Source organism: Solilutibacter pythonis (assembly GCF_003697345.1).
GTDB classification, from domain to species: Bacteria; Pseudomonadota; Gammaproteobacteria; order Xanthomonadales; family Xanthomonadaceae; genus Solilutibacter; species Solilutibacter pythonis.
On sequence record NZ_RFLY01000012.1, the window covers coordinates 1 to 56,845 of the forward strand.

The 56,845-nt window shown below is 66.2% G+C and carries 48 protein-coding genes and 1 pseudogene (1 of these 49 cut by a window edge); 24 read left to right on the forward strand and 25 right to left on the reverse strand.

Annotation, left to right across the window (positions count from 1 at the left end):
* The first annotated feature begins 140 nt into the window (after positions 1-140).
* The gene (locus EBB59_RS08985; protein ID WP_122101828.1) at positions 141-704 is read left to right on the forward strand and encodes a hypothetical protein; all 564 of its coding nucleotides are present in this window, start codon (positions 141-143) and stop codon (positions 702-704) included.
* 113 nt (positions 705-817) lie between these two features.
* Here EBB59_RS08985 and EBB59_RS08990 read toward each other — a convergent pair whose 3' ends face one another.
* Genes EBB59_RS08990 through EBB59_RS09015 form a run of 6 tightly spaced genes read right to left on the reverse strand, consistent with a single transcriptional unit; the run spans position 818 to position 4,990 of the window.
* Entirely contained in the window at positions 818-1,915 is a 1,098-nt protein-coding gene (locus EBB59_RS08990) for an MlaA family lipoprotein (protein ID WP_122101829.1), read from the reverse strand.
* A 42-nt stretch (positions 1,916-1,957) separates the two neighbouring features.
* On the reverse strand, positions 1,958-2,251 hold the full coding sequence (locus EBB59_RS08995) for an STAS domain-containing protein (protein WP_122101830.1): 294 nt from the start codon (positions 2,249-2,251) through the stop codon (positions 1,958-1,960).
* Positions 2,238-2,903, reverse strand: coding sequence for an MlaC/ttg2D family ABC transporter substrate-binding protein (locus tag EBB59_RS09000; RefSeq protein WP_122101831.1), 666 nt, complete (start codon positions 2,901-2,903; stop codon positions 2,238-2,240). Before EBB59_RS09000 ends, EBB59_RS08995 begins: the two co-directional genes overlap by 14 nt.
* Positions 2,900-3,427 (reverse strand): outer membrane lipid asymmetry maintenance protein MlaD, encoded by a 528-nt coding sequence (mlaD, locus tag EBB59_RS09005; protein WP_122101832.1) that lies wholly within the window; start codon positions 3,425-3,427, stop codon positions 2,900-2,902. The genes EBB59_RS09000 and mlaD overlap by 4 nt, the downstream gene beginning before the upstream one ends.
* A gap of 28 nt (positions 3,428-3,455) precedes the next feature.
* Positions 3,456-4,208 carry an MlaE family lipid ABC transporter permease subunit gene (locus EBB59_RS09010; RefSeq protein WP_122101833.1) on the reverse strand — a complete coding sequence of 251 codons (753 nt, stop codon included), beginning with the start codon at positions 4,206-4,208 and terminating at the stop codon, positions 3,456-3,458.
* Complete coding sequence (locus tag EBB59_RS09015) at positions 4,205-4,990, reverse strand: ABC transporter ATP-binding protein (RefSeq protein ID WP_122101834.1); 786 nt, start codon at positions 4,988-4,990, stop codon at positions 4,205-4,207. Before EBB59_RS09015 ends, EBB59_RS09010 begins: the two co-directional genes overlap by 4 nt.
* A 283-nt stretch (positions 4,991-5,273) precedes the next feature.
* On the opposite strand from EBB59_RS09015, the gene EBB59_RS09020 reads away from it, so the two are divergent.
* From EBB59_RS09020 to EBB59_RS09045, 6 genes are all read left to right on the forward strand, one after another.
* The gene (locus EBB59_RS09020; RefSeq protein ID WP_122101835.1) at positions 5,274-5,591 is read left to right on the forward strand and encodes a hypothetical protein; all 318 of its coding nucleotides are present in this window, start codon (positions 5,274-5,276) and stop codon (positions 5,589-5,591) included.
* A gap of 33 nt (positions 5,592-5,624) precedes the next feature.
* Positions 5,625-6,239, forward strand: coding sequence for a GTP cyclohydrolase I FolE (gene folE / locus EBB59_RS09025; RefSeq protein ID WP_245979206.1), 615 nt, complete (start codon positions 5,625-5,627; stop codon positions 6,237-6,239).
* The gene (locus EBB59_RS09030) at positions 6,236-6,871 is read left to right on the forward strand and encodes a DUF2239 family protein (protein WP_245979208.1); all 636 of its coding nucleotides are present in this window, start codon (positions 6,236-6,238) and stop codon (positions 6,869-6,871) included. The genes folE and EBB59_RS09030 overlap by 4 nt, the downstream gene beginning before the upstream one ends.
* A gap of 55 nt (positions 6,872-6,926) precedes the next feature.
* Positions 6,927-8,165: a TCR/Tet family MFS transporter gene (locus EBB59_RS09035; protein ID WP_122101836.1), complete on the forward strand. Its 1,239-nt coding sequence runs from the start codon at positions 6,927-6,929 to the stop codon at positions 8,163-8,165.
* Between the two features lie 101 nt (positions 8,166-8,266).
* On the forward strand, positions 8,267-8,782 hold the full coding sequence (gene fabA / locus EBB59_RS09040; protein WP_122101837.1) for a 3-hydroxyacyl-[acyl-carrier-protein] dehydratase FabA: 516 nt from the start codon (positions 8,267-8,269) through the stop codon (positions 8,780-8,782).
* Positions 8,782-10,005, forward strand: a complete 1,224-nt coding sequence (locus tag EBB59_RS09045) for a beta-ketoacyl synthase N-terminal-like domain-containing protein (RefSeq protein WP_122101838.1) — start codon at positions 8,782-8,784, stop codon at positions 10,003-10,005. The genes fabA and EBB59_RS09045 overlap by 1 nt, the downstream gene beginning before the upstream one ends.
* Positions 10,006-10,079: 74 nt before the next feature.
* On the opposite strand, the gene EBB59_RS09050 is transcribed toward EBB59_RS09045, so the two are convergent.
* The 16 genes from EBB59_RS09050 to EBB59_RS13825 all read right to left on the reverse strand — a co-directional run bounded on the left by EBB59_RS09050 (position 10,080) and on the right by EBB59_RS13825 (position 31,286).
* The gene (locus EBB59_RS09050; RefSeq protein ID WP_122101839.1) at positions 10,080-10,979 is read right to left on the reverse strand and encodes a hypothetical protein; all 900 of its coding nucleotides are present in this window, start codon (positions 10,977-10,979) and stop codon (positions 10,080-10,082) included.
* A gap of 95 nt (positions 10,980-11,074) precedes the next feature.
* Positions 11,075-12,151: a PLP-dependent cysteine synthase family protein gene (locus EBB59_RS09055; protein ID WP_122101840.1), complete on the reverse strand. Its 1,077-nt coding sequence runs from the start codon at positions 12,149-12,151 to the stop codon at positions 11,075-11,077.
* 54 nt (positions 12,152-12,205) lie between these two features.
* Complete coding sequence (locus EBB59_RS09060) at positions 12,206-14,131, reverse strand: pyridoxal phosphate-dependent decarboxylase family protein (RefSeq protein ID WP_122101841.1); 1,926 nt, start codon at positions 14,129-14,131, stop codon at positions 12,206-12,208.
* Between the two features lie 71 nt (positions 14,132-14,202).
* On the reverse strand, positions 14,203-14,604 hold the full coding sequence (locus EBB59_RS09065) for a SirB2 family protein (RefSeq protein WP_122101842.1): 402 nt from the start codon (positions 14,602-14,604) through the stop codon (positions 14,203-14,205).
* A gap of 7 nt (positions 14,605-14,611) precedes the next feature.
* Entirely contained in the window at positions 14,612-15,847 is a 1,236-nt protein-coding gene (locus EBB59_RS09070) for an NnrS family protein (RefSeq protein WP_122101889.1), read from the reverse strand.
* Positions 15,848-16,045: 198 nt separating this feature from the next.
* Positions 16,046-18,088, reverse strand: a complete 2,043-nt coding sequence (locus EBB59_RS09075) for a TonB-dependent receptor family protein (RefSeq protein ID WP_122101843.1) — start codon at positions 18,086-18,088, stop codon at positions 16,046-16,048.
* 120 nt (positions 18,089-18,208) lie between these two features.
* Positions 18,209-20,548 (reverse strand): TonB-dependent receptor, encoded by a 2,340-nt coding sequence (locus tag EBB59_RS09080; protein WP_122101844.1) that lies wholly within the window; start codon positions 20,546-20,548, stop codon positions 18,209-18,211.
* A 50-nt stretch (positions 20,549-20,598) separates the two neighbouring features.
* Entirely contained in the window at positions 20,599-22,650 is a 2,052-nt protein-coding gene (locus EBB59_RS09085; RefSeq protein WP_122101845.1) for a TonB-dependent copper receptor, read from the reverse strand.
* 65 nt (positions 22,651-22,715) lie between these two features.
* Positions 22,716-23,120 carry a DUF2946 family protein gene (locus EBB59_RS09090; RefSeq protein ID WP_158601760.1) on the reverse strand — a complete coding sequence of 135 codons (405 nt, stop codon included), beginning with the start codon at positions 23,118-23,120 and terminating at the stop codon, positions 22,716-22,718.
* A 79-nt stretch (positions 23,121-23,199) separates the two neighbouring features.
* Positions 23,200-25,503 carry a nitric-oxide reductase large subunit gene (locus EBB59_RS09095; RefSeq protein ID WP_122101847.1) on the reverse strand — a complete coding sequence of 768 codons (2,304 nt, stop codon included), beginning with the start codon at positions 25,501-25,503 and terminating at the stop codon, positions 23,200-23,202.
* 110 nt (positions 25,504-25,613) lie between these two features.
* Complete coding sequence (locus tag EBB59_RS09100; RefSeq protein ID WP_122101890.1) at positions 25,614-26,327, reverse strand: helix-turn-helix domain-containing protein; 714 nt, start codon at positions 26,325-26,327, stop codon at positions 25,614-25,616.
* A 113-nt stretch (positions 26,328-26,440) separates the two neighbouring features.
* Positions 26,441-27,019 carry an SCO family protein gene (locus EBB59_RS09105; RefSeq protein WP_245979210.1) on the reverse strand — a complete coding sequence of 193 codons (579 nt, stop codon included), beginning with the start codon at positions 27,017-27,019 and terminating at the stop codon, positions 26,441-26,443.
* Between the two features lie 25 nt (positions 27,020-27,044).
* The gene (locus tag EBB59_RS09110) at positions 27,045-27,806 is read right to left on the reverse strand and encodes a formylglycine-generating enzyme family protein (protein ID WP_122101849.1); all 762 of its coding nucleotides are present in this window, start codon (positions 27,804-27,806) and stop codon (positions 27,045-27,047) included.
* Position 27,807: 1 nt separating this feature from the next.
* The gene (nirK, locus tag EBB59_RS09115) at positions 27,808-29,310 is read right to left on the reverse strand and encodes a copper-containing nitrite reductase (protein ID WP_122101850.1); all 1,503 of its coding nucleotides are present in this window, start codon (positions 29,308-29,310) and stop codon (positions 27,808-27,810) included.
* A 176-nt stretch (positions 29,311-29,486) separates the two neighbouring features.
* Positions 29,487-30,881 carry an oxygen-independent coproporphyrinogen III oxidase gene (gene hemN, locus EBB59_RS09120; RefSeq protein ID WP_122101851.1) on the reverse strand — a complete coding sequence of 465 codons (1,395 nt, stop codon included), beginning with the start codon at positions 30,879-30,881 and terminating at the stop codon, positions 29,487-29,489.
* Between the two features lie 105 nt (positions 30,882-30,986).
* Positions 30,987-31,286: an I78 family peptidase inhibitor gene (locus tag EBB59_RS13825; protein WP_158601761.1), complete on the reverse strand. Its 300-nt coding sequence runs from the start codon at positions 31,284-31,286 to the stop codon at positions 30,987-30,989.
* 168 nt (positions 31,287-31,454) lie between these two features.
* Between EBB59_RS13825 and EBB59_RS13830 the strand changes: the two genes are divergently transcribed.
* Together EBB59_RS13830 and EBB59_RS09130 are read left to right on the forward strand one after the other, a co-directional pair.
* Positions 31,455-32,000 (forward strand): riboflavin biosynthesis protein RibA, encoded by a 546-nt coding sequence (locus tag EBB59_RS13830; RefSeq protein ID WP_158601762.1) that lies wholly within the window; start codon positions 31,455-31,457, stop codon positions 31,998-32,000.
* Between the two features lie 384 nt (positions 32,001-32,384).
* Positions 32,385-33,200, forward strand: coding sequence for a murein L,D-transpeptidase catalytic domain family protein (locus tag EBB59_RS09130; RefSeq protein WP_122101853.1), 816 nt, complete (start codon positions 32,385-32,387; stop codon positions 33,198-33,200).
* Between the two features lie 34 nt (positions 33,201-33,234).
* Here EBB59_RS09130 and yjjJ read toward each other — a convergent pair whose 3' ends face one another.
* Positions 33,235-34,620, reverse strand: coding sequence for a type II toxin-antitoxin system HipA family toxin YjjJ (gene yjjJ / locus EBB59_RS09135; RefSeq protein WP_122101854.1), 1,386 nt, complete (start codon positions 34,618-34,620; stop codon positions 33,235-33,237).
* 231 nt (positions 34,621-34,851) lie between these two features.
* Positions 34,852-38,531: pseudogene (locus tag EBB59_RS09140) on the reverse strand (indolepyruvate ferredoxin oxidoreductase family protein).
* A 316-nt stretch (positions 38,532-38,847) separates the two neighbouring features.
* Between EBB59_RS09140 and EBB59_RS09145 the strand changes: the two are divergent.
* The 4 genes from EBB59_RS09145 (at position 38,848) to EBB59_RS09160 (ending at position 43,871) form a co-directional block, all read left to right on the forward strand.
* Complete coding sequence (locus EBB59_RS09145; RefSeq protein ID WP_122101855.1) at positions 38,848-39,387, forward strand: fimbrial protein; 540 nt, start codon at positions 38,848-38,850, stop codon at positions 39,385-39,387.
* Positions 39,388-39,471: 84 nt separating this feature from the next.
* Complete coding sequence (locus EBB59_RS09150; protein WP_122101856.1) at positions 39,472-40,200, forward strand: fimbrial biogenesis chaperone; 729 nt, start codon at positions 39,472-39,474, stop codon at positions 40,198-40,200.
* A 63-nt stretch (positions 40,201-40,263) separates the two neighbouring features.
* On the forward strand, positions 40,264-42,849 hold the full coding sequence (locus EBB59_RS09155) for a fimbria/pilus outer membrane usher protein (RefSeq protein WP_245979212.1): 2,586 nt from the start codon (positions 40,264-40,266) through the stop codon (positions 42,847-42,849).
* Positions 42,840-43,871: a fimbrial protein gene (locus tag EBB59_RS09160; protein WP_122101858.1), complete on the forward strand. Its 1,032-nt coding sequence runs from the start codon at positions 42,840-42,842 to the stop codon at positions 43,869-43,871. The genes EBB59_RS09155 and EBB59_RS09160 overlap by 10 nt, the downstream gene beginning before the upstream one ends.
* Before the next feature lie 23 nt (positions 43,872-43,894).
* Here the strand turns inward: EBB59_RS09160 and EBB59_RS09165 are convergent, their stop codons facing one another.
* Positions 43,895-45,379, reverse strand: coding sequence for an AAA family ATPase (locus tag EBB59_RS09165; RefSeq protein ID WP_122101859.1), 1,485 nt, complete (start codon positions 45,377-45,379; stop codon positions 43,895-43,897).
* A 93-nt stretch (positions 45,380-45,472) separates the two neighbouring features.
* On the opposite strand from EBB59_RS09165, the gene EBB59_RS09170 reads away from it, so the two are divergent.
* The 11 genes from EBB59_RS09170 to EBB59_RS13490 form a co-directional block, all read left to right on the forward strand.
* Entirely contained in the window at positions 45,473-46,105 is a 633-nt protein-coding gene (locus EBB59_RS09170; protein WP_122101860.1) for a ParA family protein, read from the forward strand.
* 55 nt (positions 46,106-46,160) lie between these two features.
* Complete coding sequence (locus tag EBB59_RS09175; RefSeq protein ID WP_122101861.1) at positions 46,161-46,673, forward strand: SixA phosphatase family protein; 513 nt, start codon at positions 46,161-46,163, stop codon at positions 46,671-46,673.
* A gap of 4 nt (positions 46,674-46,677) precedes the next feature.
* Entirely contained in the window at positions 46,678-47,244 is a 567-nt protein-coding gene (locus EBB59_RS09180; protein ID WP_158601763.1) for a YceI family protein, read from the forward strand.
* The gene (locus EBB59_RS09185) at positions 47,241-49,130 is read left to right on the forward strand and encodes a phospholipase D family protein (protein ID WP_122101863.1); all 1,890 of its coding nucleotides are present in this window, start codon (positions 47,241-47,243) and stop codon (positions 49,128-49,130) included. The genes EBB59_RS09180 and EBB59_RS09185 overlap by 4 nt, the downstream gene beginning before the upstream one ends.
* Before the next feature lie 388 nt (positions 49,131-49,518).
* Positions 49,519-51,660 carry a type I secretion system permease/ATPase gene (locus tag EBB59_RS09190; protein WP_211327722.1) on the forward strand — a complete coding sequence of 714 codons (2,142 nt, stop codon included), beginning with the start codon at positions 49,519-49,521 and terminating at the stop codon, positions 51,658-51,660.
* Positions 51,657-53,078 (forward strand): HlyD family type I secretion periplasmic adaptor subunit, encoded by a 1,422-nt coding sequence (locus EBB59_RS09195; protein WP_122101865.1) that lies wholly within the window; start codon positions 51,657-51,659, stop codon positions 53,076-53,078. Before EBB59_RS09190 ends, EBB59_RS09195 begins: the two co-directional genes overlap by 4 nt.
* 400 nt (positions 53,079-53,478) lie before the next feature.
* The gene (locus EBB59_RS13470) at positions 53,479-53,907 is read left to right on the forward strand and encodes a hypothetical protein (protein WP_147455547.1); all 429 of its coding nucleotides are present in this window, start codon (positions 53,479-53,481) and stop codon (positions 53,905-53,907) included.
* Positions 53,908-54,215: 308 nt separating this feature from the next.
* A complete protein-coding gene (locus EBB59_RS13475; protein WP_147455548.1) occupies positions 54,216-54,857 on the forward strand; it encodes a hypothetical protein in 642 nt (213 codons plus the stop codon).
* A 261-nt stretch (positions 54,858-55,118) separates the two neighbouring features.
* Positions 55,119-55,502 (forward strand): hypothetical protein, encoded by a 384-nt coding sequence (locus EBB59_RS13480; RefSeq protein ID WP_147455549.1) that lies wholly within the window; start codon positions 55,119-55,121, stop codon positions 55,500-55,502.
* Positions 55,502-56,605: a hypothetical protein gene (locus tag EBB59_RS13485; RefSeq protein ID WP_147455550.1), complete on the forward strand. Its 1,104-nt coding sequence runs from the start codon at positions 55,502-55,504 to the stop codon at positions 56,603-56,605. The genes EBB59_RS13480 and EBB59_RS13485 overlap by 1 nt, the downstream gene beginning before the upstream one ends.
* A 67-nt stretch (positions 56,606-56,672) precedes the next feature.
* Positions 56,673-56,845 carry the 5' end (the start) of a hypothetical protein gene (locus EBB59_RS13490; protein ID WP_147455551.1) on the forward strand. 484 nt of this gene lie beyond the right edge of the window, so only the first 173 of its 657 coding nucleotides appear in the window; the start codon lies at positions 56,673-56,675; its stop codon lies off the right edge, out of view.

A 56,845-nucleotide genomic window follows, 5' to 3' on the forward strand; every position in this document is an offset into this window, starting at 1 on the left:
AAGGCCGGGCATACAACCTGGAGCAGCAGGCCGCGCGCGAGCGGGAGATAGCCGAGGCGTTGAACCGGCAGCAACAGCAAGCCGAAACCCCGCGCGGGCCGGTCATGAGAATGTGATTCACAGCAAAGAGGGGAGGGAATATGGGGACGAGGGAAATCCAGCAACTGGCGTTGCGGTTGAGTGCATTTACCGATGCACTGGAACAACGCGCCCGGCACATGGCCGATACGATGGAACGCAATGGCCAATCGATGGCGCATTCGGCCCAGGGTATCGATGCGCAAATCCGGCAGTTGTCGCAGCGTGTGGTATCGACGGTGCGTACCGAAAGCCGGGGTGCGATGGAAAATGGCGTGCGCGAAGGTATTGGGCCCGGAGTGGCGCAATTGGAGCAGATAGTTCGTTCGGCGCAGAACGCAAGCCAGGTATTGCACGCGCAGACGAAGGCGTTGCAGGCTACGCATCGCGCCGTGGTGTGGCTTTCCGGCGCTGCGCTGCTCATCGGGTCGATGCTGGCGGCCGGTGGCAGCAGCTACTTGGTCTGGAAGAATCATCAGGAGCTCCAGCGTGCCGAATTTGGCCGCGACATCCTGGACGCCACGCGTTCCGGCACGCTGAATCGCTGCGGGAAAGCCTTGTGCGCACGTGTGGGCAAGACCCCCGAACGCTACGGCAAAAATGGCGAATACGTGCTGGTGAAGTGACGAGCGGGGGCTTGATCGGCCAAGTCACGCGCCGCGTGGCTTGGCCGGGGCGCGACGCGGCACGCGGATGTTTCGATGAATACCGGGCGATGCGTGGTGTTCGTGCTCCGCTTTCAAGGCTCGATGCGGATCGGGATCATGTCCGCCGGTATCGTCGGGTTGTCCTCCGGCTCGTGCAGATAGTCCGGCAGGCCATCGTCCTCGCGCTGGTTCTGCTGGAGGCTGGAGGTGATCTGGTATTGGCGGCGTTGCAGCCAGGCGTCACGGTAAAGCGCGTATTCGTCGGCCACGCCCTCGCGCATGCTGTCGATCGAGAACAATCGTGCGCGGATGTCGACCAACTGCACCCCCTGCACGAAAAATCGCACCTTGTCCTGCTCGATGTGCCGTACTGCCGACAGCGGCGCGTCGCCGACCATGCCGAAGGCATCGCGCACGGTGCGAGGGCCGAACAGTGGCAGCTCCAGATAGCGTGAGCGGCGCCAGCCCCAGATGGCCAGCGTCTGCCCGAAGTCTTCGTTGACGTAGGGAACGTTCATCCGGCTGGCGGGGTCGAACAGGCCGCCAAGCCCCATGGTGGTGTTGACCAGGAAGCGCAGGGCGGCGAAGCCCGCATCGCCGGGCCGGCCCTGCAACAGGGCGTTGACCGCGCTGGCCGGTTGACCCAGGTTGTTGAAGAAGTTGCGGATGCCGAGCCGTACCGGGCGAGGTACCACGGTGACGTAGGCGCGTGCCAGCGGGGTGGCGATGGTTCTGTCGACAAAGCGGTTGAACGCGTGGATGCGCCGGTTGAGCGGCTCCCACGGATCGTAGCTGGAGGGCAGCTCGACGCCCGGCGGCAGGTTGGGGTCGGCCACTGGATCGTATTCGGGGTGGCCGTAAAGCGCGTTGAAATCGTCTTCGGCGCTGCTGCGCGCGGGGGGTTCGGTAGGAGCGGCGGGCTTCGTATCGGGTGCCGGCGTGGCTTGCCCGGCGGCGGTGCGGGCGGCTTCCGTTCCTTTCGTCCCGTCCGGGATGAAAGCGCCGGTGGCTTCGGTCGGCGTTTGGGTGGGATCGACGGCCACGGCTTCAGCCGTCATGGAGGTTTGCGCGGCGTGCGTCGGCGGCGCTTCGACGGGCGGTGGCGTGTGCGTGGACTGCCCGGCGCAGGCCGAGAGCAGCAGGGCCAGACTCAGACCGAAGGCGGAAACGGGGCGGAAGGTCACACGCATCGAGAGAAAGGGAAAGAAGGACGGATGGTCCCCCACGAGCGCTTAGCCGATAGCGCAGGTGAGGCGGGAATCGAGGCGGTAGGCATCGCGCAGCTCGGTGAAGCCCGGCGGAAGGCCATCGATGGCGAGGCCGCCGGCACGGGTGGAGAGCGCTGAAAGCAGGGCCAGACCGGCGCTGTCGATCGCGGCTAGCGCGGTGATGTCGAGCCGTGCCGCGCCGGGAAGAAGCGTCAGCGCCTCCCGCCAGGCGGACGCGACGACGGGACGCGTCAGCGCCCCGCCGAACACCAGCGCGTCGCCATGCCGGATCAACGTATGGGTCTCAGTGTTTGGCATCGGCCTGGATCCGGCCGGATTTCAGTTCGGCCGCGACCGAGCGAATGCCGCGCTGGGTCAGCGGGTTGTCGAACTGGTTGCGGAAGGTCTGCACGAAGGACACGCCTTCCACCATCACGTCGAACACCAGCCACTGGTTGCCGACCTTGCGCAACAGGTAATCGACCGGGATCGGCTCGCCGCCGGCACGCAGCATTTCGCTGGCCACGCGCACGCCGCGGTTGCCCGGTAGGGCGGTTTCGGATTTGATTCGCACCCGCAGCCGGGTGTTGAAGTCGAGTAGTGAGGAGCCGTAGCGTTGCATCAGGTTATCGGCCAGCGCGTCGGCGAACAGCTTGACGTCGGCATCCGAGGCGCCACGAGCGTGGCGGCCCAGTACCAGGCGCGCCGCGTAGTCGCGGTCGAACATCTGGTTGAATTCGCTGTTGATGAAGCTGCGCAGGGCGCCACGGTTCTTGGTGAACTCCGCGCGGCGGGTTTCCAGCGTGGTCAACACGCGGGTGGAGTTGTCCAGGACCAGCTTGCTCGGGCTGCCGACCATGTTCTGCGCCTGCGCGGCGTGAACTACCGGCTTGGCCTGTGCCCGGGCGTGTGGTGGCGTGGTGATGAGGAGCAGCGAAGCGGCGATGGCGAGGGAAAGAGAACGGCTCATTGGGCAGGTTCCATCTGGGAATCGGAGTGAGACTCTTCGGCGCTGGGTGATGTGGATGTATCGGTGCCGCCACTGAACATGTATTTGCCGGCCAGTTGCAGCAGATCGACCGCGGGCTGGGTAAAGGCGATTTCCTCGCCGGCCTTCAATGTTTCCTGGTCGCCGCCTGGTTGCAGGCCGATGTAAGCCTCGCCCAACAGGCCGCTGGTGAAGATGCCGGCGGTGGTGTCGGCGGGCAGGTCCTTGAACTTGTTGTCGATGGCCAGAGTGACGATGGAGTCGTATTTAACCGGGTCAAGCTGAATATCGGCCACCTTGCCGATATTGACGCCGCCGATCCGCACCGGGCCGTTGACGCGCAACTGGCCGATGCTGGTGAAGCGCGCCTTCAGGGGATAGTGGCCGCCGCCGCCAAGCGGGAACTTGCCGTTGGTGGAAGTCACCGCCAGTACCAGCAGGGTGGCCAGCGCCAGCAGCAGGAAGGCGCCGACGCCGAATTCGAGACGGGGGCCGCGCAGGCTCATCGCATCACCTCATGGGGAATCGGAAGGCTCATCGGAACATCAGCGCCGAGAGCACGAAATTGAACATCAGCACCAGCAGCGAGGCGTTCACCACCGCGCGGGTGGTCGCCACCGAGGTGCCCTCGATGGTGGGTTCGGAGTGAAAGCCGACATAGGCCGCCACCAGCGCCGAGGTGGCGCCGAAGACCCCGGCCTTGACGAAGGCGCCAAGGAAGTCCTCGCGGAAATCCACCGCGTCCTTCATCACTTGCCACCAGGTGCCGGAATCGAGGCCCAGCACCTGCACCGCTTCGAACCAGCCGGCCAGGAGCGCGAAGGCGACGAAGAAGCCGGTCAGGAGCGGCACCGAGATCACCGAGGCCCAGAACCTCGGCGCCACCACCTTCGCCACCGGGTCGATCGCCATCAGGCCGAGCGCGGTGATCTGGTCGGTGGCGCGCATCAGCCCCAGTTCGGCCGCCACCGAGGAGCCGGCGCGACCGATGAACAGCAGCGCGGTCAACACCGGGGCCAGTTCGCGGTACAGGCCGAGGCCCAGCATCAGGCTGACCTGGTTGCTGGCGCCGTAGGTATCGAGCGCCCGCCAGCCCAGCAATACCACCGAAAGACCGACGAACGCGCCGCCAACGGCAATGATCGGCAGCGAACGCGCGCCGATCTTGTAGATTTCGCGGATGAGCTCGGCGAACAGGTCGGCGGTGGGTTTGGAAGCCCGCAACACGGCCAGCGCGAACAAGCCGGCCTGACCGACCCGGCGCACGAATGCGAGCAGCGCCTTCACGCGGCGCGCCTTTCCGGGCTGTCGAAAGCGATCGGGCCGTCCGGCGCGCCTTCGAGGAATTGCCGCACCAGCGGATCGTCGCTGCGCTGCAAGGCGTTGGGCGTACCGTCGAAGACGATGCGGCCATTGGCGATCACCACCGCGTGGTCGGCGATCGGCAGTGTTTCGTGGACGTGGTGGGTGACGATGATGCTGGTCAGACCAAGCGTGCGGTTCAGCCGGTCGATCAGGCTCATGATCATGCCGGAGGCGATCGGGTCGAGGCCGGTCAAGGGCTCGTCGTAGATCATCAGCGGCGGGTCCAGCGCCAGGGCGCGCGCCAGCGCCACGCGCCGGGCCATGCCACCGGAGAGTTCGCGCGGATACAGATGGGCGGCGGCGCGCAGGCCCACCGCGTGCAGCTTCATCGTCACTAGCGCGTCGATCACCTCGGGCGGCAGGTCGGTGTGCGTCTTGAGTGGCAAGGCCACGTTTTCGGCGGCGGTCAGGTCGGTCAGGAGGCCATTGCCCTGCAACAGCACGCCCAGGCGTTTGCGCATGGCCAGCAGCGCGCGTGGCTGGCGCGGCACCGGCTGGCCGAAGACCTCGACCCGGCCCGTGGCCGGGGGCAGCTCGCCGGTCAGGGCGGAGAGCAGGGTGGACTTGCCGCTGCCGGAAGGGCCGAGCACCGCGGTCACGCCCCCGACGGGCACTTTCAGCCGGACGTTGTCCAATATGGTGCGGCCGCCGCGTGCGAGGCGTACGTCATCCAACAGCACGGCGGGGGCGGGGGATGGGGTCACGGGCAGGCGGGAGGGGGCATTCGCGGAACGCCACAGGATGCGTATTGTCGCCTGAATGGCGGCCCGCTTGGGCGCTTGCGTTGACCGGGGGGGCGTGTCCTCACGCGGCCTTGCCGAATCCACGCGGGGACTGAACGTGCCTGTGGGGCTTCGGGGATTTTCATGGTGATCGGGCGGGCCACGGACTAGGCTGGCGCGATCGTGACCGGGTACCGTCCCGCCAAGAGCAAAAGTAAAGAGGAAAGCAGGCTGGCGCGGTGGTGCGTCCCATTCTCCGATCCCGATGAACAAGGCCGAGTACCAGCAGCATTTTCAGCATTATTTCCGTCACGCGCCGTACTTCTCCAGCGGCCGCTATTGGCGCGATTACGCGCCGGCCTATGCCTACGCGCTGGATTGCTGGATTTCGTGTCCGGGTTGCCGTTTCGAGCAGGTGGAGGCGCGTCTGGCCGAGGACTGGCCGCGGGTCGCGGGCGAATCGCGGTTGGGTTGGAGCGAAGCGCGCGAGGCGGTGATTGACGCCTGGCAGTTCATCGAAAGCCGCCAGCCCGGTGCTTTCCACACGGTTGCCGACGAGGTGCCGCCGCCGCCCCGCTGCTAACATGACCGGCCCACTCTCGCGGGACCCGCACACTTGAGCGCCTCCAAATCTCCCACCGTCTCCGACCTGCGTCACGGCGTTAGCCGCGAGGATGCGGAGGAAGCCGTTCGCACCCTGTTGCGCTGGGCCGGCGAGGACCCGGCCCGCGAGGGTTTGCTGGATACCCCGAAACGGGTGGTCAAGGCCTATGGCGATTGGTTCAGCGGTTATGCCATCGACCCGGACGAGTACCTTCTCCGCACCTTCGAGGAGGTCTGCGGCTACGACGAGATGATCGTCCTGCGCGACATCGAGTACGAAAGCCATTGCGAGCACCACATGGCGCCGATCATCGGCCGGGTGCACGTCGGCTATCTGCCGAGCGGCCGGGTGGTCGGCATCAGCAAGCTGGCGCGGGTGGTGGATGCCTATGCTCGCCGCTTCCAGGTGCAGGAAAAGATGACCGCGCAGATCGCCAACTGCATCCAGCGCGCGCTGGAGCCGGCCGGGGTGGCGGTGGTGGTGGAAGGCGCGCACGAGTGCATGACCACCCGCGGCGTGCACAAGCGCGGCGTCAGCATGGTGACGTCCACCATGCTGGGCGTCTTCCGTGAGGATGCGCGTACCCGCAAGGAATTCCTGAGTTTCATCGAGAACGGCCGGCGTTGACCGCGGGGTCGTCATCCGGGGCGACGCCAGCGGGCCGGCTGCGCCCTGGGACGCGCTGTACCGCCTTCCTCGACGATGACCGCATCGCCGCCGGCGAATTGCGCCACGTCGCGCTGCGTGCCCGCGATGCCTTGGTGGCGCGCCCCGAGGGCCGTCTGCGGGTGTTCGACGACCGTGATGCGCGGCCGATCGCGCTCGATCTCGGCGGCAGCGCGGCCGAGATCGTGCAGCGGCTCAGCCGTGGCGAGTTGCCGGCGTCCCGGGCCGCCGAACCGGAGCCGCCGAAGCGTGGGCGCGGCCGGCCACGGCTGGGCGTGGTGGCCCGCGAAGTGACCTTGCTGCCGGCCGATTGGCAATGGCTGAGCGTCCAGCCGGGCGGAGCCTCGCTGGCGATCCGTCGGCTGGTGGATGCCGCGCGCGGCGCCGATCCGGCCACCGATCCGTCGCGGGCGGGGCAGGCGCGTACCTGGCGCTTCCTTCTCGCCGTCGGTGCTGAGCGGCCAGGCTTCGAGGAGGCCGCGCGCGCGTTGTTCGCCGGCGATGCGCCCGGTTTCGAGGCCGCGCTGAACGGCTGGCCCGAGGACCTGCGCGAGCATGCCGGCATGCTGGCCGCCGGCGTCTGGCGTCATTGACCCGGCGGGAGAGGCAAAATAACCGGCTGCCATCCCGCTCCGAGCCACCGGAACCATGACCGATTCTCCCGTCCAGCCGGTGCGCCGCGCGGCGTTGGTGTTCATCTTCATCACCGTGTTGATCGACATCCTGGCCTTTGGCCTGATCATTCCGGTGTTGCCGCATCTGTTGGAGGAATTCGTCGGCGGCGATACCGCCGTCGCCGCGCGTTGGGTCGGTACGTTCGGGGCGATGTTCGCGGCGATCCAGTTCTTCGCCGCGCCGGTCCAGGGCGCGCTGTCGGATCGCTTCGGCCGTCGTCCGGTCATCCTGCTGTCCTGCCTGGGGCTCGGTCTCGATTTCATCCTGATGGCATTGGCGCCCAGCCTGTCGTGGCTGCTCATCGCCCGGATGGTTTCGGCGGTGACTTCGGCCAGCTTCAGCACCGCCAATGCCTACATCGCCGACGTCACGCCGCCGGAGAAGCGTGCCGGCGCCTTCGGCATGATGGGCATGGCTTTCGGCCTTGGCTTCGTGGTGGGGCCGATGATGGGCGGCTGGCTGGGGTGTTTCGACCTGCGCTGGCCGTTCTGGGGCGCGGCGATCCTGGCCCTGCTCAACTTCTGTTACGGCCTGCTGGTGTTGCCGGAATCGTTGCCGAAGGCGCGTCGCAGCGCGCGTTTCCAGTGGAGCCAGGCCAATCCGGTCGGCTCGGTGAAGTTGATCCTGCGCTATCCGCAATTGTTCGGTCTGGTGGCGATCCTGCTGTTGTCGAATCTCGCCCATTACGTCTATCCCAACGTGTTCGTGCTGTACGCGGATTACCGCTACGGCTGGGGGCCGATGGTGGTCGGGCAGGTGTTGGCGGTGGTCGGGGTGTGTTCGGCGCTGGTGCAGGGCGGATTGGTGCGGAGGGTGGTGCCGAAGATCGGCGAGCACAATGCGTTGATCCTGGGGTTGACCTGCGGCACGTTGGGTTTCTTCGCTTATGGGCTGGCGCCACTGGGCTGGATGTTCATGGCGGCGATCCCGGTGATGGCGTTCTGGGGCTTTGCCGGGCCGGCGGCGCAGGCGCTGGTGACGCGCGAGGTGGGGGTGGATGTGCAGGGCCGCATCCAGGGCGCGATGGCCAGCTTGATCAGCTTGGCCGGGATCGTCGGGCCGAAGCTCTACACCGAAGCCTTCGCGCGCTTCATCGGCCCGGGTGCGCCGGCCGAACTGCCGGGCATGCCCTGGTTCATCGCCGGCGGCTTGCTGGCCATCGCGCTGGGCATCGCGCTCTGGCACCAACGCAGGTATCGACTTTCGTCGTGAGTCTGCATGACGGTTCAGTTTCGGCATCTCCGTACCGAAGCGCACTGCGGCATTGGCTGTCTACACTCGTGAACTGACTTCTCCGACGCAGGATCGCGCCGATGACCCGCGCTTCATCCTTCGACCGCGACGCGCTTCTGGCCTGCGCGCGTGGTGAGCTGTTCGGCCCCGGCAATGCGCGCCTGCCGGCGCCGCCGATGCTCATGTTCGACCGTATCACCGGGATCGCCGAGACCGGCGGCGCGCACGGCAAGGGCGTGATCCGCGCCGAGCTGGACATCAGCCCGGCGCTCTGGTTCTTCGCCTGTCACTTCGAAGGCGATCCGGTGATGCCGGGCTGCCTGGGACTCGATGCGATGTGGCAACTGGCCGGCTTCTACCTGCCGTGGCTCGGTGAGTCCGGGCGAGGCCGCGCGCTGGGCGTGGGCGAGGTCAAGTTCACCGGGCAGATCCTGCCGAAGGCGGAACGCGTGCAATACGAAATCGATATCCGCCGCGTGCTGCGCGGCCGGCTGCGGCTGGTGATCGCCGATGGCCGCACCCTGGTCGATGGCCGCGAAATCTACACGGCCAAGGAATTGCGCGTGGGTCTGTTCAATTCCACGGAGTCGTTCTGATGGCGGATTCTTCGCCGCGCCGTGTGGTGGTGACGGGCTTCGGCATCGTTTCGCCGCTCGGCAACGATGGAAAGACGGTTTCGGCGGCGTTGCGCGTGGGCAGGAGCGGTATCCGCTTCGTGCCGGAATACGCCGACATCGGCCTGCGCTCGCAGGTGGCCGGGGTCTGCGACATCGATCTCGACGCCCGCATCGACCGCAAGCGGAAGCGCTTCATGGGCGATGCCGCGGCGTTCGCCTGCGTGGCGATGGAAGAGGCCATCCACGATGCCGGCCTCGCGCCCGAGGCGGTTTCCAGCCCGCGCGTCGGCCTGATCGCCGGTTCCGGCGGCGCATCGGCCGAGTGGCAGATCGCCACCGGCGACTTGATGCGCGAGAAAGGCGTGCGCAAGGTCGGCCCCTACATGGTGCCGCGCACGATGTGCAGCACGGTGTCGGCCGCGTTGGCGACGGCGTATCGGATCAAGGGCGTCAGCTATTCGCTCTCGGCGGCCTGCGCCACGTCGGCGCATTGCATCGGCGCGGCGGCGGATCTGATCCGCCACGGCGCACAGGACGTCGTCTTCGCCGGCGGCGGTGAGGAACTGCATTGGGGCATGAGCTGCATGTTCGATGCGATGGGCGCGTTGTCCACGCATGCCAACGCGGATGCCGCGCGCGCCTCGCGCCCTTACGACGTGGCCCGCGACGGCTTCGTGATCGGCGCCGGCGGCGGCATGCTGGTGCTGGAGGAATACCGCCACGCGGTGGCGCGCGGCGCGTGCATCCATGCCGAACTGCTCGGTTACGGCGTCACCAGCGACGGCGCCGACATGGTGGCGCCGAACGGCGAGGGCGCGGTGCGCTGCATGCGCATGGCGATGGCCGGTCTCGATCGGTCCATCGATTACCTCAACACCCACGGCACCTCGACCCCACTGGGCGATGTCACCGAGTTGAAGGCGGTGCGCGAGGCATTCGGCGATGCCGTGCCGCCGCTGTCCTCGACCAAGGCGCTGTCCGGCCATTCGCTGGGAGCGGCCAGTGTGCATGAGGCGATCTATTGCCTGCTGATGATGCGTGATGGTTTCATGGCCGCCTCGCACCACATCGATGCGCTCGACCCGGCTTGCGAAGGCTTCCCCATCCTGCGCCAGACGCGTGAGGCCACGCTCGATACGGTGATGTCGAACAGCTTCGGCTTTGGCGGCACCAATGCCACATTGGTGTTCGGACGGGTCTGATCGGGCCGATCGTCATGCCGCCAACGAAGAAGCGCCCCGGTTGGGGCGCTTCTTCGTTGCATCGCCGATACGGTTCAACCGCGACCGTCGCGCTTGGCCTGCTGGCGGCGGTCTTGCGAGCTGATGTGCGCCTGGATCGGCCGGCTGCGCGCTTCCTGAAACGCGCGCTGTTGCGCGGTGTCGTGGGCGCGGGGGTTGGGGAAGCCGCCCCGCACGTTCTGGCCGGCTTCGCTCAGCGCTTTTACGCTGGCGGTGCGCTTGCCACCGGTCTTGCCACCCACGGGCGTGTTGGCGGGACGCTTGGCGGCGGTTTTCTTCGCAACGGTTTTTGCGCTCGTGCGGGGGGCGGGGCTGGCCTTCTTCGCCGTCGCTTTCTTCGCAACGGGCGTTTTGGCGGCGGGCGATTTTTTCGCCACCGTCTTGCGGGCGGTTTTTTTGGCCGTGGGTTTGGCGGCGGTCTCGCCCGCGGCTTTCCTGGCCGTCTTCTTGGCGGTCTTGCGTGCTTTCATCGCGCTGCCGGCTTCTTCTTCCGCGCGGTTCTTCGCCCGCATGCGCGAGGCGGTGAAATCCTTGTTGGGCGCCTTGGCCTTGGCGATCGCCGCCTTGCGGGTGGCGCGCCGCGCCGGTGCGCGGGTGGGCACGATGCCGGCTTTCTCATTCTTGCGGGCGATCTTCAGTTGGCCTTCGAAGCGTTTGAGGATGTCGGCGATCAGCGCGATCTTGTCCTTGCTGCGCTGCTGGTTGGCCGTGCCGGACAGGCCGCGCTTGCTGCCGGTCTTCTCGCGTTGGGCCACGCGCTGGCGTTGCAACTGGTCGCGGGCCTTGTCGCGCAACGCGCGGGTGCGTTCGATGCGACGGTCGAGCTGGCTGGCCGAGAATTTCCGCAGCATGGCGATGCGGCTTTCCTCGTGGAGTTTCATCTCGGAGACGGTGAGCAGCTTACTGGCCTGGGCCTTGGTGAAGTTGACGGGCATGGCGTCCTCCTGAGGGTCGATGGCCTCACCTTAACCACAAGGGGGTGACGCGGATATCGACATTGCCTCGACGCGCATGCGCGCCGGCCAGCGCTTCAGGGGGTGGCGAGAATGCCGGTTTCCAGGCTGTTTTCCAGTGCATCGCGCCAGGCGGCGGGGTCGATCCGCTTCCGGCGCCGCCAGTCTTCGTCGTAGAGCGTGGCGCGGTAGCGCGCGCCGCGATCGCACAGCAAGGTCACGATGCTGCCGGTCTCGCCGGCCTGTTTCATGAGCGTGGCGAGTCGCAGGCAGGCGACCAGGTTGGTGCCGGAAGAGCCGCCGTAGCGGAAGCCGAGCAGCGTTTCGAGCAAGAGCATCGCGGCGATGGACGCGGTGTCCGGCACTTCGATCACTTCATCGACCACGCCGAACTGGAAGCTCGGCTCCACGTTCTGCCGGCCGATGCCTTCGATCAGGCTGAGGCAATCGACGTGCGCGGCGCGGTCGTGCGTCGGCCATGCTTTCGCGTAGACCATGCCGGCGGGTTCGGCCACGCACAGCCGCGTGGGCAGGCCGCGGTAACGCAGGTAGCGGCCGATGGTGGCGGAGGTGCCGCCGGTGCCGACGCCGCAGACGATCCATGCCGGCGCCGGATGCGGTTCGCGTTGCAACTGGCCGAGGATCGATTCGGCGATGTTGTTGTTGCCGCGCCAGTCGGTGGCGCGTTCGGCCAGGCCGAACTGGTCGAGAAAGCAGGCGCCGGTGGCGGCGATTTCCTTCGCGCGCTCCTGCGTGCATTTGCCCGGCGGGGTGAGGTCGCATTGTCCGCCCAGCGCGCGCACCGCTTCGATCTTGCCGGGCGCGGTGCAATCGGGCATCACCGCGGTGAATTGCAGGCCCAGCAGGCGCGCGAACCAGGCTTCGGAAATCGCCGTGCTGCCCGAGGAGGCGTCGACCACCGCCTGTCCCGGCATCAGGCGGCCGTTGCACAGCGCATAGAGGAACAGCGAGCGGGCGAGGCGGTGCTTGAGGCTGCCGGTGGGGTGCGCGGCTTCGTCCTTGAGATAGAAATCGATGCCGGGAAACCCCGGAAAATTCATGTGCAGCAGGTGGGTGTCGGCCGAGCGCGCGGATTCGCGCTTGAGCGCGGCGATGGCATCGGCCACCCATTGGCGTTCCTGTTGTGGGGACATGGCGGACTCTGCGGTGGCGATGCGCCATTATCCACCGTTCATGGCGGCCGAATTTCAGGTGGCGAGCGTGGCGATCCGCTTCTCCAGGTGGCGGAAATACAGCTCGATGTAGCTGATGCCGTTGTGGCGGTCGATCAGCCACGGGTTCATCAGCGTGTGGCGCAGGATGACCAGGTGATCCTCGGCGTCCTCGGGCGCGGCGGCATCCAGGCCGAGCGCGTCGAGGATGCGGCGCATCCCGGCCTCGCCCAGCGCCCGCGGCCTGAGCGTGGTGGCCGAGCCGAAGAAGCTGCGGTCCTGCAACGGCGTGCCGGGATCGATGCGCAGTTCGTCGTGCAGACGGCGCGCGAAGGCGTTGGCGATTTCGATGCGGCGGTTGCCGGCGGGGTTGAAGGCCACGCAGACCAGGTTGCTGTCGGGCGGGAACGGCACGATCACGCGCGCCCGCTCGCGCACGCGTTCGGCGAAGGCCAGCGCGGCGGCGTGGAAGGCTTCCGCCGATTTCACCGTTTGCGCGGGCAGCAAGCCGAAGTGGGCATGGTCGAGCGGCAGCACTTTGTGGGTGACGTAGACCGCGGCCACGTTGGCGCCGGGTTTCGAGCCTTCGGGAATGAACTGGCCGAGGTTGCGGTAGCGGGCGCGGTAGCCGCGCCGGGCGTGGTCGTGGAAGACGTAATCGGCGGATTCGGCCAGCAACGCCATCGCCCGGTGGTCGCGGCAGAGGAAGGCGCCGGCGCCGTAGGGGAGATAGCCGAGTTTGTGCGGGTCGATGGTGATCGAGTTGGTCTCGGCCAGGGCCGCCGCCGCCGCGTGCACGCCGGCGCTCGGGAAGTGGGTGAAGTCGCGCGCCACTTCCTCGCGCGGGCGCGCCGAGCCGTCTGGGCGGCGAAACAGGGTGGCCAGGTAGCCGCCCCAGGCGGCGTCGACGTGCACCGAGAAGCCGAGGCCATCGGACAGCGCCGCGTCGCGCGCGGCGACGAGCCCGTCGATCGGATCGACCGTGCCGTATTCGGTGGTGCCGAACACGCCGACGGCCATCAGCACCGGCTGCCGCGCGCGGCAGCAGCCGGCCAGGGTTTCGCGCAGCGCATCGATGTCCAGCCGCATCTCGCGCTCGGGCATCAGCTTGAGTTGCGCGCGACCCAGGCCGAGTAGTTTCATCCCCTTCGACCAGGAGTAATGCGCGGTGATCGGCGCCAGCACCCAGGGCACCTTCAGTTCGGGATGGATGGCGAAGAAATCCACCAGGCCACGGCGTTCGATGCGCTCGGCTTCCACCTTCGCTTTCCAGGCGCGGTGTTCGCGCGGCGGCAGCGTGGCCAGCCAGGATTTCCAGCGGCTGACCAGTCCAGTGGCGGCGGGGGGGCCGAGGTTGAACGCGGCCCAGTCGTCTTCCGGCACGCCGATCTCCGGCACGCCGGCCGCGCGCAAGGCCACCGGGAACGCCTTCAGCGCCAGGGCGAGACGCAGCGCCTGGTAATTGGCCAGCGTGCCGCCGGAGGTGAGGTGGCCGAAGGCGCATGCGTCGATCTCCGGGTCGTGCGGGTAGCCGACCATCCGCGCCAGTTGCAGGCCGACTTCCACTTCCAGATCGACGGTGACGGGCGCGGCGTCCTCGCTGACGTTGTTGGGGTTGTAGGGCAGGGTGAGGATCTGCGCGGCCAGCCCCGGCAGCAGCAGGTCGCTGGCCATGTGGCCGATGTAGCGCGGGCTGTGGAACGGCACCGATTTCTTCAGCGCGGCCGAAAGCGCGTGCAGCTCGCGGCGCAGGCGTGCTTCGAAGGCGCGGTAGCCGGGGGCGAACGCGGCGTCGGTGGGGATCGCCGGCGGGTCTTCGGGGTGGAAGTTGCGCCGCCAGTAGACGTGATCGCGGAGGAACTCGACGACGAGTTTTTCGAGCAGCCCGTCGTTCTCGCCGTAGGGGCCGAGGAAGCAGGCGTCGAGCAGGCCGGGTGCGTCGTCTGGGGCTTGGGTGTTCATCGCGCGAGTCGTGGCGGGTGGGCGGCGATTATCGCGGCGATGGCGGGGCGCGGGTTGAGAATGATCAGATGTCAGCCAAACCAGCGCAGCGCCCAGCCGAGCGGATGGTGCAGGCGGGCGATGCCGTACATCCAGAACACCGTGGCGAGCGCGGCGAGGTAAAAGCCCAGCCGCCGGGCGCGCGGGAAGGATGCGCGCATCGACAGGATGCCGAAGACCACGTAGACCACCAGAAGCCCCAGCTTGACCGCTAGCCAGCCGTTGGCGAACAGCGCGCCGGGCAGGATGGTCAGCAGCATGGCCCCGGAAGTCAGCAGGGCGGTATCGATCGCGTAGCTCGCATAGCGGGCCGCGGCATGGCGTGGCCAGCGCGCGCTGAACAGGGAGAAGCCGCCGCGCAGCGCGAACAGCGCGACCGACGACATCACTAGGTGGACATGGGCGGATTTGATCTGTGGATAGAATTCGATCATCGCGCCATTATCCGGGTTTGCCGTCGCGGCGTGGGCGCAGATAGATGCCGGCATTGCGCACGACCCACGGCAGGAAGGCGATGAGCCAGCCCAGCGCGGCGATGGCCTGCCACAGGGCGGCATCGGGCAGCATTTCGCCGATCACCCGCACGGCCGCCACCAGTTGCAGCAGGGCGAAGGCGAACCAGCCGGCTTTCGGCATCGTGAGCGGCTGGCCGGAATGGCCCTGCGTTACCCGCGTCACCATCGCCACCAGCAGCGAGCCGAAGAAGCCGACGTAGAGCGCGTGCGCCGGGCCGCGGCCTAACAGGAATTCCCCGGTGGTCGCCAGCAGCGCGCTTTGCATCGCGTATAGCGCGAAGGCCAGCGGCAGCCAGGCGAAGCCGATGAACAGCACCCAGAGGAGGCCGGGGGCGTCGTTGCGCGGCCACCAGCGAAACAGCACGTAGCCGGTCAGGAGCGCCATCGGCAGGTCGACGATCCACAGCCACGGATACGCATGCGAGAGCTCCAGCGCCAGGTGGGCAAGACACAGCGCCCAAAATGCCGAGAGCAGCCACAGCGGCCGCCACGGCAGGTAATTCTTGACCACGTTGCCGGCGAAGAACGGGAACATGCGGTGGGCCACGCTGAAGTAGACCGGCAGCAGCAGGCCGAAGGTGCCGAGCTTGATGGCGAAGAACATCGCCCGGGCGTGGCCGGTGTAAAGGAAGGCCAACGCCAGGACGAGCCCGGCCAGGCCCAACGCCATCGCGGCGAAGCACGACACCGCATGCCAGGTCGGGCCGCGGCCGGCGCGGCGCTCGGCCAGCAGCACCCGCGCGAGCTGCGCCAACCCGTAGGCCCAGCCGGCCAGCGCCATCAGCCAGCCCGCCCAGACGCCGACGTCGCGGCCGGTCAACATGCCGCCGATGACCGCCAACTGCCCGCCGAAAAGGCCGATGCCGACCGGCAGGTAATGCCAGCCCTTCAATTCCGGCAGGCCCATCCAGCGCGGGAACACGGTCAGCAGGAAGCCGAACATGAACGGCGGCAGCAACTGGTACTGCATGACGATGGCGTGTACCCAGCCGCCATGCACGGGGGCGGGCGGCAGATGGCCCGGCGGCCAGCGGGCGTCGATCAGCCAGCAGGTCCACCAGGCCATCGCCAGCAGCACGTTGAGCGCGCCGACGAAGAACAGCAGCCGATGGGGCGCGGCGGCCAGCCAGCGCGGCGAGAGGTCGTGCGGGAAGTGCGACATGGCGACAGTCTGGCCGCCGCCATGCCGGAGCCGCATTGATGCAGGTCAGGTGGTGGCGAGAACATGGATGGGCGACGTGCGCCGGGGCCGCCCGGACTGGATCGCCGACCAGGCCCGGCGCGCGGGATACGGCCCGGCGCGTCGAAGCGCCCCGCTACGACAGGGCGCTTCGGCCATCATCATGAACTTGCCGCCGGCCTATGGGGTTCGCCAAGTCAGGCCGGCGTAGATGCCGCGACCGTCACCGGGGAAATAGTAGGCGCCATCCCGGCCCCGCGCGTTGGCCTGCACGGCGGTCGTGGCCACGTATTTGCGGTTGGTCAGGTTGCGTCCTTCCACGAACCATTTCCAGCCGCCGCCGAATTCACCGTCGAGCGTGAGCCCGAGCAGCGCGAAGCCGTCGGCGGAGACGGTGTTGGCATGGTCCACCCAGGTGCGGGAAGGCTGCCAGTCGAGGCTTGGCGAGACCTTGAGGCGGCTGGTGGCTTGCCATTGCAGCTCGGTGCGCAGTAGGTGCGGGGGAATGCCGGCCAGGCGGCGGCGCCCGTAGACCGGGTCGCCGTCGAAACGGAAATCGTTGTAGAGGTACTGTCCGCGCAGCGCCCATCCCGGCGCCAGCGTGCCGGTCGCGGAGAATTCGACGCCCTGGTGCAGCGTGCGGTCGGCGTTGACCGTACCCAGGGCCACGCCACTGGCGTCGGTGAGGGACAGCAGTTCGCGCCGCACGTTGGCGCGGTAGAGCACGGCGTCCCAGTTCCAGCGGTCGTTACGGCCGCGCCAGCCCAGTTCCATCGTGGTGGCGCCCTGGGCCTTGGCCAGCGGGTTCGCCGGCCGGTACATGACCTCGCCGAACGGAGGGGCTTCATAGCTGCCGCTGATGTTGGCGAACCATTGCGAGGCGGGCGAGGCGGTGTAGAGCACGCCGAGCTTGGGCGAGGTGCCGTTGAACTTCACGTCGTAGCTCGATGCCGGCATGGTCAGGTTGTCCAGCTTGCGGCTGGCGCGCATGACTTGCAGGCCGGCCTGGAGTGCCCAGCGCGCGTTCAAGCCATGGGTGTATTCGCCATAGAGCGTGTGCTGCCGGGCGTTAAGCCGATTGCGGCCGGTGGGGGCGCCAAGGCCGCCATCGACGTTCCTGTTGCGCCGTTCCTCGCCCGACATCCGGCTGCTGGAAAAGCCCGTCACGAGCCGGCGGGTGAGCGCCTGGGTGCCGAATTCGGCGGCTAGCCGGGAATCCAACCCGGTGTTGCGCAGATCCTGCTGGAGGATGCCGAAGACCATGGCGTGGAAGCGGTCGCGGCCGCTGCTGTAGAGCGATGTCGTCCAGCGCAGATCGGCATCGGGCTGCCAGTCCAGCCGGAGCGCGCCGCGCGTCTGCGTGTAGTCGTTGCGGGCATTAAGCGACACGTAGCGTGGCGCGGCCTGGCGCGGATCGGCGTCCATCGCCGCGCGCGTGAGGCTGCCTGGCATCCGTAGCGCGGAATCGACGTAGGAAAGGAAGCCCCGCAGTTCGAGGCCGTCGGACAGGCGCGCGCCGAGGTTGCCCGAAAAACGGCCGGTGCGGTACGAGGATTGCTCGCGCCAGCCGTCCTGCTCGCTGTGGCTCAGGCTGGCGAAGCCGTCCATCCGTTTGCCCTGGTGGGCCAGTTGGGCGTGCGCCTGGCGCTGGCCGAAGGCGCCGGCCTGTACGCGCAGTGCGGCCGCTGGCGCGGTCAGGCCGGTGGGCGAGACGAAGTTCACCGCCCCGCCCAGGCCGTTGGCGCCGTATTCCAAGGCATTGGCGCCGCGCCAGATTTCGATGTGGCGCGTCGCGACGGGGTCGATCGCCTGGAAGTCGCCGGCGCCGTCGGTGTGGTTGAGGGGGATGCCGTCCTGGTAGAGCTGGATGCCACGCAGGAGAAAGCCGCGTTGAACGCCGGAGCCGCGGATGGACAGGCGCGCGTCCTGCCCGTGGCGGGTCTGCGCCAGCACGCCGGGCGCGTAGGCCAGGGCGTCGACGGCGGTGGCCGCGCGGCCGTCGAGATAGCTCCGTGCATCGATGACGGCGGTGGCGCCGGCGCGCTTGGCCAGCGCCGCTCTCGATTCTTCGAGCGCCTTGGCGGCCTGGGCGTCCGTCGATGCGGAGCCTCGGACCTCGACCCTCGACAGGGACACGGGAGGCCGCGCCGACGCGGGCTGGGCAAGCCCCAGCGCGCCGACCACGGCCACCGCGCAGAGTGAAAGCGAAAAACGATGTTCCATGGAATGTGTCTTCTGTGTTCTTTAAAGTTTCTTCGTCTTTGCGAGATGGGGGGGCGTCGCTCGACGGTTCACTTCGCGGTCTCCGCCCGCGCGGGGTGGACGGAGACCGCGAACAGGTGCTTACAGAGACCACTTCACCGCCGCGTAGAACGAACGGCCCGGCCCCGGAACCGGGATGCCCCAGGCGATCGCGTTGATGCCCATGGTGCGGCCCTGTCCCAGGTACAGGCCGCCGGTCGGCAGCGCGTACAGGCGGTTGAAGACGTTTTCCACGCCGAGGTCGAAGCGCCATTGCTTCCAGGTGTAGGCGCCGCGCAGATGCAGCAGTCCGTAGCCCGGCGTCGGCACTTCGTTGCGCACCGTCGAGACGCGGGTCTTGGCCTGCACGCCTTGCAGTTCGATGCCGCTTTCCCAGCCGCCGAGGCGGTGGCCCAGTGTGAGGCGCGCGTTCGGCGGCATCACGTTGTAGAGCGGCTGGCGGGTGTCGCGGTTTTCGCCGCGTTGCCAGTTGGCGATGGCCTTGAGGTCGAAGCGGCCGAAATCGCCTTCGGCCAGCCGCGCGTCGGCGGCCAGATCGACGCCGTACAGGCGCGCCGACTGGTTGGCGAAGCGCAGCACGTTGAACTGGTTGGGGCGGCCGTTGCGGGGCAGGGGCAGCATGAGGGCATCGACGTAATCATCGACACGGGTGGCCCACGGCGTCACCCGCAGGCGATGCGACGGCTGGCTGCCCTCGCCGTGCCAGTCGAGGCTGATCGCGGCGGTGGTGGCCTTTTCCGGGGCCAGTTCGGGGTTGCCGACGTAGCCGTTGCCGTCGCCGGCGGTGTTGTTCATGATCGCCGCCATCGCCCAGGTCGACCAGGCATAGCGCTCGTAGAGATTGGGCGTGCGGGTCTTGTGGGCGAGACCGGCCTCGATGTCCAGCGTCTTCGCGGGCGTCCAGCGCAGTAGCGCGGTGGCGTCGAAGTGGCGGTCGCGGCGGTGGCGCGGGCCGGCGTTGAAGGCGGCGTCGTCGCGGGCGGTCATCATGTAGGAGCCGGGCGGGGCGGGGTCGGTGTCGTAGCCCTGCACCGTGCCGGCGCGGGTGCGGATGACGTCGTGGCGCAGGCCGATGAGCGCGCTCCACGCGGGCGAGAAGCGACCTTCCCATTCGGCGTAGAACGAGGCGCGGTTGCGCCGGCCGTCGCGGATGTTCCAGAAGCTGTCCGGCCACATGCCGCCGCCGGACGGCGGCCACCAGTCGTCCAGCGCGTACTGCTGCCATTCGGCGCCCAGGCGCAGCACGTCGGCCTCGCGCAGGTTGAGGCTCATCGCCAGGGTGGCGGCGCGGGTGCGGCTGGCGGTTTCCATCGGCATGTCGGCGGCGCACGCCGGGCCAATCGGGGAACAGGGGCGGGTGTAATCCTGCGTGCCGGGCACCATCGATTGCCTCCCGTACCAATATTGGCGATCCGGCCCGAAGCCCATCGAATGGCGCAGGCGCTCCTGCCAGACGCGCGCTTCCACCGCGCCCCAGCCGAAATCGCCCTGGTAGGCGAGCTGCCAGCGGTTCTGCGTGTTGGCCAGCATGTCCATGCGCTGGTTGGGATAGCCCTGGCGCGGGATTTCCTGGCGGGCGAAGCTGGCCTGCACGAGGTGCGCGTCGTGGCGGAAGGCGGCCGTCAGCTTCTGGTTGCGCACCAGATAGGCGCTGGAGCCCACTTCGTCGCGGCGGATGTCGTGGCCCTCGCGGCCCGAGTCGGTGAACGCGCGGAAGTCGCCGCCGGCGCGGTAGTTTTCGGCATGCGCCACCGAGCCTTCATAGCCCAGGCTCCAGTCGGCGTTGGCCAGGGTCAGCGCGGCGTTGGCGCTGCGGGCATCGCCATTGCTGCGGTACTGCGCGCCGAGATGGCCGCCGAACTGCCAGCCGCCGCCGTCATCGGCGAAGCGCGGCGGCAGCGATTGCACCTGGATGCTGCCGCCGATGCTGTCGCCGCCGGCGCTGACCGGGGCGATGCCGGCATGCACCTTGATCGCGCCGACGCCGGATGGCGCGATGTAGGACAGCGGCGGGTTCATGTGGTTGGGGCAGGAGGCGAGGATGTCCATGCCGTCCACCTGCACCCGGTTGCGGTCGCCGGTGAGGCCGTGGATGGACGGCAGCGCCGATACGCCGCCGGCGTTCTGCACGCTGACGCCGGGTACGTCGGCCAGGAGCTGCGCGGTGTCGCGGGCGGCGGCGCGGCGCGCGTCGAGCGTGGCGTCCCTCACCTCGCCGGTGTTGATCGGCATGGGTTTGGGGATGGAACCGATCACGATCACGCGGTCGAGATTTCGCGATGTGTCCTCGTCGTCCGGCGTGGACTGCCGGGCCAGCGCCGGCATGGCGATCGAACACAGCAGCGCGGCGCACACCGCGCGCGCGATACGCGTGGTGCGCGGGTTCGCAATGGGTAATCGGGCAAGGTTTTCGTCTTTCATGGGAAAGCTCCGGTTGGGCCGCGCGCGGGGCGCGGCGATGGAGAGGGATTTCAGTGTTTGAAGGAAAGGCGCAGCCAGAGGCTGCGGCCCGGCTCGTTGATGCGGACCGGGTCGGCCGGGAAGCCGAAATCCGCGCTGCCGGCGAGGTTGAGGTGCTCGCTGTAGCGGCGGTCGAACAGGTTGTCGATGCCGCCGGTGAGTTCCACGCCATGGTCGAACTTCCACCCAGCGCTCAGCGCGACGGTGCCGAACCCGGCCGATGGCCCCAGGTCGCGGCCCACCACGTTGCCCTGGCCGAGCGCCACCCGGCGCTGGGCGGCGACGCCGCGCCACTGCACGTTGGTGCTGAAGCGCTCACCCGACCAGCCGGCATGCAGGCGCAACTGCCGGGGCGCCATCTGCGGCAGCCAGGTGCGATCGCTGCGATTCGCGCCCCAGGCCTGGGCCAGCGTGCCGCCCAGCGCCCATCCGGCCGCCGGCCGCCATTCCGCGCCGGCCTCGATACCGTGGATGCGGGCGTCGATATTGCGCACGCGCGAACCCCTGTCGTAATCGAACAGCAGATAGTCGGAAACGCGCCCGAGATAAGCGCTGGCCCAGACGTCCAGCGGCTGGCTGCGCCATTGCAGGCCGGCGTCGAGCTGGGTGGTCTTCTCCGGCCGGGTGCCGGCAAAGGCGTTGGGGCTGCCCACCGGGCCGTTCTTGGCGGAGAACAGCTCCCAGTAATCGGGCATGCGTTCGTTGTGGCCAAGGCCGACGAACGCTTGCAGCGCGCCGCGGCGGCCGTATTCGTAGCGCAGGAAGCCGCTGTTCAAGCCCGCGTCGCGTCGCTGGCCGGCGGTGGGGTTCCACGCCTTCAGGCGCAGGTCGCGGACGCGCGCGCGGTCGTGGCGCACGCCGGCGACCCATTGCGCGTCATCGTCGGGCAGCCAGGTGATTTCGGTGAACAGGCCGGTATTGCCGAGGTCGGCGTCGTGTTCCCAGGGCCGTTGCAGGTAGGTGCCGCGCCCCATGCCCATGCGCTGGGTGTGGCGGCTGCGCTGGAAGTCTAGGCCGACCGTGCCCTTCCACTGCGTTGCCGCCCAGTCCAGCGCGAGGCGTCCGCCACGGGTGTCGCGGCGCACCTGCGCGGCCATCGGCATCGACATCATGCTGTTCGGGTTGGGGGTGCGCAGGGTGTAGTTGTCCATGACGTGGTTGACGTCGTTGCGGTACAGGTCGATGCGCAGCCGTTCCAGCACGCCCGGCAGCGATTCCTGTACGAAGCGCAGGCCCTGGCGCTGGCGCAGGAACTGCGAGCCGTCCATGCCGCGTCCGCCATAGCGGGCCTGGCCATCGCCGCGCCCGGCGGAGATTTCCAGCAGCGTGTGTTCGCCCGGGGTCCAGCCGAGGCTGACATCGGTGTTCCATTTCTTCCAGGCCGAAGGCACGATCTGCCCGCCGCCGTCGCGGTAATCGTCGGATTCGGTGCGGTTGCCGGCCAGCCGCACGTAGCCCTCGCGTTGCCCGATCAGCCCGTCGATCGCCAGGTCGCGCCGGCCGGCGCTGCCGGCCATGGCATTGGCGTCGAAGCGGGTGGTGAGCGTGTCGTAGCGCTCGCGGTCGCGCTCGAAGCGCACCGTGCCGGCCGAGGCGCCCGGCCCCCACTGCACGCTCTGCGGGCCCTTGAGCACGGTCAGCCGGTCGTAGGCGTCGGGCGAAACGTAGGAGAGCGGATTGTCCATCCGGTACGGGCAGGCGCCGTGCAGCGCGCCGCCGTCATCGACGATGTTGAGCCGCGAGCCGGACATTCCGCGCAGTACCGGATCGCTGTTGCTGCCGCCGTTGCGGATGGCGGAAAAGCCGGGCACGACCTTGAGGTAGTCGGCCGCGTCGCTGGCGGGCATGGGGCTGCGCGATTGCTTGGGGTCGGATGTGGTCTCGGGGGAAAAGACCGGCGACTGCCCGATCACGATCACGGTCGTGAAGACGGGGGTTTCGTCGTCGTCCTGGCCGGCGGCGGGGGGGGATTCCCGCGAATACGCCGGGGCGGCAAGCACGCAGGCAACGGCCAAGGCCAGGCGCGCGCGGCGCGCCGTGGGGCGGAATGAGGAAAAGGACATGGAATGGCTCCGAACACGCGAACAGGCACGGCGCGAGGCCGCGCCGCGGGAAAACGCAGGCGGTGTCAGAGGGGGATCGGCGGGCCGCGCGAGCCGAGTCCCGAGGGATGGCGCCGGAGCGCCGGCCGGGCATGCCGCCAGAGCGGAAGCGGCGAGGCCGGCGCCAATGCGCGCAGGCCCAGGATCAGCAGGACCAGCACCGTCAGCCCGGCCAGCAGCGGGCAGTATTCGCAATCGTGCGCGAGGCGTTCGCCGGCGGGCGCGCCGTGGGGCTGGCCGGTATCGCCGGCCGCTGTCCAGAACGGCTGCGCGAGCTGCTTCAGCCCTTCCACGGTGCACAGTGCGACCACCGGTGGCGACCCGGATTGCGCCGACTGGTAAAGCCGGCCCAGCGTGGGCAGCCCGGCCAGCAGCAGCATCGCCAGCAGGGCGAGCGCGGTCAACGGAGAGGGGGAGCGAAGTCTGTGCATCGAAAAAGGCCGGGGCGTCAATCCGCCCCGGCCCATATTATCGCCGCAGTGATGCTGGCGATGTTTGACGCAAATCACCTCATACCGTGTCTTGTGAAATAGCCTTGGCGATGGCTTCGGCGTCGGCCGGTTTGTCGTAAGCCGGATCGGCCTTCGGCATGATCCAGTGCCGCGCCACGAACCAGGCCAGCAACACCGCGCCCAGACTGAAGATCAGATCGCCCGGCATGCGCATCCATACCAGCACATCGATGATCGGCTTGCCCATGAACTCGGCCGAGCGGGCGTACCAGTAGCCGTTGTCGAGCGCGGCCTGTAATTGCAGCGTGCCCAGCGGCAGCAAGGTCAGCAGCGCCATCAGCATCAGGCCGATGTTGAAGGCCCAGAACGAACCTTTCAGCAGTTGCGGGTGCCAGAGCGCGTCGGGCTTGAGGCCGCGCAGACAGAACAGCATGAGGCCGATGCCGAGCATGCCGTACACGCCGAACAGCGCGGTGTGTCCGTGCAGCGGGGTGAGGTTGAGACCCTGCATGTAGTAGAGCGCGAGCGGGGTGTTGATGAGGAAGCCGAACAGGCCCGCGCCCACCAGGTTCCAGAAGCTCACCGCCAGGAAGAACATGATCGGCCAGCGGTAGCGCGCCATCCACGGTACCGCGCGGCTGTGGCTCCAGGTCTCGTAGGCCTCCAGGCCGATGAGCGCCAGCGGCACCACTTCCAGCGCCGAGAAGCTGGCGCCGAGCGCGACCGCCGCCGTGGTGGTGCCGGCGAAGTACAGGTGGTGGAACATGCCCAGCACGCCGCCGGCCATGTAGACGATGGTGGCGAACAGCACGTTGATGGTGGCCGACTTGCCGCGGATCAGCCCCAGCTTGACGAACAGGAAGCTGATCACCGCGACCGCGAACACCTCGAAGAAGCCTTCCACCCACAGGTGCACCACCCACCAGCGCCAGTATTCGACCATCGAGATGTGCGTGTGCTCGCCCCACATGAGACCGGCGCCGTAGAACAGGCCGATGGCGATGGTGGAGAGGAACATCAGCCCGACGATCGAGGACATTTCGTCGCGGCGCTTGAGCGCCGGCCACAGCGCGCGGCCCACCAGCGTCAGCCACAGCAGCAGCCCGACGAACAGGAACGCCTGCCAGAAGCGGCCGATGTCGACGTATTCCCAGCCCTGGTGGCCGAACCAGAAGTTCTTCTCCAGGCCCAGCTTCTGCATCACCGCGAACCACTGCCCGGTGAAGGCGCCGATCACGATGACGAGCAGGCAGACGAACAGGAAATTGACGCCGGCGCGCTGGAACTTCGGCTCGTGCCCGGAGATCGCCGGCGCGATGTAGAGGCCGGTGCCCAGCCACGCGGTGGCGATCCACAGCACCGCCAGTTGCGTGTGCCAACTGCGCGTCAGCGAATACGGCAGGAATTCGGCGATCTTCAGGCCGTAGGCTTCCTGGCCTTCCACCTGGTAGTGCGCGGTGGTGGCGCCGAGCAGAATCTGCACCAGGAACAGCGCGATCACCACCCAGAAGTACTTGGCGGTGGCCTTCATCGAGGGCGTGATGGTCAGGCCCATGAGCGGGTCGCGCGCGGGTGGGGTCACGGGTTTTTCCTTGCCGTGCCAGACCGCGTAATGCCAGGCCAGCAGACCAATGCCGGCGATCATGAACAGGATCGAGAACATCGACCACATGAAGGTGCCGGAGGTCGGCGTGTTGCCGATCATCGGCTCGTAGGGCCAGTTGTTGGTGTAGGTGCGGTTCTCGCCCGGGCGGTCGGTGCTGGCCGCCCACGATGTCCAGAAGAAGAACGCGCTCAGCGCGCGGCGGTGCTCCGCATCGGGCACCGTGTTGTCCCTCATGGCGTAGGTTTCGCGCAGCGCCTTGGTCGCCGGATCGTTGGAGAACAGGCTGAGGTAGTGCGCGGCCACCTGCGAGATGGCTTGTGCGCGCAGGTCGCTCACCACCAGATCGCCGCTGGCCGCGTCGTAGGTGTTGCGGCGCATCTGCGGCTTCAGGATCGCCTGGATGCGCGCCTGCTCGACCGGTTCCAGCATGGCGTAGGGTTCGGCGGTCTCGGCGCGCGCATCGAGCTCGGCCAGCGCCATCGCCTCGCGGTGCAGCCAGTCGGCCGACCAGTCGGGTGCGATCAGCGCGCCGTGGCCCCAGATCGAACCCAACTGCTGGCCGCCGATGCTCTGCCAGACCTGGCGGCCGCGCTCGATGTCGGCGCGGGTGTAGAGCACCTCGCCTTGCTTGGTGACGATGCGTTTGGGAATTGGCGGCGCGGTCTGGTGCAGATCCGCGCCCAGCCACAGCATGATGCCGAAGCTGGCGATGAGTAGCGCCGCCAGCCCCAGCCAGAGACGTTTGGTGGTGGACATGATGATGAGCCTCCTTGAAAGTGCGGCCATCCTCCCGCCAGTGGTCGGAAAGTGTCGCTGACGCAGGTCAAGACTGCCCGCCGCGAACGATGCGGCCGTCGTGGCGGGGGCTATTCGCGCAGCACGTCGCGCGCCAGTTCGCTCAGGTGTTCAAGGTCGGTGATCTCGAATTCGCGTCGGTCCACCTGCAACAGGCCCTCGGTCTGGAAGCGCTTCAGTACCCGGCTCACCGTTTCCGCCGCCAGCGAGAGGTAGTTGGCGATGTCGGTGCGTGGCATTGCCAGGTGGAAGCGGGTGGCGGAATAACCGCGCTCGGCGTAGCGGCGCGAGAGCGAGAGCAGGAAGGCGGCCATGCGCTCGTCGGCGCTGAAATCGCCGGCCAGCAGGTTGGCCTTGCCGATGTCGGCCGAGAGCAGGCGGAACAATTGCTGTTGCAGGCCGGGCATGCGGGTGGCGAGCAGCGCCATCTGCGGGAAGGAGAAATTGCACAGCATCACCGTGTCCAGCGCGACCGCGTTGCAGGGGTAGCGGTCGTGGTGGATGCCGTCCAGGCCGATGATCTCGCCGGGCAGGTAGAAGCCCAGTATCTTCTCGCGACCGTGGCTGTCGGTGATGAAGGTCTTGACCAGGCCGGCGCGCACCGCGGCGATGGCGTTGAACGGCTCGCCCTCGCTGAACAGCAGGGTGCCCTCGGCGAACGGGCCGATGTGATCGACCAGGACGTGCAGCGCGCGCAGGTCGGATTTCTGGTAGCCCTCGGCCAGGCAGGCGCTGGAGAAGGCGCAGGTGGAGCAGAAATGCAGGGCGTCGCCATCGTCGGCCATGCCGGCATGGGGCTGTGGCACCTTGAGGGCGAGGGCGCCGCGTGTGGCTGGATTCGGGATCGGCTTCACGGCGCCATGATAGCCGCGCGTTTTCGGCGTGGCTTAGCGGGCGGTCAACGCGCGGCGAGCGCGCGCCTCACCGCGCGTACGAACTCTGGGTCGGGCACGCTGCCGACCTTGGCGGTGCGGGCGAGGATGCGGCCATCGCGGTCGAGCAGCACCAGCTCGCTGGTGTGGTTGAATTCGCCATCGGCCAGGGCGCGGTAGCGGATGCCGAGCACGCCGGCGATCGCGCGGACGTCTTCCTGGCGCGGCCGCAGCAGCGCCCAGCGGGTGGTGTCCAACTGGCGGCGCTCGGCGATGCGGCGCATCGCTTCTGGGGTGTCGCGCTTCGGGTCGAGGCTGACCAGGACGACGCCCAGGCGGGCTTTTTCCGCCGGCGTCAACTGTTTCTCGATGGCCAGGCCGCTGTCGATGATCAACGGGCAGATGTAGCGGCAGGAGGTATAGAACATCGACACCACCTGCACCTGGCCGCGGCGTGCGGCGAGTGTGGCGGCGCGGCCGTCCTGGTCGGTGGTGGGGGCGTCGAGCTGGTAGACCGAATCGCCCGGCAATGGCGGCGCGGCATGGGCGGGCGTCAGCGCGGCGAAGGCGGCGGCCAGCGCGAGGGTGGCGAATCGGGATTTCATCTTCATCTCCTTCGGGCCCGGCGCGTCACTTGGCGCAGCGGAAACCCAGGTTGGCGGTGACGTCATCGGCCGTCAGCGAGGAGAGCATGGCGACCCGCATCAGTACCGCGTAGTTGTTGCGGTCGCGCATCGACAGCGCGCCGGCACCGCAGAATTTGGCCTTGTCGGCGTCGCCCTGCTTGCGGTTGTCCACGTCCACCAGGAGCGAGGAGGCGTCGCCGGTCCATTCCCAGACCAGGCCATGCAGGTCGCGCACGCCGTAGACGTTGGCGTTCTGCAAGCCGACCCGGGCCAGCGGCGCGTTCGAGGAGCGCGAATACCAGTGCAGGATGCGCTCGCGCCAGACGCGGTCGGCGCGGGCGTCGCGGCGGGTTTCGTCGGCGGCCGCGGCGTATTCCCATTCGCCCCAGCTCGGCAGGCGCGCGCCCTGGGCCTTGCAGTAGGCATCGGCGGCGAACCAACTGACATTGACCACCGGCTGCTGTGGCGCGGCCTTCGGCCCGAGCGTGGTGGGGCCGGCCCAGTGTTGCAGGTAGCGCGGCTCGGCGAATGTGTCGGCCACCCGCCCGCGCCGCCATTTCGGGTGGGCGCGGACGAAGGCGAGAAACTCGGCGTTGGTCACCGGTGTTTCCATGAGCTGGAACGGCGCGATGCGGACATCGCGGCTGTCTTCATATTGCAGGGCGGAGCGGAACTCGCCGCCCGGCAACCGCACCCAGCCGTCGTTGCCGGCGGCCGGGGCCGGCGGTGGCAGGGCGAGCGCGATGACGAGGGCGGCGCGTTTCATCTCAGTGCCCGCCCGAGGCGTTGCTCGGCTTGGCCTTGCGCGCGGCGGCGGCCTGCTCCTTGCTCACCTGGCCGCCGGGGTTGCCCCAGTTGTTGAGGACGTAGGTGGAGATGTTGGCCACTTCGTCATCGGTCAGTTGCGCCATCGGCGGCATCACCGAGTTGTAGTCCTTGCCGTTGACCGTCACCGGCCCCTGCAAGCCGTGCAGGATGATCTCCGGCAGGCGGCCCGGGTTGGCCTTGACGTAGTCGGAGCCGGCCAGCGGCGGGAACACGCCTTCCATGCCCTTGCCGTCGGCGCCGTGGCAGGTCGAGCAGGTGCCGGCGAAGAGGATCTTGCCGGCGGCGATCTGTTCCTCGCGGGTCAGGTTGCCGGCCTTGGCCGATGCCGCGGCGGTGGCGACGGCCTGGCGGTTGGGCGCGGCCTGGTCGCCCAGGTAGACCTCGTCCACTTCCTGCCCGGAATAGATCTCCTTGCGTTCCGGCCCCTCGGCCTGGAGGATCGCCAGCGCGCCCTTGTTGAAGGCGCGGAAGATCGAGTGATCGACCAGCACGTAGCTGCCCGGCACTTCCATGTGGAATTCCATCATCGCCGCGCCGCCGGCCGGGATCAGCGTGGTCTGCACGTTTTCCTGGAAGTGCTTGCCACCTTCGTACCAGACCTTGTCGAAGATCTCGCCGATCACGTGGAAGCTCGACACCAGGTTGGGGCCGCCGTTGCCCACGTACAGGCGCACGGTTTCGTCGGTCTTGGCCTTCAGCGCGTTGTCGCCGGTGAGCGAGCCTTCCTTGCCGTTGAACAGCACGTAGGTGGGATGCTCGTCGATGGCTTTTTCCATGTCGAAGGGCTGGTGTCCCTTTTCGCGGTATTTGCCCGTGGTGTAGAAGTCGCCCTGCATCACGTAGTACTCGCGATCGACCTTGGGCAGGCCCTCCGGCGGTTCGACCAGGATCAGGCCGTACATGCCGTTGGCGATGTGCATGCCCACCGGCGCGGTGGCGCAGTGATAGACGTACAGGCCGGCGTTGAGCGCCTTGAAGGTGAACTGGGTCTGGTGGCCGGGCGCGGTGAAGCTGGAGGCCGCGCCGCCGCCGGGGCCGGTCACGCCATGCAGGTCGATGTTGTGGGGCATCTTGCTGTCGGGCATGTTGCGCAGGTGGAATTCCACCGTGTCGCCCTGGCGCACGCGGATGAAACTGCCGGGCACGGTGCCGCCGAAGGTCCAGAAGGTGTAGGTGACGCCTTCGGAAATCTCCATTTCCTTTTCCACCACGTCCATTTCCACCACCACCTTGGCCGGCGCGCTGCGGCCGGTGGCCGGCGGCACCAGCGGCGGGCTGGTCAGTACCGCCTTGACCGGCTCGCCCTGCGGCGGGCCGAAATCGCCGGCGGCCGAGCCGGTCTTGCCGTGGCTCTCGGCGGGCTTGGCGGTGTCGGAATTCTGTTTGCAGCCGCCGAGCGCGAGCGTGGCGGCGATCAGGAGGCACAAGGTCTTGCGGTTCATCTGGCTTTCCCCTCGGGATGGCGTTGCTATGCGGACCCATGCTGCGCCGCATGGCGCGCTGCGGCGATGACGCAGATCAAGTCGAAGCGGGTTCGATGGCCGGCGCGGTGTGCTTTCGCGTGCTTCCGGGGGGCCGCCGGGTCGGTGCGACGGCCGTGGAAGGGCGGCGCGACGGGTCAGATCGCCTTGGAGAAACGTTGTCTGGCGGGCTCCGGCCGGCTCAGGTAGGCATCGAAGCACATCGCGATGTTGCGCAGCAGCCAGCGCCCGCGCGGCGTGGCCTCGATGGCGGCCTCGTGCAGCCGCACCAGGCCGTCTTCGGCCAGCGGCGCCAGGCGTTCGATGGCGTCCGCGAAGTAGGCGTCGAAATCGATGTCGTAGCGGCGCTCGAAGCGGGCCTTGTCGATCCGGCTGTGGCACATCAGTTGTTGGATCAGGTCGCCACGCAGCACGTCGTCCTCCGCCATCGTCAACCCGCGCCAGACCGGCAGGCGGCCTTCGTCGATGGCCAGTTCCCATTCCGGCAGGGTGCGCGGGTTCTGGCTGAAGCTCTCGCCGATATGGCTGATCGAGGACACGCCCAGCCCGATCAGGTCGCTGTCGGCGTGCGTGGTGTAACCCATGAAGTTGCGATGCAGGCTGCCGCGCGCCTGGGCCAATGCCAGTTCGTCGTCGGGCAGGGCGAAGTGATCCATGCCGATGTAGCCATAGCCGGCAGCGACGAGCTTGTCGATCGCCAGCCGCAGCAGGGCGATCTTGGTGTCGGCGCTCGGTAGGTCGTAGGCGTTGAGCTGGCGTTGCGGCTTGAACAGTTCGGGCAGGTGGGCATAGCTGTAGACGGCGAGGCGGTCCGGGCGCAGCGCGACGACCTTGTCCAGAGTCTCGGCGAAGCCTTCGAGGGTCTGTTTGGGCAGCCCGTAGATCAGATCGACGTTCACCGAATGGAAGCCGTGTTCCCGGCACGCCTCGATCACCGCGCGGGTTTCCTCTACGCCCTGGATGCGGTTGATCGCCTTCTGCACTTCCGGGTTGAAATCCTGCACGCCCAGGCTGGCGCGGTTGAAGCCGATCTCCGCCAGCTCGCCGATGTCGGCCGGGTTGACGAAGCGCGGGTCGAGTTCGATCGAGATGTCGCGGTCGGGGGCGTCGGAGAAACGGAATTGCCGGCGCATCTCGTCGATGATCCCGCGCAGCTGCGCCGGCGTGAAGAAGTTGGGCGTGCCGCCGCCGAAATGCAACTGGATCACCTCGCGGTCGCGGTCGAACAGGGGCGCGATCATGTCGATCTCGCGCTTCAGCCGTTCGATGTACGGCGCGCTTTTCGAGAGGTCGCGGGTGATGATGCGGTTGCAGCCGCAATAGAAGCACGGACTCATGCAATACGGCACGTGGACATAGAGCGAGAGCCGGCGGGGAATCGGGTCGCCGTTGCTTTCGGTGATCACCCCGCGCAGCTCGGTTTCGCCGAAACCGGCGCCGAATTGTGGTGCGGTGGGGTAGGAGGTATAGCGCGGTCCCGGCTTGTCGTACCGGCGCAGCAGGTCGGGTTCGGGAGAGGCGAAAACAGTCATGCCGGGAGAGTGCCGCATCGGGTGAGTGGCGGCCTTGATGCGGGTCAATCCGCGTCATGGCCCCGCGCGGGCAGGCCGGAAGGCCCGCGCGGAACCGCTATGGCGTCAGCCGCAGGTCAGCTCGATCACCACGTTGCGTTCGTCCAGCAGCACGTTGAGACGGCTGTCGTCGTAATCCATGGTGGCCGGATCGTTCGCGCCGAGCACGCGTACCCGCCGGGCGCCGGCGGCGATGCGCGCCTGCTCGCCGGTCTTGGCGTCCGCCATCTTGCCGATGAACTGGCCGACGCGGGCGGTGTCGCAGTGGCCGGTGGGCCGGGACGCCGTGGCCGGCCGCCCGGGCGCGGCCGCGCAGGCCGAAAGGCAGGCGGCGGCGAGGATGGAAAACGGCGCGCGAATACGCATGGACGCTCCTGTGACGCTGGGGCGGCCAGTGTTGCGCGGCCGGTGTTGCCGGCGGGTCAACACGGGCCGCCCAAACTGAACCGTTGCGGCGAAAAGCGCGATTTTCACGCTTGTTGCAGGAGGCGCCGCGCAGGCTGGCGGCTCCCCCGCGCGCCGAGGAACACGCATATGAACGAAAACGCACGCAACACCGGCGGCCTGGTGGCCGAACAAGCATCGAGCAAGGTGGCGGCGGTGTTTTCCAGCCTGCCGGTCGCCACCGAGGTCGCCCGCCAACTGCGGCAGTCGCTGGGACTGCCGGACGCCCAGGTACGGGTGATCGCCCCGGGCGAGCCCAACCCCGGCCGCAAACTTCAGCCGGAGAGTCACGGCATCTTCCTCACCATGATCCGTGCGCACGCCAAGCTGGGCATCGCCGGTGCGGTGCTGGGGGCGCTGCTGTGGCTGCTGCTGCGCGCGCTGGGCGTCACCTTGATCCTCACCACCGGCGGCATCACGCTGGCCATGTTCATCGTGTTCGGTGCGGTATTCGGCCTGCTGCTGGCCGGTCTCGTCACCTTGCGCCCCGACCACGATGCTTACATCGTCATGGTGCGGGAGGCGATGGGCGAAGGCCGCAGCGCCGTGGTGGTGCATGCCCTCGACCACGATCAGCGCGATGCAGCCCGCCGCTTCCTGGAAGCGCAGAGCGGCGAGGTGGTATCGACGCTCTGACCGGGCGCGGCCTTGCCGCGCGCCGGCGTGGATGGCTTGGCTTTTTGGCCGGACGGGTCGATCCGTGCGGAACGCCTTGTCGCGCGCCGGCGCGGATGTCCAGGCTTCCCGGCCCGATGGGCCGATCCGTGCGGAAACGCCTTGCCGCGCGCGCCGGCGTGGATGCCGGGATGTTTCGTCCCGTATCGGCACCTCCCGCGCGCGGCGCTTGGTCGATGCGTGTCGTGGTGGCGGCCCGGCGCGCCGGTTGGTGATCCGGCCCATGTGTTCGGGCGATGCGTCCGGGGCGAAATGCCCGCCGCTCCGTAACGATGACGGTGAAACGGCGCGCCGGCCGATGCCTATTCATGCAAATCAAGCACTTGTGCCTGTATCTTGCCGCGCATGAAAAAACTTCACGCCGTCTTCACCGCGCTGGCCGCGTCCACGCTGGTGAGTTGCACCACCGCGCCCACGCAGCACGTCGTCGCTCCGGCGCCGGTGGTGCGGGCGTCGGTCCTCACCGTGCCGGCCATCGATCCGCGGCAGTCGCAACTGGAGCGGCTGGAGCGGCTGGCGCCCGATGCCGATCCCGGCGTGTTGGCGCTGGCGCTGGAGGCGAGGACCTGTGCCGTGGCGTCGGGCGAGGCCGGCGAGGGCGACAAGCTGGCGGTGATCGATTATTCCAAGCCCTCCACCGCCAAGCGGCTATGGGTGTTCGATCTGGCCCGCGACGAATTGCTCTACCACGAGCACGTCACCCATGGGCAAGGCAGTGGCGATAATTTCGCCACCCGCTTCTCCAATGCCGAGGGCAGTCACCAGACCAGCCTTGGCCTGTACCGCACGGCCGAGACCTACATCGGCGCCAACGGTTATTCGCTGCGCATGGATGGCCTCGATGCCGGCTTCAACGATGCCGCCCGCCAGCGCGCCATCGTCATGCACGGGGCCTGGTATGCCGAGCCGGATCTCATCGCCAGGCAAGGCCGGCTCGGCCGCAGCCAAGGCTGTCCGGCGCTGCGCCAGGGCATCGCCCGCCAGGTGATCGACACGCTCAAGGGCAATCAATTGCTGTTCGCCTACGCCGAACAAGGCGATTGGCTGCAAGGCTCGCGTCATTTCGGCTGCAAGTCGGGCTTCAGCGCGCGGCGGATCGTCGCCGATGCGCGGGCGATCCGAAGCGGCGTCGCGAGCGCGGTGGCGACCGCCGCCCCGTAGCGAACTCCCGCTCCGGCGAAGCGCGCGGTTCAGTTCAGCCGAACCGCCGCAAGGCGGCCTCAAGCGTCGCGAGCGCCTGCCGCGCGATGGGCTTGAAGCCGTCACTGACCGCCGCTTCGTTTTCCACCGCCCGCCAGAAATCCCGCGCCATCCGTGCCGCTTGCCGCCACGCGCCGAGCTGGGTTGGCAGTGGCGGGGTGATTTCGTAATCGCGCGGAACCACTTCGCCCTGGGGATTGGGGCGGAAGCGCATCGGCAGCATGTCGTAGCAGGGCGCCAGCGCCAGCGGGCGCTGGTCGGCGAGGATCAGTGCGGCGTTGCCGAGGTGCATGTCGTTGTTGCCGATGAGCGTGCCGAACCAGCCGTAAAGGGCCAGCCGTTCGCCGTCGGCGGGCGTCAGCCAGCCGTCTTCGACCAGCGCCGGGGCGAAGCGCGGCCAGTCGATGCGGCCGTGGCCGTAGAAGGCGGCATCCAGCGCGCCCAGCGACACCAGCCCGCGCCGGCCCAGCACCGGGGTGCGGTCGAAGCGGGTCGATTCGAGGAATACCCGGCCGGCCGCCTTGAAAAGGCCGGTGCGCGCGGCGGCCAGTCCATGCCGGCGCAGGATTTCCCCGGCCAGGTGTTCGGTGCGTAGCAGGTCGGCCCAGCGCCGGGCCGAGGGGGTGTCGGCCGCTTCGTTGAACTTGACGATCACCGGGCGGTGGCCGTCCGCCTCGCGCAAGATCGCGGTGAACTTGGGCTGCTCGCCACCGGCGGAGGAGCCGATTTCCTCGCCGCTCAGGCTGGCCAGGGCCAGGGCCGGATAGCGTTCCGGGCGCTCGTCCGGGGTGAGCGCGTCGCTTGGCGATAGGCTTTCACCGAGCGCGCGTTCCAGCGCGGCATCGCCCAGGATCAGGTCGCCGGGCGCGTCCTCGCCGAAGCGCAGTAGGGCGGCGAGGTAATCGTCCGGCCGCCAGACGGTGAGATCAGCTGGCGCGCCGATGTCGGCGGCGACGCGGCGGGCGAAGGCGCGGCCCAGGAAACCTTGTGGCCGCTGGTCGTCGAGGAACCACGGCAGGCCGGGGTACAGGCCGTTGCGGGCGTCCTCGTGCATGAGCGCCGGCAGCGGCCGGTCGGGGGCGAGCCACATCGCGTCGCCGTGCAGGGCGTGCAGTTCGCCCAGCCGTTCCGGTCGGGCCTGGGCGTCCAGCCGGTACAGCGGCCAGTGCCGGCCCAGCGCGGCCACCGGGCGGGTCAGGGCGTAGCGGGTGGCGCGGGCCCGGCCGATCCTGGCGATGCGTCCGTCCGCCAGCGCGGGCCGCAGCGCGCGCGAGAGCGTCGGTTGGCTGACCCCAAGCGCGGCGGCCAGCGCACTGGCCGGTTGCGGGCCGCCCTGGCGCAGGCGGGCTTCGAGCAGCGGGAGGCGTTCTGGCTGGGGCATGGCGGTGAATGGATAGGCTGCCGATACCGGAGAAAAATCCTCGCGGACTCTTCGACATGGATTCCGATGCGATTTCAATGAATAGATACTTGAATCGATACTACCGGCTCCTGTTCATATGAATCAACGGCTTGGGAGAAATTTCTGTAAATTCATGAATAGATACTTGGATAAATGGAACGCCCCGCGATGGGCGGGGTGTTGGTTCGTCCATGCGATGGTGGCGATGCTTCAGCTCGCCCGCACCCGCGCGTCTCGCGGTGGATTCGCCCATTTCCCGAGCAGTTCGGCCTCGCGGGTCCTGGCTCGTTCGACGTGCGCTTCCTTGACGTGGCCGAAGCCGCGGATGTGCTCGGGGATCGAGGCGATTTCCACGGCGAGGGCGAGGTTGTCGCCATCGAGTTGGTCGAGCAGGCCGCCGATCGTCGCTTCGTAATCGGCGATCAACCGGCGTTCCATCCGCCGTTCGGCGGTGCGGCCGAAGAGGTCGAACGCGCCGCCGCGCAGGCCCTTCATCTTCGCCAGCAGGCCGAAGGCGCGCAGCATCCATGGGCCGTATTCCCGCTTCGACAGTTGGCCCTTGGCGTTGCGCCGGGCGAACAGTGGCGGGGCGAGGTGGAAGCGCAAGCGGTAATCGCCTTCGAACTGCTGCGCCAGGCGGCGCTTGAACGCCGGCGAGGCGTAAAGCCGCGCCACTTCGTATTCGTCCTTGTAGGCCATCAGTTTGAAGAAATAACGGGCGACCGCCTCCGACAGGTCGGTGGAGCCGGGCGCGCGTCGTTCTTCCGCCTGACGCACCTTGTCGACGAAGTCGCGGTAGCGGCGTGCGTAGCCGGCATTTTGGTAGTCGGTGAGAAAGGCGACGCGGCGCTCGATGATCTCTTCCAGCGAGCGCGACAGGCGAAGGTCGTCCAGCGGCGGGAAGGCGACGTTCCCGTCGCCATGCGCGGGGAGGTGGCGCAGCTCGTCCCCGTCGCGCGGCGAGGGTCGCGGCGACAGGCCGGATTCGTGGCCCTCGTTGGCGGTCGGGGCCAGGAGCGGCAACGCGTGCGGTTTCTTCTCGGCGGTGGTGGTGGCGTTGCTGACGACGCCGGCGGCCGCGATCACCGCCGGGAGGTCGATGGCGGCCAGGCGGCCCCAGGCGAAGGCGGTCTTGTTCATCGCCACGGCGGCGCCGTTCAGCTCGATGGCCCGCATCAGCGACTCGAACGCCAACGGCACCAGCCCGCGCTGCCAGGCGTAGCCGAGCATGAAGAGGTTGGCGGTGATGGCATCGTCCAGCAGCGCCGTGGCCAGCCCGGTGGCATCGACCGTCAGCGGCTCGCCGCCCTCAAGCGCGGTGCCTACCGCGGCCACGATGTCGGCGGCGGGGAACTGCATGTCGGGGCGGGTGGTGAAGGTGCCGGGCATGGCCTCGTAGCGGTTCAGCACCACGGCGGTGCGGCCGGCGCGCACCTTGGAGAGCGCCCAGTAGTCGTTCACCACCCCCATGTCGCAGCCCGGCACCAGATCGGCCTCGCCGGCGGCGAGGCGTACGGCATGGATGTCGGCCGGGGTTGCCGCGATGCGGATGTGCGTGGTGACGGTGCCGCCCTTCTGCGCCAGGCCGGTCTGGTCGCGCCCTTGCCTTCCAGGTGCCCGGCCATGCCGAGCGGCGCGCCGATGGTCACCACGCAGGTGCCGCCGACGCCGGTGATGAGGATGTTCCAGGGGCGCGCCAGGTCGCTTGCGACGACCGGGTCGGGCAGGTGCGCCAGCCGCGCGCCGGCATCGGCCTTGCCGCCTTTTCTCGGCTGGCCGCCGTGCACGGTGACGAAGCTGGGGCAGAAGCCCTCGACGTAGGAGAAGTCCTTGTTGCAGTTGAACTGGTCGATCTCGCGCTTGCGGCCGAATTCGGTGTCCTTGGGCAGCACCGAGACACAGAACGATTGCTTGCCGCAATCGCCGCGGCCTTCGCAGACCAGGGTGTTGATCATCACCCGCTTGGGCGGGTCGGCCAGCTTGCCGCGCTTGCGGCGGCGGCGCTTCTCGGTGGCGCAGGTCTGTTCGTAGATCAGCACGCTGACGCCCTCGACCTTGCGTAGTTTCTCCTGCACTTCGTCCAGGTCCCGGCGGTCGTGGAATTCCACTTTCCTTGGGAACAGGTGACGCTGGCGCGTCCACCGGGTGATGTCGTCGGAGAGCAACACGATGGTGTTGACGCCTTCGCTCAGCACCTGGTGCGCGATCTGCGGCACGCCGTCCACCGGCTGGCCGTCGGTCATCGCCACCGCGTCGTTGTAGAGGATTTTGTAGGAGATGTTGACGCCGGCGGCGACCGACTGGCGGATCGCCAGCGAGCCGCTGTGGAAATAGGTGCCGTCGCCCAGGTTCTGGAATACGTGCGGCGTCTCGGTGAACGCCGCCTGCCCGGCCCAGGTCACGCCCTCGCCGCCCATGTGGGTGAAGGTGTCGGTGTCGCGGTCCATCCACGTCACCATGTAATGGCAGCCGATACCGGCCATCGCGCGGCTGCCTTCCGGGACCCGGATCGAGGTGTTGTGCGGGCAGCCCGAGTAGTAATGCGGCACGCGCGGGAAGTCGGCGCGCGGCAGCGCCAGTTCGCCTTCCTTCGAATCCATCCACGCCAGTACCTGGCGGATGCGCTCGGAGTCGTGGAAGCGCTGGAGACGCCGGGCGATCACCCCGGCGATGCGCGCCGGCGTGAGTTCGCCGGTGGAGGGCAGGATCCATTCGCCCGACTCGTCGTATTTGCCGACGATGCCGGGCTGCTCGCCTTCGAAGTTGTAGAACAGTTCCTTCATCTGGCTTTCGATGAAGCTGTGTTTTTCCTCCACCACCAGGATGTCCTGCAAGCCGCGCGCGAAGGCGCGGATGCCGGTGGGCTCCAGCGGCCAGGTCATGCCGATCTTGTAGAGGCGGATGCCGAGATCGGCGCAGGCGCGCGCATCCAGGCCCAGGTATTCCAGTGCCTGTAACACGTCCAGATAGCTCTTGCCGGTGGTGGTGATGCCGAGCCGGGCGCCGGGCGAGTCGATCACCATGCGGTCGATGCGGTTGACCCGCGCGAACGCCTGGGCCGCCTTCACCGCATAACGGTGCAGGCGTATCTCTTGCTCCAGCGGCGGGTCCGGCCAACGGATGTTGAGGCCGCCCTCGGGCATCTCGAACGCGTCGTCGCCGGGCAGGACGATGCTCCGCGCGAACGGGTTCACGTCCACCGAAGCCGAGGATTCCACCGTCTCGGCGATGGTCTTGAAGCCGATCCAGCGCCCGGTGAAGCGGCTCATGGCGAAGCCCAGCAGCCCCATCTCCAGGATGTCCCGCACGCCGGCCGGGTTCAGCACCGGCATCATCGCGCTGACGAATTCGTGCTCGGAGCCGTGCGGCAGGGTGGCGCTGCGGCAGGCATGGTCGTCGGCGGCCAGCGCCAGCACGCCGCCGTGCTTCGAGGCGCCGGCGGCGTTGGCGTGCTTGAACACGTCGCCGCAGCGGTCCACTCCCGGCCCTTTGCCGTACCACATGCCGAACACGCCATCGACCTTGGCGCCGGGGAACAGCGGGGTCTGCTGCGTGCCCCAGGCCATAGTCGCGCCCAGATCCTCGTTGAGGCCCGGCTTGAAGGTGACGTGGTGCTTTTCGAGGTACTGCCTGGCCCGCCACAGCTCCAGGTCGAATCCGCCCAGCGGCGAGCCGCGGTAGCCAGAGACGAAACCGGCCGTGTCCAGCCCGGCGGCGACATCGCGCAGCCGCTGCATCATCGGCAGCCGTACCAGCGCCTGCGCGCCGGAAAGGTAGACGCGCCCCTCGGTGCGGGCGTACTTGTCGTCGAGGGTGTAATCCGGGTCCTGGAGGGCGCGGAGAGGCCGCCCGGTGGTTTCGGTGGGAGCGTTTTCGGCGGGGCTGGTCATTGGCTGCGTCGAATTGGCAAACCCGCGAATTCTGAGTCGGAACCATGGTGGATGAGCCCGCCCGCCGCGGCGCGGACAAGCGTTCTCGGCCCCCCCCCCCGAAACCATACGGATGGCCGGTGAACAGCAAAAATGGCATAAAAATATATGACGATCGTCACATTTTGATCTATGATTCCGTCACGGAATGGCGATGGGGGTTCGTCCATTCCCGCTCATGTGGACTTAACGGAAGTGATGCCCGGCGAAGTCAGTCGGCGTCCGCCTGTGTCCTTGCCGCTTCTTCACCTACTTAAATTTTGGAGAGACAAGTCAAATGCGCCAAAAGAACCTGCTCGCGGCCCTGTTGCTGGCCACCGTCCCGGTCGCCGCTTCCGCCGCCGATGGCACCATCACCTTCACCGGCAAGATCACCGACAAGACCTGCACCATCTCCACGGCCAGCAAGAACCTGGCCGTCGCCCTGCCCACCGTATCCAAAACCACTTTGAACGCGGCCGGCAAAACGGCTGGTCGTACCCCATTTTCGCTCAAGCTGACTGGCTGCACGGCCAGCAGCAGTGTCGCCGCCTATTTCGAGCCAGGCGATGGCGTTGATATCACCACTGGCCGTCTGAAGAACCAAGCCACCAGCAGTGCCGCCAGCAATGTGCAGATTCAGTTGCTGGGGGCGAATAGCATGCCCTTGCTGGTGAAGGCGGCTGGCGCCGATGGAGTGCAGGGGAATTCGCAGTGGGTTGTCGTGGATTCCAGTAACAACGCCACCCTGGATTACTACGCCGAGTACTACGCCACGAACTCGACCACCGCTGGCGAGGTCAAGGGCAGCGTGGCGTACACGATCACCTATAAGTAAGTGATCGCGGCGGGGCTTCGCCACTGGTCGATGCGGCTCACATCGGCCAGTGGTCTTCGATACCTTCCAGAGGCGTAGTTTCCGATGAAAGTCTTTTCCCTCCGGGCGCTGCTGCTGGCGGCGTCCATGCCGTTGCTTTGCCCCGATGCGCTGGCTGGCGTGGTGGTTCACGGCACGCGGGTGGTTTATCCCGCCCAGGCGCGCGAGATCACCGTGCAGGTGACGAATACCGGCGACGCGCCCTCGCTGATCCAGGCTTGGGTCGATAGTGGCGATCCCAGGCAGACCCCGGATGGCAGCGACGCCCCATTCGTGTTGACCCCGCCGATCAGCCGTGTCGAACCGGGCCGGGGCCAGGCGCTGCGGCTGATCTTTTCCGGCGCGGCATTGCCGGCAGACCGCGAATCGCTGTTCTGGCTCAACGTGCTGGACGTGCCTCCGTCGCCGGAAAAAAGCGCCGGGGGCGAGCAAAATTATCTCCAGATCGCGATCCGCTCGCGTTTGAAACTTTTCTATCGGCCGGCGGGGCTCGCCGGTGAGGCCAACGAAGCCCCGGCCGCGTTGCGCTGGCGTCGCGACGGCGGCCGCCTGCGGGTGGAAAACCCCACGCCTTATCACGTCACCCTGGCGGAAGTGCGCGCGTTGGCCGCCGATGGCGGCGAACGCGTGGTGGAAGCGCAGGGGACGATGGTCGCGCCGTGGCGGCACCTGGAATTCGCCGCGCCGGCCGGTACCGACCGGGTGCGCTTTCTGACCATCAACGATTACGGCGGCCGGGTCGAGCGAACCATCCGTCTGGACGATGGCGGCTGATCGCGGCGGGCGATCCCGCCCGCCATCGCCGCCGTGCGACTTTGATATTGCGAAGGGGGCATCTTGATTGCCAACAAACCGACATTGCCGGCGTGGTGCGCCCTGTCCCTGTTGATGGCGGGCGCGTCCGGTCCGGGGTGGGCGGCGGCTCCGGCCGCGTCGGCCAACCTCGGCGAACAGGCCCTACTGGCGCGAAACAGCGCCGTTGACGCGCGCGAATCGGTGCGCTTCGATGCCGGCTTCCTCTCCGGCCAGGCCCGGCGGATGGACCTGTCGGCATTCAGCGACGGCAATCCGCTGGCGGCCGGCACTTATCGCGTCGACATATATGTCAACGGCGCCTGGCGGGGGCGCCGCGACCTGGAGTTCGGGGCCGATGCGCAGGGCCGCGTCGATGCCTGCCTGAGCCTGCCGCTGCTGGAGGAACTGGGTGTGGACAGCGCCGCGGTGCTGGCCGGGCAGGCCACGGCGCCGGCCCGACCCGAGGATGCCTGCACGCCGGCGCAGGCGCGCATGGCCGATGCCTACGGCATCTACGACAGCGGAAATCTGCGCTACGACCTGAGCATTCCGCAGGCTTTCCTGCGCCGCGAGGCGCGGGGTTACGTCAATCCCGCCTTGTGGGACCGCGGCATCGATGCCGGCTTCGTCGGCTACAGCTTCAACATGGTGGACAGCGACAACCGTCTTGCAAGCGGTGGTCACGCTCGCAGCGCCTATCTGGGCCTGAACACGGGATTGAACCTGGGCGGCTGGCAGTTCCGTCACAACGCCAACCTGACCTGGCGCGAAGGTGACGGTCGCCGTTGGCAGCGCATCGCCACCTATGCCCAGCGTCCCCTGCCCCGGATACGCGGCATGCTGACGGTGGGCGAATCCTTCACCAGTGGCGAGCTGTTCGATTCCATCGGGTATCGCGGCATTGCTCTGGCCAGCGACGAGCGTATGTTGCCGGACTCGCTGCGGGGCTACGCGCCGGTGGTGCGCGGCATCGCCGAGACCAACGCCCGGGTCGAAATTCACCAGAACCGGCAACTGATCTATTCGGCCACCGTCGCGCCGGGTGGTTTCGTCATCGATGACCTGTATCCGACCGGCTACGGCGGCGACCTGGAGGTGAGCGTGATCGAGGCCGACGGGCGGCGTCGGGAATTCAAGGTGCCCTTCGGCTCGGTGCCGCAGATGCTGCGCCAGGGCGTGTCGCGCTACGCGTTGACCGCCGGCCAGGTGCGTGGCGATTTTCCGCGCGAGGACCCGTGGCTGGTGCAGGGCACCTACCAGCGCGGGGTGAATAACCGCCTCACCCTGTATGGCGGCGGCACGCTGAGCGAGGGCCATGCCGCGCTGCTGTATGGCGCTGGATTGTCCCTGCCGGTGGGCGCCTTCGCCGCCGATCTCACCCATGCCGATACCCGGCTGGGCCAGGCCGGCAGGCGGCGGGGCGCCAGTCTGCGCCTGAGCTACGCCAAGCTGATCAACGGCAGCGGCACTCACCTGACATTGGCCGCCTACCGTTACTCCACCCGTGGCTTCCATGGCTTGCAAGACGCCTTGCGGGCGCGCGACGCCGAGGCGCGCGGCCTGAATCCCGATCTTTTGGGCCGCCAGCGCAGCCAGTTCCAACTGACCATGAGCCAGCCGCTGGGCGCGCGCCGGGGCGTGTTCTACCTGACCGGCTCGGTGCGCGATTTCTACGACCGCCTCGGCACCAGCAAGCAATACCAGTTTGGTTACAACAACACCTGGCGCTCGCTCAATTACGGCTTTTCGGCCGTCCGTAGCGAGGAGGGGCTGTCCGGCCGCGCCGACACGCGTTATCTGCTCAGCCTGAGCGTTCCGTTGAGCCGTGGCGCGCGCGCGCTTTCGCTCAATGCCGACGTGGGCCTGCGTGGGCGTCAAGGCTACAGGGACAGTCGCGTGAGCATCACCGGCGCGGCGGGCGTGGACAACAACCTCACCTACGGCCTGGCCCTGTCCAATAGCCGCGAGGCCGGCACCAGCGCCATCGCCAATGCCGAATACCGCAGCCGGTATACCGCGCTCAATGCGTCCTATGGTCATTTCAGGGATTTCCGTCAGGCCACCATCGGCGCCAATGGCAGCCTACTGCTGCACGCCGGCGGCGTGACCCTGGCCCCGCAACGGGGCGACACCATGGCGCTGGTCGAAGCGCCGGGCGCCCGCGGCGCGCTCGTTTCCAACATGCCGGGATTGCGCATCGATGGCCGCGGCTACGCGGTGGTGCCGTATGTGTCGCCCTACCGGCTCAATACCGTCACCCTGGACCCGGCGGGCATGTCGCACGAGGTCGAATTGGAGAGCAGTAGCCAATCGGTGGCGCCGTTCGCCGGGGCGGTCAGTCATCTGCGCTTCAATACCCGCAAGGGCCGGGCGCTGCTGATCCGGATGCGCAACCCGGATGGGCGCGCGCCGCCGTTCGGCGCCCAGGTCAGGGACGCGCGGGGCCAGCCGCTGGGCATGGTTGGCCAGGGCGGCCGCCTGTACGTGCGCAGCGAGCGGGATCGTGGCCGTTTGCAGGTGGAATGGGGCGGTGACGCCAGCCAGCGCTGCACGGTCGATTACCAGATACCGGCCGGCGCCGATGCCGCGTCGACCGGTCTCATCCATGTGGAGGCAGCATGCCGATGAATCGTATCCGCGCCCGCGGCGCGCTGGCCGGCGCCGTGGCGCTGGTCGGGCTGGCGCTGGCGCAGCAGGCCAGCGCCGCTTGCCGGGTGAACGCCTATGCCTTCCGCCCGCAGGAGGTGCGAATGGACATGGGGCGGGTGGTGATTCTGCCCGACACCCCGCTCGGCGCCGTGATCAAGGAACTGGTGGTGCCGATCAATGAGCGCAGCAACATCGCTTCCTGTAACAGAGGTGGCAGTGCCAGGGGGGCCTACGTCAATGCCGCCCAGCAGCGTTCGGTACCCGGCTTCAGCAATGTTCATTACACGGACGTGGCGGGGGTCGGCATCCGCGTATACCGCGATTCCGGCAGCGTCAAGGCGTACTATCCGCATACGCTCAACTTCTTCGGCAGCTCCAGCCTGCGCTTGGCCGGCGGCAATTTCAGGGTGGAACTGGTCAAGATCGCCGCGCGGACCGGCTCCGGGCCGATCGCTCCAAGCGGCCGTTTCACCACCTACTACTTCGATGGCGATGGGCCGGCCCGGCCCGTGCTGGTTTCGTTCTTCAGCGGCACCGGCACCACGGTGGTCAGCCCCACCTGCACGGTGCGGGCCGGCAGCCGCAACATCGTGGTCGATTTCGGCAGCGTGTCCAATACCGTTTTCACGGGGCCAGGCACGCGCGCGGCCAACCGCGATTTCGATATTCAACTCGATTGCCAGGGCAGCAATTTGGCCGGATATCAAAGCGGCATCGGCATCCGCCTGGATGGCGCGCAGGACGGCTCCGGCATGCCCGGGGTACTTGGTCTGAGTCCCGGCGCCAACAACGCCACCCGCATCGGCATCGAGCTGGTGCGGCGCGTCGGGGCCGTCGAGCAGCCGGTGAGATTCGGCGAGACGCTCGCCATCGGCACCACCCGTCCCGGCACCAGTCTCCTGGCCCTGCCGTTGCGCGCCCGCTACGTGCAGACCCGGGCCGGCGCGGTCGGCGCCGGTCTTGCGAACGCGACGGCGACATTCACCATCACCTACGACTGACGCCCGGAGCCTGGGGATATGGCTCAATCCGCCGGCACGGTGCGTTCCGCCGCCCAGGTGCGCAGTGCGTCGATCTGTTCGCGCATCAGCACCGACAGCGGACGGGTGGCGCGCAGTTCGTGCCGCAGGCCGAAATCGCCGAGCGGCGTGTCGGTGGCGTGGGCGGCATACAGCGCCGAGACGATCGCCTGTTCGATTTCGGCGCCGGAAAACCCCGTGGCGGCCCGCGCCAGCGCCGCCAGGTCGAAGCCGGCGGGGTCGAGTCCGCGCCGCGCGAGGTGCAGGTGGAACAGCGCCTCGCGTGTTTCGGCATCGGGCAGATCGACGAAGAAGATTTCGTCGAAGCGGCCCTTGCGCAGCAATTCGGCGGGCAAGGCGTCGATCTGGTTGGCGGTGGCGACCAGGAATACCCGCGACTTGCGTTCGGCCATCCAGGTCAGCAGGTAGCCCAGCACGCGCCGGGAGACGCCGCCATCGCCCTCGCCGCTGTCGGCCAAGCCCTTTTCGATTTCGTCGATCCACAGCACGCAGGGTGCGAGTTGTTCGGTCGAAGCCAGCGCGCTGCGCAGGTTCTTCTCGGTTTCCCCGTGGTACTTGTCGTACAGGGTGCCGAAATCCAGCCGCACCAGCGGCACGCCGAAGCCGCCGGCGATGGCCTTGGCCAGCATCGATTTGCCGCAGCCCTGCACGCCGAGCAGAAGTACGCCCTTGGGCGGGTCGAGGCCAGGCGGCGCTTGGCCTTCGGTGAAGATGCGCCGGCGCTGCGCCACCCAGCGTTTCAACCGGCGCGCGCCGGCCACCTCGGAGAAGCGCACGGTGTCGTATTCGTAGTGCAGGTGGCCGCTCTTGTTGAGCAGCTCGAATTTCAGCCGCGCCAGTTGCGGCAGGTCGTCCATGCCGAGGGCGCCATCGCGGAAGATGAGTTGGCGGGCGATGCGGTGGGCATCGGTTTCCGACAGCCCGGACAGGTTGCGCACGATCTGCCGCACGGCTTCCTCGTTGGCCTCGACCCGGCGGCCGCCGTGTTCGCGCGTGTAGTGCGTCGCTTCCTCCCGGACGATCTTCAGCAAGGCGTTGACATCGGGCAGGCGCGGCGTGAAATGGGTGGCCAGCGCTTCCAATTCGGCCGGCAGCGCCACCTTCGCGCCGATCATCACGATCACGTGCGGTTCGCATTCGCGCCGCTGCACGATGTCGCGCAACAGGCGTTGGGTGGCGGCGTATTGCAGGTACGGGTGGAAGTCGAGCAGCAGGTAGACGCCGCGCTGGTCGGCGTTGCGGATGGCGGCGAGCGTGGTGGAGGCATCGGGCGCGACCGCGCTCGGGTCCTCGCGGTCGATGTCGATCCGGCGCAGTCCCTCGGTGATCGACCAGCGCCACAGCGCGCGCCAGACGTGCAGCAGCGATTGCCTGAACAGCGCAACCGCCCGCGCCTCGTCCGGCGTCTCGATGACGATCAGGGGGGTGTTGGCGCGGATCAGCGCGACCAAGTCCTGCAACTCGCTCATGACTCTGCCCGTGTGAATGCGGACGATGGTAAACCTTCGCGGGCGTCGCATCGGGGCGATGCTAGGCTTGGCGCTCCCATCCGGAGGACGGCAATGAAAACGATCCTGGTGGCAAGCTCGAAAGGGGGCGTCGGCAAGACGACGGTCGCCACCCATCTGGCGGCGCAGGCGGCGTGCGAAGGGTTGAACACGGTGCTCGTGGATGCCGACGCGCAAGGGTCGGCGACCCGCTGGGCCGAGCGCCGGGCGGCGCTGGAAAGCGCGGTGCTGCCGATCGACGGTACCCGCAAGGCATGGGCCAAACGCATCCCGGAGGACACCCGGCGGGTGATCGTCGATGCCCCGGCGGGCGCCATGCCGGGCGACCTGGACAAGTTTCTCGACGCCGCCGCCGCGGTGGTGATCCCGGTCCCGCCCTCGGCGTTGGACATCGAGGCCACCGTGCCCTTCCTGAACGGTCTCGCCAAGCATCCGCGGATGCGCAAGGGCGAGCTGCCGGTGGCCTTGGTCGGCAACAAGCTGAAGCCATGGACGCGCACCTCGCAACAGGCCATGGAAGTGCTGCGCGGTTGGGGCGTGCCATTGGTGGCCGAACTGCGCGATAGCCAGTCCTACGTGTTGCTGACCGGCCTGGGCCGCAGCCTGTTCGACTACGAAACGAGCGCGGTGCGCCGGCATCGCGAGGATTGGACCCCATTGCTGCGCTGGCTGTACCGCCCGCGTTGACACCGGCCATGCGTTGGCCCGTTAATCTTGCGCCACCCCGTGGTCGAGCCGTCCGATGACCGATATCCCCACTGAACTGGTGCTGCTGCGCCATGCCCATGCCCTGCCGATGACCGACCGGCAGACGGACATCGAGCGCGCGCTCTCGCCGACGGGACAAGCCGAGGCGCGCGCCGCCGGCCTGTGGCTGCGCCAACATCTGACGATGCCGGACGCGGTGCTCTGCTCGCCGGCCCGCCGCACCCGCGAAACCCTGCAAGGCGTGCTCGATGCCGGTTGCCGACTGCCCGACGCGAAGTTCGAACCGCGCATCTACGAGGCCAGCCCCGGCACGCTGTTGGCCGTGCTGGCGGACGCCATGGCTCATCCTTCGGCACCCGTGCGGATCTGGCTGATAGGTCACAACCCCGGGCTCGAACGCCTGCTTGCCCACCTCGATGCGGACGCGGCGCCTGCCCGGCCGTCCCGGGGCATGCCGACGGCCGGCATCGCCGTGCTGCGCTCCGCGCACGGGCGCGCGCCGGACGAAACGGGTGGAGTGCGGCTGGCAGCCTTCCACGCCCCCTGAGCCGATGGCCGCATACGGAGGAATCGGCTTCCCGGCGGGCGTGCTGCTGGCGTTCGCCACGCTGCCGGCGAACTCGGGTGAGCGCATCGACAGCGCGCGCTCCAGCGCCGGCTTCGAGATCGATACCCGTCTCGGCAGTACGATCCGTGGCCGCTCCGGCGGGCTGGGCGGCGAACTGCTGCGGCTCGACGACGGCCGCCTGCGGATAGTGCTGCGGCTCGACAGCCGCGCCAGCGAAGTACCGGGTCGCGGCTACTACACCCGCCTGCTTCGCGGCCCGCGCTTCTTCGACAGCGACCGGTATCCGGAAACCGTATTCGTTTCCGAACCGTTCGACCTGGATCGCTTGCGGCGGGGCGGCGCCTTCGAGGGGGAACTCAGCCTGCGCGGAGTCACCCGCCGCGAGTTGCTGCACCTGAGTCCGGCCGAATGCGCGCGGCCGCTGCGCGATTGTCCGCTGCAAGCCGAAGGCGCGCTCTCGCGCCACCGCTATGGCGCCAACGGTTTTCGCGGCGTGGTGGGCGACGAGGTGCGTTACCGCTTCCAACTGTGGCTGGAGGCGGCGCAATGAAAAAGGCGTGGATCTGGCTTCTGCCGGCCCTGCTGGCGCTGGCCGGTTGCGGCACCGTATCGCCGGCGTTACGGGCCGAGGCCGCGCGGGTGGTCGCCGCTGAGCAGCCGCGCGAGGTCGAGTGCGATCGCGCCGACGCCTGCGCCCAGCCTTCGCCGCTGCTGGCGCAGGTCGTGGCCGACGGCCCGTCGCGGCATCGCGCCTTGATTCTCGACGAAGGTCAGGACGCGCTGCTCGCCCGCATCCACATGATCCGCGCCGCGCGTCACCGTATCGATTTGCAGACCTACATCTACGACGAGGACGATTCCGCCCGCCTGATCCTGCGCGAACTGGTGGCCGCGGCGCGGCGCGGGGTCAAGGTCAGGATGCTGATCGATCAGCTTTCGGCGATGAAGCGCGCGCGCACCCTGGCGGCGCTCGCCGGCGTCCATGCCAATCTGGAAGTCAGGCTCTACAACCCGGTGTTCGGGCGCGGAATCATGTCGCCGACCGATTACGTCACCGCCACGTTCTGCTGTTTCCGCCGGCTCAACCAACGCATGCACGGCAAATTGCTGCTGGTGGACGACCAGCTCGGTCTGACCGGCGGCCGCAACTACCAGGACGATTATTTCGACTGGGATTCGACCTATGACTTCCGCGACCGCGACCTGCTGGTGAGCGGGCCGGTGATCGCCGAGATGCGGGCGAATTTCGAAGCGTTCTGGGTCTCGCCCCGCAGCGTGACGCTGGCCGATCTGGCCGACGTCGCACGGGTGCTGAAGGCCGAGGGCGTGCCGGAGCTGTCGAAGCGGGCCTACCGCCACCCGGAGCGGGCGCGGCTGATGCAGGCGGCGGCCAACGATCAGGCGCTCCTGCGCGCGCGCCTTCTGGCGCCGAGCCGCCTGGTGGCGGCGGTGGAATTCGTCGCCGACCTGCCGCAGAAGCACCGCCGCGACGCCGCCGAGCGGCGGGCGCAGGTCGCGCCGTCGAGCGACGTGCTCTACCGGCTGGTGGAATCGGCCCGGGAGGAAGTGCTGCTGCAAACGCCCTATCTGGTGCTGTCGAAGCCGGCGCGGGCGCTGTTCACCGCGATGCGCCGGCGCCCGGAGCCGCCGCGGGTGGTGATTTCCACCAACAGCCTGGCGGCCACCGATGCCTTCATGGTTTATGCGCTTTCGCACAAGTACAAGCGCCGCTACCTGCGCCGTTTCGGCTTCGAAATATACGAATACAAACCTTTTCCCGAGGACGCCCCGATCGATCTCTTCGCCACCCGCGCGCTGGCGCCCGCGGTGGAGGCGGCGCTGGCGCCGTTCGGTGAAGCGCCCCCGCAAACGCGGCGCGAACCCGCCGATGCCCGCGAGTACAACGTGCGCCGGCGCTTCCTGTTCGGTTCGAGCGGTACGCCGGTACCGCTCAAGCGCGCCGGGCTGCGGATCGGGCTGCATGCCAAATCGATGGTGGTCGATGAGGGCATCGGCGTGATCGGCACCCATAACTTCGACCCGCGCGGGGACAATTACAACACCGAGAGCGCGGTCATCATCCACGATGCCGCCTTCGCCCGTGAACTGGCGGAGAGCATCCGCCGCGACATCGCCCCGGCCAATTCGTGGACGATCGCGCCGCGGGAGAAATTCCCGATCCTGCCGGGGCTAGGGTATTCGCTGCTGAAAGTCTCGGAGCACCTGCCCGTGTTCGATCTGATGCCGCTGCGCTACGCCACCAGTTACCAGTTCATGCCCGGTCCGGATTGCCCACGCCCGCTGCGCCCTTACGACCCGGCTTTTTACCGCTGTTACCGCGCCGTCGGCGATTTCCCCGAGGTCAACATCGGCCCGAAATGGCTGGGCACCCGCATCCTGACGGCCTTCGGAGCGGGGCTGGCGCCGATTCTTTAGAACTTGCCCGATGGCGTGGCCGTCCAAGTGGCCGGCCCCCGTCACCCGTCACCCGTCACCCGTCACCCGTCACCCGTCACCCGTCACCCGTCACCCGTCACTGCGATACCCGGCCGCGTCGGGCGTGTGTCTCGATACGCAAGCGCGCGTGCGGGTGAGCATTCGGGTGGAGGTGACGCCCAGCGGTTTTCGAAAAACTTTCCGACGAACGGTTTTTCCAATCAATACAATCATTTGAAATGTATTTTCGGCCTGGCGGCGCTTCGAGCGCGGCGGACGCTATTGCCATGGCGCATCGTTGGTGCAAGCATTCAGCGTAACTTAATAGTCAGCCGATGCTGGCGAGTGGAACATGCAGGAAGCAAGTTCAACCGATGTCTCCGTTTCGATGCCGCCAGAGGGGCCGCCTGCGGATCTCGCTTTACGCGGGCTGGTATTGCTGGCGCAGTTTCATGGCATCGCCGCCGACGAGCGGCAACTGGCGCACGATTTCGGCCGCGATGGTGAGCCATTCGATGAAACCACCCTCCTACTCGCGGCCAAACAGCTTGGGCTGAAGGCCAGATTCCACGCCCATCCCGCCGCCCGGATAGGCAGCGCTAATCTGCCGGCGCTGGCATGGGGGGCCGGGGGGGCGGCGCCGTTCGTGGTGGCGAAGGTCTCGCCCGATGGCAGCCAGATACTCGTCCACGACCTGGCGGAACGCCGCCCCCGGGCATTGACGCGGGACGAATTCGAACTTCGCTACGCCGGCCGGCTGCTGCAAGTGGCTTCGCGCGCCTCGATACTGGGCGAACTGGCCCGGTTCGATTTCACCTGGTTCATCCCGGCGGTCATCAAATACCGCAAGCTGCTGGGCGAGGTCTTCGTCGTCTCGCTGTTCATCCAGCTCTTCGCGCTGGTGACGCCGCTCTTCTACCAAGTGGTGATGGACAAGGTGCTGGTGCACCACGCGATGACCACCCTGCACGTCATCGCCGTCGGCCTCATCACCATGGCGGTGTTCGACGTGGTGATGAGCGGGCTTCGCACCTACGTCTTCGCGCACACCACCAGCAAGATCGATGTCGAACTTGGCGCGCGATTGTTCCGGCACGTGCTCAATCTGCCCCTGGCCTATTTCGAATCGCGGAGGGTGGGCGACACCCTCGCCCGGGTGCGGGAGTTGGAGAACATTCGCCAGTTCCTGACCGGACAGGCGCTGACTTCGGTGCTGGATCTGCTGTTCACCGCGGTCTTCCTCGCGGTGATGTTCTGGTACAGCGGCTGGCTGACGTTGATCGTGGTGCTGTCGCTGCCCATCTATGCGCTGATCTCGGGCTTCGTCACTCCGGTCCTGCGCAGGCGGTTGGACGAGAAGTTCGCCCGGGGTGCCGACAATCAGGCGTTCCTGGTCGAAACCGTCAGCGGCATTGGCACGGTCAAGGCGATGGCGGTCAGCCCGCGCATGACCCGCACCTGGGATAACCAGCTCGCGGGCTATGTGGGCGCCAGTTTCAACGTCACCAAAATCGCCACGTTGGGGCAACAGGGCGTGCAATTGACCCAGAAACTGGTCGGCGTCGCCATTCTCTATTACGGCGCCAGGCTGGTGATCGAGAACAAGCTGACGCTCGGCCAGTTGATCGCCTTCAACATGCTCGCCGGGCAAGTCGCCGCGCCGATCATCCGGCTGGCGCAGCTCTGGCAGGATTTTCAGCAGGTGGGGATTTCCGTCGAACGCCTGGGCGACATCCTCAATACCAAGACCGAAATACCCGGCAGCCGCCTGGCGCTGCCGCCGATCCAGGGGCGGGTGACGTTCGAGCGGATCACTTTCCGTTATCGGCCGGATGCGCCGGAAGTGCTGCGCAACGTGAATCTGGACATCCAGCCGGGTGAGGTCATCGGCATCGTCGGGCGCTCGGGCTCGGGTAAAAGCACGCTGACCAAACTGGTGCAACGGCTTTACACCCCCGAACGCGGCCGGGTGCTGGTGGATGGCCACGATCTGGCCCTGGCCGACCCCGCCTGGCTGCGCCGCCAGCTTGGCGTGGTGCTACAGGAGAATTTCCTGTTCAACAAATCGGTGCGCGAGAACATCGCGCTGGCCGAGCCGGGCATGCCGATCGAGCGGGTGATCCGCGCGGCGGAACTGGCCGGCGCCCACGAGTTCATCATGGCGCTTCCGGAGGGCTACGACACCCGGGTGGGCGAGCATGGCGCCGGCCTGTCCGGTGGGCAGCGCCAGCGCGTGGCGATCGCCCGCGCATTGATCAGCGACCCGCGCGTCCTGATATTCGACGAAGCCACCAGCGCGCTCGATTACGAATCTGAACACGCCGTGATGTCCAACATGCGGGCCATCTGCAAAGGCCGCACCGTGCTGATCATCGCCCACCGGCTTTCCACCGTTCGCCACGCCCACCGCATCGTGGTGGTGGAGAAAGGCGAGATTGTCGAAGCCGGCAACCATGACACACTCGTCGGCATGCCCGGCGGCTATTACGCCCACCTGTACCGGCTACAGCAAGGCGGGGGCGCGTCATGAAGCACATACTGCAAGGCGCCGGGGATTTTCTCAAACGGTATACGACGATCTTCCGCGCGGTATGGGCCGACCGGAAAAGCATGGAAAGCCCGGACAGGACGCGGGATGAAATCGCCTTCCTGCCCGCGCATCTCGAATTGACCGAAACCCCGGTTTCGCCCGCCTCGCGCTGGACGATGCGGCTCATCGTCGCCCTTTTCTGCGCCGCCCTGTTGTGGGCCTGTATCGGCAAGGTGGATATCGTGGCCGTGGCGCCGGGCAAGGTCGTGCCGAGTGGCCGGACCAAGGTGATCCAATCGGCGGAAACCGCTGTGGTCAAGCGCATCTTGGTCGAAGACGGCCAGGAAGTAAAAGCCGGACAGCTACTGGTCGAACTGGATGCGACGGGCGCCCAGGCCGACGTCAGCAAGGCCAGTGACGCGCTCGTCAATGCCCGGCTGGCGCGATTGCGCCTGCGGGCCATCGCCCAATCGTTGAAAACCGGCACGCCCCCGCAACTGCAAGCCGATGAAAGCGTTTCCAAGGAACGCTGGCAAGCCGAGCAAGCGCTGGCCATCAGCGAATACGCCGCCTTCAGACAAAAGCAGGAAAGCCTGCAAGCCACCATTGCCCAGCGCCGGGCGGAGATCGCCACCATCCAGTCCACGCTCGGACCAATGGCGGAAACCGCGCGCATCGCAAAAACCCGCGAAACCGATTACGCCCGATTGATCGAAGGCAATTACGTCGGCCGGCACGATTATCTGCTGAGGCAGCAGGAACGCATCGCTGCCGAACAGAACCTCGCCAGCCAGCGGAGCCGTTTACAGGAAGCCAGATCGGCCCTCAATGGCGCGCGGGAACAATGGGATGTATTGGCAGCGGAGTTCAAGGAGCAGCGGCTGGTGCAGTTGCGCCAAGCCAGCGAACAGATACAGCAGTACGCGCCGGAAGTGGAAAGAAGCACCCAGCGCGACAAACAACTGGCATTGCGCGCGCCCGTGGATGGCACCGTGCAGCAGTTGGCGATTCATACCGTGGGCGGCGTGGTGACCCCCGCGCAAGCCCTGATGGCGGTGGTGCCGAAGGACGACACGGTGGAAGTGGAGGCCACCATCCTCAACAAGGACATTGGATTCATAAAGCCCGGCCAGACCGCCACGATCAAGGTGGAGAGCTTTCCTTACACCCGCTATGGCTATCTGACGGGTGAAGTGGTCAACGTCTCGCATGACGCCGCGCAGGACGAACGCTTGGGGCTGGTATTTCCGGCAAGGGTGCGGATAGCAAAAAACGGACTGAATATCGAAGGCGTGCCGGTGAAAGTGACCCCGGGCATGGGGTTGAGCGTGGAGATCAAGACAGGGGGACGAAGGCTCATCAGTTATCTGTTGAGTCCGCTACAGAGAATGGGAAACGAGGCGGGGAGGGAAAGGTAGTGAAATTATTCAATGGATTGCGTGGGTCGGATATCGTCGTTGGGATCGGTAGTGGATTTTTTAAACCGTTCCCAAGGCTGTTCGGTTTGCCTTTTGTTTCTGTTTTGGCGTTGGCTCATTTATCCGCGCTATTGAATAGAAACCTTGTCGATTTGGGTTGTCGTTTAATTTTGCCTTCCGAAAGACGTCCGGGGCTGTGTTCAGCCTGTTCGATTGCGAATGACCTTTCTTTCGCTGGATACGAAAAAAGTTTATTCGTGGCATAGAGTTCGGTAGTGCTCGTCGTTGGCCTCCTGCTGACTGCGTGTGCAGTTAATGCCTGGAAAACCATGGCTATGGAAGCGGCATTGCAGCGCTATCGAAAATCTTCTCACTGGGGGTGGAGAAAATGATCAGAAAAATGAAATTTTTGAAGGCAAGGAACTTTGCGCCGCTCGCTGCAATCACTGCATTTTTGCCTGCGTTGTCTCTGACGGCCTATCAGCTCGAATGGGTCGACAGAGGGTCCCTTGAGGCCATGGTGCGTCTGGTTGCGGTCGTTATTCCGCTGGACCAAATGGTCAGCTCGTCGAATATTCGCCGTCAGTCTGCTGTTTACTACGCATTCGCATTCCCACAAATTCCCGTATTCATGGTTTATGTGATTGGAGAAATTAAGAATTCGAATTGGTTCAGGACACCTTATACGAAAAAACAAAAATTCTGGGCGCCAATCGTTGCTTGCTTGGCATTCGCTTTCGCAGTGCTTGGGCTTGTGAGTTTCGAAGGCCGAAGCACTAGATATTTTGCAATAGGGGACAAGTGGGGTGTGCTCGCATGTTTCGGTTGAACGCCGTACATGGCATTTTCTCTGCTTGTCGGATCGGCAGTATCCTTAATTAAGAAATTATTTATATTCAATTCCAAGAGGGGCTAGGTATGGCAATGCCAATTAATCCATGTTTTCGAAAATTCATGCGTAATGGTACGAACTTTATATTTAACTAAGGAGATTGGTGGTGAGCGAAAACTACAAAATCATAGTTGGAACGCTTCCTATTCTTGGTGGAATTGCAGGGCGCAATTATGTTGCGGTTATAGGTCCGGTTGGCTGCCCGGGGGAGGCGCTTATGCCGACTGGTTTATAGGAGCGTGGTGATGAATAACTCGAATGAAAATTTGCATGATTCAAGCAATGGGTGGGCAATGTCCAGATTGAGCATCCGTTTGGTCTGCTCTCTGTCAAGCGCATTGGGAAGAAAGCTGGGAAAAGGGAAATGTTTCCTTGCGGCATTTCTATTTATTTTTATCCTTGGGTGCAAGGATGAAAGTCCTTCGAAAAAGGTTGAAAGTAGTCCAATGGGGGTGGTCGTTTCAATAGTGGAATCGTCGCCTGAGCACGATGTAAGAATTGGCAATCTTTATGCTCATTATGAAAACATGTCCAAGGGCTGTACTTCGGGAGGGTATGTATATGGAGCGATCAGTTACCCGCGCAAGGTGTTGAATCTTGGATTTAGTAAAAGATATGTCGTTCAGTCTGTCCTGGATGTTGAGGCCAAATGTCCATTGGAAATTGCTGGTTTTGCTGTGGATGTATATAGGGGGGATGAGGTGGTGCAAGGAGGTGTCTCTATCAATAGTCCAAACAATAATGGCGTTTTTCTTATTGACTGTAATTTGGGGCCGATGCCACCAGGGGCTTGTAGTATTGCTCGTAAAGATGGAAGCATGCCTCCCGGAGGGGAAAAGGTATTTGGTTGGTTTTCCCGGGTTCGTATTGAAATTGTTCCTGTATAGCAAATTTAGGGGGGGTTATTTATTGAATCCGCCATATTGAATAAAGGGCGGTCAATGTTTCAAGGCATGCAGTGCCAGTGTTATTGCCCGGTATTGGTGATTCAAATCAGCCTGTGTAAGGCGGTAAATTAATTGAATATTGAAGTTGTATGGGAAAATTTACGCTAAGAATGGGGTTTTGTGCGTAAGTAAAAATAGAGCGGAAGAAAATCTCGGGTTGTATATCAATTCCGTCTCATGGGTTTATGGGAGAGCCTGCAAGTGAAAGATAGTTGGTTGGGTTTTATAAAGATATTGCTTTTTTTGGCGTCAGCAGGGGTGGGGTTTTTAACTTTTAAATTAATTGGGCTTGATTTGAATAAGGGTCAGCTCTTGTCGGTAATGCTTTTTTTGAATTCCCCCATTGTAATTTTTTACTTTTTTCTTATCAGGCCGAAGAGTAATGAAAAAATATCGGGAAACAAAAAAAATGCCGCTGCAATTGGCTTTGGAAACATAATTTTATTATTGCTATTTTCAATTTTATTGACAATAAGATTCAATCCCGTAGAGAGCAATGATTTGGTTATAGGAAGTGCCGTAATGTTAATGGTGCTGGGAGCGGTTGTGGAAGTAATCGTCAACTACTACTTGAGGATTAAGTGATGAAGGGTTCCGAGTATGCAGTCAAATACGGTGGCTGGGTTTTTTGGTTGGCAGGGAAAAAGAAGGATCTACAGGCTGCGGTCGATTTGTACGAGGCAACTGGCAGTCAAGATGCTGCTATCTCGGTGGCAACAGAAATTGCGGAGATTGCTGCGGGTGTATCAGTGGGCTATGTGCTGGAAAGGTCTTTTAAGGGGATAAATAAGACTGGATTGGATCGGGTGTTTGACAGTATCCGCAAAAAAATGGGTCACAATGAATATATAAAGAAGCAGGATTTCTTTAAAAGCGTTGCCAATTACTCGGGTGGAGAGTTGTCAGACCTGTTCATTGAGTGGGCTAGGGATTATGTTAAACGTCAAAGACTCCTCGACCCTGCCTTTGATATGCTTGGGAAGTTAAATAAATTGGGAGAGTTTTTGGGCGGTGAAACATACGACTTGCTGCATCCTGAAGGCGCTATTAATAATAATTTTAATAAGTCAAAAAATTGGCAGAGACGTTATGATCCTTTGTCATTCGATTTGGATGGGAATGGGATTGAAACTGTTGGTGCGAGTTGGAGGGTGCTGTTTGATCACAATGAGGATGGGGTTCGTACGGCAACTAGTTGGCTTAAACTCGACGACGGTCTCCTCGTCATCGATAAAAACGGCAATGGCCTGATCGACGACGGCACCGAACTGTTCGGTGACGGCAATCCGGATTCCAAGCGCGATCTCAATGATCCGGCTGAGCTTTCCGCTGGCATCATCGCGCTACGTAAATACGATTGGAACAAAGATGGCAGGTTCGATGCCAACGATGCCTCGTTTGCAGACGTCAAAGTCTGGCGCGATTTGAATCAGGATGGCATCTCCCAGGCTAACGAGCTGTTCTCGCTCACCGATGTAGGTATCCAGTCCATCAACCTCACGCCCACCTCCACGACCAATGTCGATGTGGGCAATGGCAATGTGGCCGATTCCACCGGGCGGTTCACCCGCACCGATGGCAGCGACGGTAATTTTTACGACCTGCTCCTGGCGAGCAACTCCTTTTACCGCGAATTCAAGGATGCAATCGCTTTAACGGAAAAAGCCAAGACCATAAATCTTATCTGAAGGAAAGTACAACGAATTGGCTGCCCGGGGGAGGCGCTTATGCCGACTGGTTTATAGGAGTGTAGTAATGAATAACTCGAATGAAAATTTGCATGATTCAAGCAATGGCTGGGCAATGTCCAGATTGAGCATCCGTTTGGTCTGTTCTCTGTCAAGCGCATTGGGAAGAAAGCTGGGCAAGGGGAAATGTTTCCTTGCGGCATTTCTATTTATTTTTATGCTCGGGTGCAAGGATGCAAG

What these genes read in the sequence shown, in the direction of transcription:
- EBB59_RS08985 (WP_122101828.1), top strand. Translation starts at nt 141, where the DNA reads ATGGGGACGAGGGAAATCCAGCAACTGGCGTTGCGGTTGAGTGCATTT.
- EBB59_RS08990 (WP_122101829.1), bottom strand. Translation starts at nt 1,915, where the DNA reads ATGCGTGTGACCTTCCGCCCCGTTTCCGCCTTCGGTCTGAGTCTGGCC.
- EBB59_RS08995 (WP_122101830.1), bottom strand. Translation starts at nt 2,251, where the DNA reads ATGCCAAACACTGAGACCCATACGTTGATCCGGCATGGCGACGCGCTG.
- EBB59_RS09000 (WP_122101831.1), bottom strand. Translation starts at nt 2,903, where the DNA reads ATGAGCCGTTCTCTTTCCCTCGCCATCGCCGCTTCGCTGCTCCTCATC.
- mlaD (WP_122101832.1), bottom strand. Translation starts at nt 3,427, where the DNA reads ATGAGCCTGCGCGGCCCCCGTCTCGAATTCGGCGTCGGCGCCTTCCTG.
- EBB59_RS09020 (WP_122101835.1), top strand. Translation starts at nt 5,274, where the DNA reads ATGAACAAGGCCGAGTACCAGCAGCATTTTCAGCATTATTTCCGTCAC.
- EBB59_RS09035 (WP_122101836.1), top strand. Translation starts at nt 6,927, where the DNA reads ATGACCGATTCTCCCGTCCAGCCGGTGCGCCGCGCGGCGTTGGTGTTC.
- fabA (WP_122101837.1), top strand. Translation starts at nt 8,267, where the DNA reads ATGACCCGCGCTTCATCCTTCGACCGCGACGCGCTTCTGGCCTGCGCG.
- EBB59_RS09045 (WP_122101838.1), top strand. Translation starts at nt 8,782, where the DNA reads ATGGCGGATTCTTCGCCGCGCCGTGTGGTGGTGACGGGCTTCGGCATC.
- EBB59_RS09050 (WP_122101839.1), bottom strand. Translation starts at nt 10,979, where the DNA reads ATGCCCGTCAACTTCACCAAGGCCCAGGCCAGTAAGCTGCTCACCGTC.
- EBB59_RS09055 (WP_122101840.1), bottom strand. Translation starts at nt 12,151, where the DNA reads ATGTCCCCACAACAGGAACGCCAATGGGTGGCCGATGCCATCGCCGCG.
- EBB59_RS09060 (WP_122101841.1), bottom strand. Translation starts at nt 14,131, where the DNA reads ATGAACACCCAAGCCCCAGACGACGCACCCGGCCTGCTCGACGCCTGC.
- EBB59_RS09065 (WP_122101842.1), bottom strand. Translation starts at nt 14,604, where the DNA reads ATGATCGAATTCTATCCACAGATCAAATCCGCCCATGTCCACCTAGTG.
- EBB59_RS09070 (WP_122101889.1), bottom strand. Translation starts at nt 15,847, where the DNA reads ATGTCGCACTTCCCGCACGACCTCTCGCCGCGCTGGCTGGCCGCCGCG.
- EBB59_RS09075 (WP_122101843.1), bottom strand. Translation starts at nt 18,088, where the DNA reads ATGGAACATCGTTTTTCGCTTTCACTCTGCGCGGTGGCCGTGGTCGGC.
- EBB59_RS09080 (WP_122101844.1), bottom strand. Translation starts at nt 20,548, where the DNA reads ATGAAAGACGAAAACCTTGCCCGATTACCCATTGCGAACCCGCGCACC.
- EBB59_RS09085 (WP_122101845.1), bottom strand. Translation starts at nt 22,650, where the DNA reads ATGTCCTTTTCCTCATTCCGCCCCACGGCGCGCCGCGCGCGCCTGGCC.
- EBB59_RS09090 (WP_158601760.1), bottom strand. Translation starts at nt 23,120, where the DNA reads ATGCACAGACTTCGCTCCCCCTCTCCGTTGACCGCGCTCGCCCTGCTG.
- EBB59_RS09095 (WP_122101847.1), bottom strand. Translation starts at nt 25,503, where the DNA reads ATGTCCACCACCAAACGTCTCTGGCTGGGGCTGGCGGCGCTACTCATC.
- EBB59_RS09100 (WP_122101890.1), bottom strand. Translation starts at nt 26,327, where the DNA reads ATGGCCGACGATGGCGACGCCCTGCATTTCTGCTCCACCTGCGCCTTC.
- EBB59_RS09105 (WP_245979210.1), bottom strand. Translation starts at nt 27,019, where the DNA reads ATGAAATCCCGATTCGCCACCCTCGCGCTGGCCGCCGCCTTCGCCGCG.
- EBB59_RS09110 (WP_122101849.1), bottom strand. Translation starts at nt 27,806, where the DNA reads ATGAAACGCGCCGCCCTCGTCATCGCGCTCGCCCTGCCACCGCCGGCC.
- nirK (WP_122101850.1), bottom strand. Translation starts at nt 29,310, where the DNA reads ATGAACCGCAAGACCTTGTGCCTCCTGATCGCCGCCACGCTCGCGCTC.
- hemN (WP_122101851.1), bottom strand. Translation starts at nt 30,881, where the DNA reads ATGACTGTTTTCGCCTCTCCCGAACCCGACCTGCTGCGCCGGTACGAC.
- EBB59_RS13825 (WP_158601761.1), bottom strand. Translation starts at nt 31,286, where the DNA reads ATGCGTATTCGCGCGCCGTTTTCCATCCTCGCCGCCGCCTGCCTTTCG.
- EBB59_RS13830 (WP_158601762.1), top strand. Translation starts at nt 31,455, where the DNA reads ATGAACGAAAACGCACGCAACACCGGCGGCCTGGTGGCCGAACAAGCA.
- EBB59_RS09130 (WP_122101853.1), top strand. Translation starts at nt 32,385, where the DNA reads ATGAAAAAACTTCACGCCGTCTTCACCGCGCTGGCCGCGTCCACGCTG.
- yjjJ (WP_122101854.1), bottom strand. Translation starts at nt 34,620, where the DNA reads ATGCCCCAGCCAGAACGCCTCCCGCTGCTCGAAGCCCGCCTGCGCCAG.
- EBB59_RS09145 (WP_122101855.1), top strand. Translation starts at nt 38,848, where the DNA reads ATGCGCCAAAAGAACCTGCTCGCGGCCCTGTTGCTGGCCACCGTCCCG.
- EBB59_RS09150 (WP_122101856.1), top strand. Translation starts at nt 39,472, where the DNA reads ATGAAAGTCTTTTCCCTCCGGGCGCTGCTGCTGGCGGCGTCCATGCCG.
- EBB59_RS09160 (WP_122101858.1), top strand. Translation starts at nt 42,840, where the DNA reads ATGCCGATGAATCGTATCCGCGCCCGCGGCGCGCTGGCCGGCGCCGTG.
- EBB59_RS09165 (WP_122101859.1), bottom strand. Translation starts at nt 45,379, where the DNA reads ATGAGCGAGTTGCAGGACTTGGTCGCGCTGATCCGCGCCAACACCCCC.
- EBB59_RS09170 (WP_122101860.1), top strand. Translation starts at nt 45,473, where the DNA reads ATGAAAACGATCCTGGTGGCAAGCTCGAAAGGGGGCGTCGGCAAGACG.
- EBB59_RS09175 (WP_122101861.1), top strand. Translation starts at nt 46,161, where the DNA reads ATGACCGATATCCCCACTGAACTGGTGCTGCTGCGCCATGCCCATGCC.
- EBB59_RS09180 (WP_158601763.1), top strand. Translation starts at nt 46,678, where the DNA reads ATGGCCGCATACGGAGGAATCGGCTTCCCGGCGGGCGTGCTGCTGGCG.
- EBB59_RS09185 (WP_122101863.1), top strand. Translation starts at nt 47,241, where the DNA reads ATGAAAAAGGCGTGGATCTGGCTTCTGCCGGCCCTGCTGGCGCTGGCC.
- EBB59_RS09190 (WP_211327722.1), top strand. Translation starts at nt 49,519, where the DNA reads ATGCCGCCAGAGGGGCCGCCTGCGGATCTCGCTTTACGCGGGCTGGTA.
- EBB59_RS09195 (WP_122101865.1), top strand. Translation starts at nt 51,657, where the DNA reads ATGAAGCACATACTGCAAGGCGCCGGGGATTTTCTCAAACGGTATACG.
- EBB59_RS13470 (WP_147455547.1), top strand. Translation starts at nt 53,479, where the DNA reads ATGAAATTTTTGAAGGCAAGGAACTTTGCGCCGCTCGCTGCAATCACT.
- EBB59_RS13475 (WP_147455548.1), top strand. Translation starts at nt 54,216, where the DNA reads ATGAATAACTCGAATGAAAATTTGCATGATTCAAGCAATGGGTGGGCA.
- EBB59_RS13485 (WP_147455550.1), top strand. Translation starts at nt 55,502, where the DNA reads ATGAAGGGTTCCGAGTATGCAGTCAAATACGGTGGCTGGGTTTTTTGG.